Annotated in this window: 31 protein-coding genes (1 of these 31 only partly in view); 14 read left to right on the top strand and 17 right to left on the bottom strand. The window is 69.9% G+C overall.

Annotated features, from left to right (window positions below; translation table 11 throughout):
• The first annotated feature begins 643 nt into the window (after positions 1-643).
• The 8 genes from ACIBM5_RS00560 (at position 644) to ACIBM5_RS00525 (ending at position 13,736) form a co-directional block, all read left to right on the top strand.
• Positions 644-2,953 carry an ATP-binding protein gene (locus tag ACIBM5_RS00560; protein WP_396004677.1) on the top strand — a complete coding sequence of 770 codons (2,310 nt, stop codon included), beginning with the start codon at positions 644-646 and terminating at the stop codon, positions 2,951-2,953.
• 2 nt (positions 2,954-2,955) lie between these two features.
• Positions 2,956-5,769, top strand: a complete 2,814-nt coding sequence (locus ACIBM5_RS00555) for an ATP-binding cassette domain-containing protein (protein ID WP_396004676.1) — start codon at positions 2,956-2,958, stop codon at positions 5,767-5,769.
• 154 nt (positions 5,770-5,923) lie between these two features.
• Positions 5,924-7,231, top strand: coding sequence for an ABC transporter substrate-binding protein (locus ACIBM5_RS00550; RefSeq protein WP_396004675.1), 1,308 nt, complete (start codon positions 5,924-5,926; stop codon positions 7,229-7,231).
• 88 nt (positions 7,232-7,319) lie between these two features.
• Complete coding sequence (locus ACIBM5_RS00545) at positions 7,320-9,782, top strand: beta-glucosidase (RefSeq protein WP_396004674.1); 2,463 nt, start codon at positions 7,320-7,322, stop codon at positions 9,780-9,782.
• A gap of 344 nt (positions 9,783-10,126) precedes the next feature.
• The gene (locus ACIBM5_RS00540; RefSeq protein WP_396004673.1) at positions 10,127-11,038 is read left to right on the top strand and encodes an SGNH/GDSL hydrolase family protein; all 912 of its coding nucleotides are present in this window, start codon (positions 10,127-10,129) and stop codon (positions 11,036-11,038) included.
• A gap of 391 nt (positions 11,039-11,429) precedes the next feature.
• A complete protein-coding gene (locus ACIBM5_RS00535; protein ID WP_396004672.1) occupies positions 11,430-11,945 on the top strand; it encodes a MarR family winged helix-turn-helix transcriptional regulator in 516 nt (171 codons plus the stop codon).
• Positions 11,942-12,697, top strand: coding sequence for an SDR family NAD(P)-dependent oxidoreductase (locus tag ACIBM5_RS00530; protein ID WP_391581896.1), 756 nt, complete (start codon positions 11,942-11,944; stop codon positions 12,695-12,697). The genes ACIBM5_RS00535 and ACIBM5_RS00530 overlap by 4 nt, the downstream gene beginning before the upstream one ends.
• A 70-nt stretch (positions 12,698-12,767) precedes the next feature.
• Complete coding sequence (locus ACIBM5_RS00525; RefSeq protein ID WP_396004671.1) at positions 12,768-13,736, top strand: SDR family NAD(P)-dependent oxidoreductase; 969 nt, start codon at positions 12,768-12,770, stop codon at positions 13,734-13,736.
• 192 nt (positions 13,737-13,928) lie between these two features.
• Here the strand turns inward: ACIBM5_RS00525 and ACIBM5_RS00520 are convergent, their stop codons facing one another.
• The 10 genes from ACIBM5_RS00520 to ACIBM5_RS00475 all read right to left on the bottom strand — a co-directional run bounded on the left by ACIBM5_RS00520 (position 13,929) and on the right by ACIBM5_RS00475 (position 26,734).
• Entirely contained in the window at positions 13,929-15,734 is a 1,806-nt protein-coding gene (locus tag ACIBM5_RS00520; RefSeq protein WP_396004670.1) for a DUF262 domain-containing protein, read from the bottom strand.
• A 919-nt stretch (positions 15,735-16,653) separates the two neighbouring features.
• Entirely contained in the window at positions 16,654-17,082 is a 429-nt protein-coding gene (locus ACIBM5_RS00515) for a hypothetical protein (protein ID WP_396004669.1), read from the bottom strand.
• Positions 17,079-18,647, bottom strand: coding sequence for a hypothetical protein (locus tag ACIBM5_RS00510; protein ID WP_396004668.1), 1,569 nt, complete (start codon positions 18,645-18,647; stop codon positions 17,079-17,081). The genes ACIBM5_RS00515 and ACIBM5_RS00510 overlap by 4 nt, the downstream gene beginning before the upstream one ends.
• A gap of 69 nt (positions 18,648-18,716) precedes the next feature.
• Positions 18,717-19,874 (bottom strand): OmpA family protein, encoded by a 1,158-nt coding sequence (locus tag ACIBM5_RS00505; protein WP_396004667.1) that lies wholly within the window; start codon positions 19,872-19,874, stop codon positions 18,717-18,719.
• A gap of 116 nt (positions 19,875-19,990) precedes the next feature.
• Positions 19,991-20,761: a hypothetical protein gene (locus tag ACIBM5_RS00500; protein ID WP_396004666.1), complete on the bottom strand. Its 771-nt coding sequence runs from the start codon at positions 20,759-20,761 to the stop codon at positions 19,991-19,993.
• 120 nt (positions 20,762-20,881) lie between these two features.
• A complete protein-coding gene (locus ACIBM5_RS00495; protein WP_396004665.1) occupies positions 20,882-23,209 on the bottom strand; it encodes a hypothetical protein in 2,328 nt (775 codons plus the stop codon).
• Positions 23,202-23,819 (bottom strand): toll/interleukin-1 receptor domain-containing protein, encoded by a 618-nt coding sequence (locus ACIBM5_RS00490; RefSeq protein ID WP_396004664.1) that lies wholly within the window; start codon positions 23,817-23,819, stop codon positions 23,202-23,204. Before ACIBM5_RS00490 ends, ACIBM5_RS00495 begins: the two co-directional genes overlap by 8 nt.
• A 195-nt stretch (positions 23,820-24,014) precedes the next feature.
• The gene (locus tag ACIBM5_RS00485; protein ID WP_396004663.1) at positions 24,015-25,334 is read right to left on the bottom strand and encodes a helix-turn-helix domain-containing protein; all 1,320 of its coding nucleotides are present in this window, start codon (positions 25,332-25,334) and stop codon (positions 24,015-24,017) included.
• A 424-nt stretch (positions 25,335-25,758) separates the two neighbouring features.
• A complete protein-coding gene (locus ACIBM5_RS00480) occupies positions 25,759-26,400 on the bottom strand; it encodes a nucleotidyl transferase AbiEii/AbiGii toxin family protein (protein ID WP_396004661.1) in 642 nt (213 codons plus the stop codon).
• A gap of 10 nt (positions 26,401-26,410) precedes the next feature.
• Positions 26,411-26,734, bottom strand: coding sequence for a hypothetical protein (locus ACIBM5_RS00475; protein ID WP_396004660.1), 324 nt, complete (start codon positions 26,732-26,734; stop codon positions 26,411-26,413).
• Positions 26,735-27,155: 421 nt separating this feature from the next.
• Here ACIBM5_RS00475 and ACIBM5_RS00470 point away from each other — a divergent pair, with 421 nt between their 5' ends.
• Genes ACIBM5_RS00470 through ACIBM5_RS00460 form a run of 3 tightly spaced genes read left to right on the top strand, consistent with a single transcriptional unit; the run spans position 27,156 to position 30,898 of the window.
• The gene (locus ACIBM5_RS00470; RefSeq protein WP_396004658.1) at positions 27,156-27,533 is read left to right on the top strand and encodes a hypothetical protein; all 378 of its coding nucleotides are present in this window, start codon (positions 27,156-27,158) and stop codon (positions 27,531-27,533) included.
• Complete coding sequence (locus tag ACIBM5_RS00465) at positions 27,530-30,100, top strand: amino acid adenylation domain-containing protein (protein WP_396004657.1); 2,571 nt, start codon at positions 27,530-27,532, stop codon at positions 30,098-30,100. Before ACIBM5_RS00470 ends, ACIBM5_RS00465 begins: the two co-directional genes overlap by 4 nt.
• A gap of 21 nt (positions 30,101-30,121) precedes the next feature.
• Positions 30,122-30,898 carry a thioesterase II family protein gene (locus tag ACIBM5_RS00460; RefSeq protein WP_396004655.1) on the top strand — a complete coding sequence of 259 codons (777 nt, stop codon included), beginning with the start codon at positions 30,122-30,124 and terminating at the stop codon, positions 30,896-30,898.
• 83 nt (positions 30,899-30,981) lie between these two features.
• Here the strand turns inward: ACIBM5_RS00460 and ACIBM5_RS00455 are convergent, their stop codons facing one another.
• Genes ACIBM5_RS00455 through ACIBM5_RS00430 form a run of 6 tightly spaced genes read right to left on the bottom strand, consistent with a single transcriptional unit; the run spans position 30,982 to position 35,266 of the window.
• A complete protein-coding gene (locus ACIBM5_RS00455) occupies positions 30,982-32,292 on the bottom strand; it encodes a 3-deoxy-7-phosphoheptulonate synthase (RefSeq protein WP_396005097.1) in 1,311 nt (436 codons plus the stop codon).
• Between the two features lie 8 nt (positions 32,293-32,300).
• Entirely contained in the window at positions 32,301-32,576 is a 276-nt protein-coding gene (locus ACIBM5_RS00450; RefSeq protein ID WP_396004654.1) for a chorismate mutase, read from the bottom strand.
• A 57-nt stretch (positions 32,577-32,633) separates the two neighbouring features.
• On the bottom strand, positions 32,634-33,605 hold the full coding sequence (locus tag ACIBM5_RS00445) for a quinone oxidoreductase family protein (protein ID WP_396004653.1): 972 nt from the start codon (positions 33,603-33,605) through the stop codon (positions 32,634-32,636).
• A gap of 26 nt (positions 33,606-33,631) precedes the next feature.
• Entirely contained in the window at positions 33,632-34,384 is a 753-nt protein-coding gene (locus ACIBM5_RS00440) for an RraA family protein (protein WP_396004652.1), read from the bottom strand.
• Entirely contained in the window at positions 34,381-34,920 is a 540-nt protein-coding gene (locus ACIBM5_RS00435; RefSeq protein WP_396004651.1) for a prephenate dehydratase domain-containing protein, read from the bottom strand. The genes ACIBM5_RS00440 and ACIBM5_RS00435 overlap by 4 nt, the downstream gene beginning before the upstream one ends.
• Before the next feature lie 16 nt (positions 34,921-34,936).
• Positions 34,937-35,266: a cupin domain-containing protein gene (locus ACIBM5_RS00430; RefSeq protein ID WP_020552114.1), complete on the bottom strand. Its 330-nt coding sequence runs from the start codon at positions 35,264-35,266 to the stop codon at positions 34,937-34,939.
• 345 nt (positions 35,267-35,611) lie between these two features.
• Here ACIBM5_RS00430 and ACIBM5_RS00425 point away from each other — a divergent pair, with 345 nt between their 5' ends.
• From ACIBM5_RS00425 to ACIBM5_RS00415, 3 genes are read left to right on the top strand one after another with little or no spacing between them, the layout of a single operon-like run.
• The gene (locus tag ACIBM5_RS00425) at positions 35,612-41,749 is read left to right on the top strand and encodes an amino acid adenylation domain-containing protein (protein WP_396004650.1); all 6,138 of its coding nucleotides are present in this window, start codon (positions 35,612-35,614) and stop codon (positions 41,747-41,749) included.
• Entirely contained in the window at positions 41,746-44,676 is a 2,931-nt protein-coding gene (locus tag ACIBM5_RS00420) for an amino acid adenylation domain-containing protein (RefSeq protein WP_396004649.1), read from the top strand. Before ACIBM5_RS00425 ends, ACIBM5_RS00420 begins: the two co-directional genes overlap by 4 nt.
• The gene (locus ACIBM5_RS00415) at positions 44,673-45,869 is read left to right on the top strand and encodes an NAD(P)/FAD-dependent oxidoreductase (protein ID WP_396004648.1); all 1,197 of its coding nucleotides are present in this window, start codon (positions 44,673-44,675) and stop codon (positions 45,867-45,869) included. The genes ACIBM5_RS00420 and ACIBM5_RS00415 overlap by 4 nt, the downstream gene beginning before the upstream one ends.
• Positions 45,870-46,164: 295 nt before the next feature.
• Here ACIBM5_RS00415 and ACIBM5_RS00410 read toward each other — a convergent pair whose 3' ends face one another.
• Positions 46,165-57,671: the 3' portion of an amino acid adenylation domain-containing protein gene (locus ACIBM5_RS00410; protein ID WP_396004646.1), read on the bottom strand. The gene runs 6,001 nt beyond the window's last position; the window shows 11,507 of its 17,508 coding nt (coding positions 6,002-17,508); its start codon lies off the right edge, out of view; the stop codon is at positions 46,165-46,167.

The raw sequence follows: 57,671 nt of genomic DNA, 5'->3' as shown, positions 1-57,671 counted from the left end.
GGCCCTCTCGGCGTGTGCGGAGGTTAGTGGGCCGACTCCCTGACGTGTCCCGAAGCGGGCACGCGGAGCTGCGACAGATCCGCCGAGGTCGATCCCCCGGGGGCGCGCCAAGGGTTGGCGGGCTTGGGGGGCCGACTCCCTGACGTGTCCCGAAGCGGGCACGCGGCAATGCGACAGATCCGCCGAGGTTGACGCGCGGCGATCCCCCCGGGGGCGCGCAGTAGCGGGTGTGGAGCGGTCGCGGCGCGTCGAGCGGTCGCGGTACGTCGAGCAGTCGAGGTGTATGGAGCGGTCGGTGGGCGCCGCTTCCTCGGGGCGTGCGGAGGTCGGTGCACTGACTCACCCCCCGGAACCGCCGAGAAGTCCCCTCCCCAAGGGGCTGGACATTTATTTAATCTCGAATAAACAATTGGGCTCCGCACCGGGAGACGTCACGGCCGCATACGCGCAGTCGGGGGTGTCACGCCTGCGGGTTCGTCTGTGTGGTGACCGTTCCGAGCCGCGAAGGATGCCCGATGCGTACGACCTTCCGCGCCCCTGCGCCTGATCCGTCCCACGGTCGGCACGGCCGGCGATCGCGTCATCCGGCCCGGCCACAGGCAACGGCCAGCCGCAACCAACCTGCTCGGTCCGGGCGTTGCCGATGAGCGGCGCGGTGGACGATGCCACCAGGAACGAAGCCCACCATGCCACCCGAGACGAAGGCACCAGGCACGACGACGCCCGCAACGAAACCGCCGAAGCCGTCGCCCCTCGGGCCGAACACCGCGGCCTCGCCGCGGACTTGGCCACCGAACTCGTCGATGCCGAGGCGGCGCGTGCCCGGGCGGCCGAGGTCGGACGTGAGGTGCTGTTCGCCGACGATCTGCTGCCCGGAGTGGGCAGCGAGCAGCTGACCCTTCGTCAGGGCCTAGCCGCAGGCGGGTCGGCGACGTTCCTGACGCTGATGGCGCTGTCCGCGTTCGACGAGTTGGAGACCGCGACACTGGGCGTGCTCGCCCCGGACATCCGTGACTCGTTCGGGATGAGCGACGGTGCGATCGTGTTCCTGTCGGCGGCATCGGGCGCGTTCCTGGTCCTCGGTGCGCTGCCGATGGGCTGGTTGGCGGACCGGTACCGGCGCGGCAGGGTCGCCGGGTGGGCCGGACTGGCCTTCGCCGCCTTCGTGTTCGCGTGCGGTATGGCTGCGAACGTCTTCCTGATGTTCCTCGCCCGGCTGGGCGTCGGGGTGGCCAAGGCGAGCACGCTGCCGGTGCACGGCTCGCTGAACGCGGACACCTACCCCATCGGGGTAAGGGGCCGCATCGCCGCGGCGACCGGTATGGCGGGCCGCCTCGCGGGGGTGCTGAGCCCGCTGGTGGTCGGCGCGATCGCCGCCGTGGCGGGCGGCGACGACGGCTGGCGCTGGGCGTTCTTCATCCTGTGCGTGCCCACCGCGCTCGTGGCGCTGTACGCCTTCCGGCTGCCCGAACCCCCGCGCGGACAGCACGAGATGAAGGCGGTGCTCGGCGAGGTCATCACCCACGACAAGCCGATGCCGATCTCGATCGAGGCGGCGTTCGCCCGGCTGATGCGCATCCGCACCACCAGGACGGTCGTCCTGGCGTTCGCGGCCATGGGCTTCGGGCTGTTCACCGGACCGGTGCTGACCAACCTGTGGATGGAGGACCACTTCGGGCTCGGCACCTTCGAGCGCGGGGTGTACGGCACTCTCGGCGGCCTGGGCGTGTTGGCCGTGTTGCCGTTCGTCGGCCCGCGCTACGACCGGCTCTACCGCACCGACCCGGCGCGCGCCTTGAAGCTGGTCGGCTATCTGATCCTGCCGGTGGCGGTGCTGACGCCGGTGCAGTGGTTCATGCCGACCGCCCCCGCGTTCGTCATCGCGCAGATGTTGCCGCTCGTCCTCCTGTCTGCGGCGTTCGCGATGATCGGCCCGGTCATGCAGTCCGTATCCCCGTACCGGTTGCGTGGATTGGGCACCGCGCTCGCGGCGATCTACATCTTCTTCATCGGCGCGACCGGCGGCTCGCTGCTGTCCGCGCTCATCCTGGACTCGTACGACGCGCGCGCGGCGGCACTGGTCATCGGCGTGCCGGCGACGCTGGTGGGCAGCCTGATGCTGATCCGCAGCTCCTCGTTCATCAAGCACGACCTGGCCCTGGTCGTCCACGAGCTGCGGGAGGAACTCGCGGAGCGGGACCGCCAGGCCCGGGACCCGGAGCGGGTCCCGGTGCTCCAGGTCAACGACGTCGACTTCGAGTACGGCAACGTGCAGGTGCTGTTCGGTGTCGGGTTCGAAGTCCGGCGCGGCGAAGTCCTCGCCCTCCTGGGCACGAACGGCGCCGGCAAGTCCACGATCCTGAAGGCGATCTGCGGCCTCGGGACCCCTTCTCGCGGCGTGGTCCGGCTCAACGGCAAGACCGTCACATACGTCTCGCCCGAGCAGCGCGGCCGGTACGGGATCCGCCTGCTGCCCGGCGGCAAGGGCACCTTCCCCGGCATGACCGTGGCGGAGAACCTGGAGATGGCCGCCTTCGGGCTGCGTGACCGGGACCGGGCGCACCGCGATGCCCGACTCGCCTACGTGCTGGACGTGTTCCCCGACCTGAACGCCCGCCTCGCCCAGCGGGCGGGCAGCATGTCCGGCGGCCAGCAGCAGCAACTCGCCCTCGCCATGGTGCTGATGCACGATCCCGAGGTGCTGCTCATCGACGAACTCTCGCTCGGGCTCGCGCCCGTCGTGGTCCGGGACCTCCTCGCGGTGATCGAGCGCCTCAAGGCGGACGGCATGACGATGATCGTCGTCGAGCAGTCCCTGAACGTGGCGCTGGCGATCGCCGACCGCGCGGTCTTCCTGGAGAAGGGGCAGGTCCGGTTCACCGGTGACGCCCGCGAACTCGCCGAACGCGACGACCTCGCCCGCGCGGTGTTCCTCGGCAAGGACGGTGGCTGACCGTGATCGAACTCACCCGGCAACTCGCCTTCGACGGCGTCGTCAACGGCTTGGTCATCGGCCTGCTCGCGATGGGCATCGTCCTGGTCCACCGCTCCACCCGCATCGTCAACTTCGCCGTGGCCAACATGGGTCTGGTCGGCTCGGCGCTGTTCGCCCTGCTGAACCTGCGCTACGGCGTCCCGTTCTGGATCGCGCTGGCCGTCTCCCTCGTCGTCGGGACCGGATTCGGTGCGGTCGTCGATCTCGTGGTGGTACGACGCCTGTTCGCCGCGCCGCGGGTGATTCTCCTGGTCGCCACGATCGGCGTCGCCCAGCTGGCGCTGGTGATCGTCATGGCCTATCCGGAGGTCGACGCGGCGAATACGTATCCGGTGTGGTCCACGTCGAAGTGGAGTCCGGCCGGCGTGGAGGTCACCGCGACCCAACTCGCCGTGCTCGTCGTGGTCCCGCTCGTCGCGCTCGCGCTCGGCTGGTTCCTGGCCCGTACCGTGCTCGGCAAGACGGTCAAGGCCTCGGCGGACAACCCGGATCTGGCCAGGCTCAACGGCATCAGCCCCAAGGCCGTCTCCACCGCGGTGTGGGCGATCGCCGGGCTGGTCGCGACGATCTGCCTGATCCTGATCTCCGGCCGTACCGGTTCGGTCGGTTCCCCCGCGGTACTGGGCATGACCACTTTGACGAGGGCGCTGGCGGCCGCGGTGACCGCCCGTATGGTCTCCTTCCGGGTCGCCCTGGTCGCCGGGGTGTTCCTCGGGTTCCTGGAATCCGTCGTCCAGTTCAATTGGATCGACCGACCGGGCCTGACCGACGTGGTCGTCTTCGCGCTCGTGCTCGTCGCGGTGTTCGTCGTGGGGCGCGGCCCGGACACCGAGACGTCGACGTTCTCCTTCGCGCCCAAGGTCCGGCCTGTCCCGGTACGCCTACAGGAGCTGTGGTGGGTGCGCAATCTCGAGCGATTCGGCCTGGTGTTCCTCGGGTTGATCGCGGTCGTCCTGCCGCTGCTCGTCACGCAGCCGTCCAAGCAGCTGCTCTACACGACCATCCTGGCGTATGCGATCTGCGCCGCCTCGGTCACCGTGCTCACCGGCTGGGCCGGGCAACTCTCGCTCGGGCAGATGGCGTTCGCCGGGATCGGCGCGCTTACCGCGGCCTCGCTCTCGCGCGGACTGCGGCTGGACATCGGCGGCGGCAACGTCCTCGTGGTCCAGCGCCTGACGTTCCCCACCGCCGTGTGCGTCGCGGCGCTGCTGACCGCGGCCCTCGCCGCCGTGATCGGCGCCGGCGCACTGCGCGTGCGGGGACTGCTTCTGGCGGTCAGCACCCTCGCGTTCGCGGTGGCCTGCGAGCAGTGGGTCTACACCCAGGACGTCTTCCACGACAGCCCGACGCAGACCGCCGCGTCCTTCCCGCGCACCGACGTCTTCGGGATCGACGTCACCGCGCAACGCTCCTACTACTACGTGGTGTTGGTCGTGCTCATGGCCGTGCTCGCGGTGACCGGCAGGCTGCGCCGTACGGGCGTGGGCCGGACCACGATCGGGGTACGCGACAACCCGGCGTCCGCGTCCGCGTACACCGTCCCCGCGGCGCGCGTGAAACTACGGGCGTTCGCCCTGGCGGGAGGCGTCGCCGGAGTCGGCGGGGCACTCCTCGCGGGCGCGCTTCAGACGGTGCCCTACGGCGACGCCTACTTCCGCAGCGCGGACTCCCTGATGCTGGTATCCGTCGTCGTCATCGGCGGACTGGGCACCACCTCGGGCCCGGTATGGGGATCGTTGTGGGTGATCGGCCTGCCCGCGGTGTTCCCCGACAACTCCATCGTGCCGCTGCTCGCCTCCAGCCTCGGCCTGTTGATGCTGCTGCTGTACTTCCCCGGCGGTCTGGTCCGGATCGGCTACGCGCTGCGCGATGCCGTGCTCTCCCGGGCGGAACGACGGCTGGGCCCGGCACCGGCGAGGACCGTCGGTGCCGTCCCCGGGTCGCTCGCCCCCACCTCGCGCGCACCGCTGCCGGACGGGAAGCCGGTGCTGGCGACCTCGAACATCCGGGTCCGGTTCGGCGGCGTCGGCGCCGTCGACGGCGTGGCGATCGAGGTCATGCCGAACGAGATCGTCGGCCTGATCGGCACCAACGGCGCCGGCAAGTCCACGCTGATGAACGCCATCGGCGGGTTCGTCCCCGCCACCGGCACCATCGAACTCCTCGGCCGGGACGTGTCCGCACTGGCCCCCGCGCGCCGCGCGTCCGTGGGCTTGGGCCGCACCTTCCAGGCCGCGACGCTCTTTCCCGAACTCACGGTCACCGAGACCGTGCAGATCGCCCTGGAGGCGCGCGGGCGGACCGGACTGCTGTCGTCCGCGTTGTGGTTGCCGAAGTCGATCAGGGGCGAACGCGCCAAGAAGTCCGAAGCGGGTGACCTGATCGACTTCCTCGGATTGGGCCGCTACGCCAACGCCTTCATCGGCGACCTGTCCACCGGCACCCGGCGCATCGTCGAACTTGCCGGTCTACTCGCGCTCGACGCCCGCGTCCTGTGCCTGGACGAGCCGACCGCCGGGGTCGCACAGCGCGAGACGGAGGCATTCGGCCCGCTCATTCGGGAGATCCGCCGTGAACTCGGCGCGTCCATGCTGATCATCGAGCACGACATGCCGCTGATCATGGGCATCAGCGACCGCGTGTACTGCCTGGAGACCGGCCGCGTCATCGCCGCCGGCCCGCCGTCCGCCGTTCGCAACGATCCCAAGGTCGTGGCGAGTTACCTCGGCACCGACGAACGCGCCATCGAACGCAGCGACCCCGTGCCCACCTGAGCCGGTCCGGTCGCCTGTCACACCCGCTCGGTTGTGCTCCGCCGGTGCCGCGGCCCTCTCGTGCTCCGCCCTGTTGTGCCCGGCCCTCTCGTGCTCCGCCCTCGTGTGCTCCGTCCTCCAGTTGCGCCCCGCCCTCCGAAAGGACTCCACCGGCATGACCACCACCAGACGTATCCGTGCGACCGCCCGGCGTACCACCTCGATACTGGCCGCGCTGTGCGTGGCGGCAGCCGCGGCGAGTTGCACCGTCGAGGACGACAAGTCGCCCGCCACCGGCTCCGGTTCGAACGCTCCGGCCGTCCCGGCGGCGGCGCCGGGGGTCAGCGCGGACAGCATCAGGATCGGCGTCGTCTACCCCGACTTCGCCGCGCTCAAGCCGTTCGTCAACCTCGACGCGGGCGACTTCGAGGTCGCCTACAAGGCGCTGATCGCCAAGATCAACGCCGCGGGCGGGATCAACGGCCGCAAGATCGTCCCGGTGTTCGCGAAGATCAACCTGCTGGCTCCCGCCTCCGCGCAGGAGACCTGCGTGAAACTCACCGAGGACGAGAAGGTGTTCGCGGTCCTGGGCATGCTGCCCATCGCCGACCAGACCTCGTGCTACGTCCAGGCCCACAAGACCGCGCTGATCGGTGGGGCCATGCCGGCCGCGCTGTACGCGCAGGCCCGGGCTCCCTGGTTCACCGACATCGACGGCGACGCCTCCGCCAAGGCCGTCGAAGCACTCGCCGCCCACGGCGACCTGACCGGCAGGAAGATCGCCGTCGTCGCCGACGCCCAGGGCCAGACGGACGCCGAGAACGTCCTCCTGCCCGCGCTCAAGCGCCACGGCGTCACGCCCGTCGCCACCGGCTACCTCGCGTCGACCGCCGGCGACCCGGCCGCGACCCTGCAGCAGGGCACCGTCCTGCTGCAGAAGGCCCGGACCGCGGGCGCCGACACGATCCTGCTGACCGGCGGCGCGGCCTCGCAGATCCCGGCGATCCTGGAGAAGTCGGACTGGCGCCCGCGCCTGCTGTTCAGCCTCAACCCCTCGGGCTACACCCAGGACAAGGGCCGGCACGACTTCGGCACACTCACCGGCTCGGTGGTGGTCAACCCCGTTCTGGACTGGACGGAACCGCGGATCGTGGACTGCGTGCGCACCGTCGAGCAGGCCGACCCCTCGCTCACCGGCAAGCTCGTCGATCCCACCACCGTCGCCCCCGGCCTGCCGACCCTGGGTGGGTCCGTGCAGACGGCCTGCATCAACCTCTCCCTGTTCGAGTCGATCGCCGGGAAGGCCGGCAAGGACCTGAACTACAACAGCTTCCAGCAGGCCGGGTTCGGCCTCGGGAAGTACCGCCTGCCCAACTACCGGGACGACGCGACGTACGCGCAGCAGACGCCGAGCGGCGCGCTCCCCTTCCGGATCCAGGCGTACGAGCCGGGCACCAACCGCTTCATCGCGGTGCCCTCCTGATTGCCCGACCCACTGCTCCCCCGATCGTTCGGCTGATTGTTCCGCAGCGGCCGGACGGGGCACCGACACGCAAGCCATGGAGTCGCACATGAACCACCTCATCCCGCCGGACCCGGCCGACGCCCACGACCTGACCGCCCTGCTGGGCCGGCTCACGCTCGAGGACAAGGTGCGCCTGGTCGCCGGCCACGACATGTGGTCGCTGGTCGAACTGCCGCAGATCGGCCTGCGCGCGCTGCGCATGTCCGACGGCCCGGCAGGGGTACGCGGCGTCGGCATGGGCGAGCACGGGACCTCGCTGCTGTTCCCCTCCCCCACCGCGACCGCGGCCACCTGGGATCCGGAGACGGCCGGCCGGGTGGGCCGGCTGATGGGCACCCAGGCGCTGGACCGGGACGTCCACGTCCTCCTGGCACCGACCGTGAACATGCACCGCACCCCGCTGGGCGGGCGGCACTTCGAGTGCTACTCCGAGGACCCGCTGCTCACGTCGCGGATGGCCGTCGCGTTCATCGAGGGCATCCAGTCGACCGGAGTCGCCGCGACGATCAAGCACTTCGTCGCGAACGACTCCGAGGACGAACGCATGTCCTACGACAGCCGCGTGGCCGAGCGCGCGCTGCGCGAGGTCTACCTCGCGCCGTTCGAGGCGGCGGTACGCGAGGCCCGGGTGTGGCTCGTGATGTCGGCGTACAACTCGGTCAACGGCGCGTCGATGACCGAGAATTCCCGGTTGCAGAACGACGTCCTCAAGGACGAGTGGGGCTTCGACGGTGTCGTGGTCTCCGACTGGACGGCGGTCCGCTCCACCGAGCCCGCCGTCGCCGGAGGCACCGACGTCGCCATGCCGGGCCCCACCACGCAGTGGCTCGAACCGCTCGTCGAGGCGGTCCGGGAGGGCCGGGTCGACGAGGCCGTCCTGGACGACAAGGTGTTGCGCATCCTGCGGCTCGCGGCCCGCGTGGGAGTGCTCGACGAGGAGGTCGCGCGGAGCCACACGAGCACGCCGGCCGACGCCAGGGCGCAGCTGCGCGCGGTCGCGGCCCGCGCCATGGTGCTGTTGGAGAACCGTGCCGGGGAACTCCCGCTGGACGCCTCGGCGCTGAGCCGGGTCGCGCTGATCGGCCCGAACGCGGTACGCCTGTCCACCCAGGGCGGCGGCTCGGCGCACGTCAACCCCGAGCACGTCGTCGGGATCCCCGAGGGACTGCGGGCCGCCCTCGGACCCGATGTCGAACTGACGGTACGGTCCGGCGTGTTCACCCACCGGTACCTCCCGGCGCTGCCCCGCGACGCCGTCGTCGACCCGGCCACCGGCGAGCCGGGCGTCGGTCTGGAGTACCGGGCGGCCGACGGCACCGTGCTGGAGACCGCCGTGCGCCTGGACCCGGCCGTGGTCTTCTGGCCGGGCACCTTGGCCGAGGGCACCACCGCGGTGGCGATGCGCACCGCACTCACCCCGGTGGTGACCGGCACCCACCTGATCGACGTCGTCGGCGCCGGCGCGTTCACGCTCACGATCGACGGTGTGGTCCACGAGATCCATTCGACCGCCGAGAGCACCGACATGGGCGCGATGTTGCTGCGGCCGCCGGTGCGACGCCTGGAAATCGACGCGCGGGCCGGCGTGCCCGTCGACATCCAACTGGTCTTCCACAGCGTGGTCGAGACGCTGTTCGGCAAGATCGGCATGGGCTGGGGCGCGCCGCGGCTGTCCGACGACGAGGAGCTCATCGAGGCGATCGCCGACGCCGCCGCGGCCGATGTCGCCATCGTGGTCGTGGGCACCACCGACGACATCGAATCCGAATCCTTCGATCGCAAGAACCTGGCGCTGCCCGGCCGTACGGACGAACTGGTGGCCCGGATCGCCGAGGCGAACCCGAGGACCATCGTCGTCGTCAACGCGGGTGCACCGGTTCTCATGCCGTGGCGCGACCGGGTGGCCGCGGTGCTGTGGGCATGGCTGCCCGGCCAGGAGGGCGGCGCGGCCCTTGCCGACGTCCTCACCGGCGGGGTCGAACCCGGCGGCCGGCTGCCCTCGACGTTCCCGGCCGAGGAGGAGCACGTCCCGCTGCTGTCGACGAAGGTGGTCGACGGCGGCATCGACTACAGCGAGGGTCACACCATCGGCTACCGCCTGTGGGCGCGGCGCGGCACCAAGCCGGCCTACCCCTTCGGCTACGGACTCGGGTACACCGACTGGCGCTACGACGACGTCGCCGTCGAAGGCGACGCCGACGGGGGCCTGACCATCGAGGTCACGCTCACCAACACCGGCATGCGCGCCGGCCGCGAAGTGGTGCAGGTGTACCTGGAACCCGCGGACGGCACGCTGTTCGGTGCCCCCGAACCGCTCCGGCTGATCGGCTTCACCGCCGTGGACCTCCCCGCCGGCGCCACCGAGGTCGTCCGCGTCGACGTCCCACCGCAGACCCTCGGGCGCTGGGACACCGAGGCGAACGCCTGGACCACGGTGCCCGGCACCTACCGCCTGGCCATCGGCAGGCACGCCGCGGACCCGCACCTCATGACCACGATCGCCCTCTGACGCTCCGGGGTGGATGCGGTCGGGGGCCGCCGTCGGGGCGGGCGTCGGGGCGGGCGTCGCGGCACGGGACCTGGGGGCCGTGCCGCGACGGGCGGGTCGTATGCCCGAACGAGTCCGGCAATGGCAATTTCGGCATGCCGTAAATCGTCGAATCATTCCGCGCGGATCATCATGCGGGAAAAGCCCGCAATAACACCCGGAATCAACCGACGAACCCACCGACGAACCCCGGAAGGATTGACCGCCGATTTACTTTCCGCACCTCTGGACATGCCAGTGACTCGGCAGTAGCTTACCGGCCGGTACCACAAAGTTATTTCATTGCAGGACCTTCGGGAGGAATTGTGCTCGCCACGATCCTGAAAAGATCCCCCGTACTACTCGGTACTGCCGCTCTCTTCGCCGCAACAGTCCTGACCGGGCCGGCCACTGCGCAGGGTGCGCCGTCCTACACGAAGTACACCGCGCTCGGCGACTCGTACGCCGCGGGCGCCGGCATACCGGATCTGTCCGGCGGCGCGTGCCTGCGTTCGAACCACAACTTCGGGACCGTCGTCGCGGCCTCGCTCGGCGTGACCGACTACAGCGACGTGACCTGCGCGGGCGCGAAAGTCCTCGACCTGACGGCACCTCAGGTATCCCCGGTGCCACAGTTGCACGCCGTCGACAGCGACACCGACCTGGTGACCCTCGGCATCGGCGGCAACGACCTCAGCGCCTCCCCACTCGGGGTCGTCGAAGTCATCCTCAAATGCATCCTGGTGTCGGGGTCCGACCCGCTCGGCGCTCCGTGCCACAACCAATACGCCGACCGGCACTTCGACTTCGATACCTTGTCGTGGGCGTACGAGAACGACGTCCTCGAAGCCGCCATCACGGCAACCGCGCCGCAACTCGCCTCGGCCCTCCAGGCGATCCACACCAAGGCCCCGGGAGCGAAGATCGTCCTCGTCGGCTATCCGTCGGTCGTTCCGGACAACGAGTGGACGTGCTTCGCACGCCAGCCGCTGGCGATCGGCGACGTCGCGTACCTGCGCGGCATCCTCACCCGCTTGAACGGCATGCTCGCCTCCACGGCAGCCGCGAACGGTACGACGTACGTCGACACGGCCACTCCGACCAAGGGCCACGACGTGTGCTCCGACCAACCGTGGATCGAAGGCCTGATACCGGGTTCACCCACCGTCCCCTTCCACCCGAACGCGGCCGGCGAAAACGCCATGGCCAAGGCGGTACTCGCCGCACTGAGCCACTAGCCGACCCGAATACCGCGGCGCTCGAAGCGGCGTCATGAAAGCGGTTCGAATCCCGTCGCATCCCGTCGCAACGCCGATGCGGAATCAGGTTTCTCGGCCGAGGATATCCGGCTGGGGAACCTGCCGCGCACCGATCCCGGTTTTCGGATTTCGGTTTCTGATTTCGCGTGTCGCGTTTCGATGTGTCGCGTGTCGCGTTTCGGGGGTCGGGGTCGGGGTTCGGGGTTCGGGGCGCCCGTTCGGAAACGGACACCCGAATGTGTTGCATAGCGCCCGCGAGTTCCGTCGGGATCCTTCGCCCCTCCGCTCGCCATCGCCTCGTCGCCGGAAACTCGGATCCCACCACCCGAAGGCCTTGTATACATGTACTGATGCATGCAAAACTGACGCCATGTCAGATGACCGAGCCGTGCACCGGATCGAAGCGTTCGTCGGCCAAGTGGCCGACATGGCGCGGCTACCCGGCTACCGCAACCGGCTGCTGGCGGTCGCCGGCGTCGAGTTGCATCAGTCCGGGTTGTCGATCCTGTCCGTCCTCGAACGCGAAGGCCCCCTCGGCATCAGCGAACTGGGGGTGCGCCTCGGCGTCGACCAATCCACGGCCAGCCGCCAGGTCCGGCCGCTCGAGGCCGCCGGGCTGGTCGCGCGCGATCCGGATCCCGCCGACCGCAGGGCCAGCCTGCTCCGCGTCACCGAGGCAGGATTGCGCCTGCGCGCCCGGGTGCGCGACACATGGCTCGCCGACATCGCCTGGGCGGTCCGCGACTGGGACCCCGCCGAACGCGAGCAACTGGGCGAGCTCCTGGAGCGGTTCGCCGCACGCTGGCGCGAAGCCGCCGCCGGGGCCGGCCTCGATGCCGCACCCCGCATCGACCGCACACCGACCGACGAACAGGTGACCTCGTGACCGACCGATTCGACCTCACCGGCCGCGTGGCCATCGTGACCGGCGGCAGCCGCGGCATCGGCCGCGCCATCGCCCATGCCTACGCCCGCGCCGGTGCCGCGGTCGTGATCGCGAGCCGCAAGGCCGACGCCTGCAAGGCCGTGGCCGAGGAGATCGAGGCGGCCGGCGGGCAAGCCCTGGCCGTCGCCACCCACCTCGGCGAACTCGACCAGCTCCAGGCCCTCGTCGATGCCACCGTGGCGCGCTTCGGGCGTCTCGACATCGTCGTCAACAACGCAGCCAACGAACTCGCCCAGCCCATCGGGCACATCACCCCCGAAGCCTGGGACAAGTCGTTCGCGGTCAACCTGCGCGGCCCGGTCTTCCTGGTCCAGTACGCGCTCCCGTACCTGATCGCCAGTGGCCGCGCATCGGTCGTCAACGTGGTGAGCGCCGCCGTGTTCACGCGCGCGGAAGGCAAGGGCCTGTACGCGGCGGGCAAGTCCGCGCTGGTGGCCTTCACTCGCACGATGGCCGGCGAACTCGCCGTCCACAACATCCGCGTCAACGCGCTGGCACCCGGCACCGTCAAGACCGACATGGTCCTCAAGACGACACCCGACATGCAGGAACGCATGACCAAGGCGGCCCCGCTCAAGCGCATGGCCGACCCCGAGGAGATGACCGGGCCGGCCCTGCTGCTCGCGTCCGACGCGGGCAGCTTCATGACCGGGCAGATCGTCAGCGTCGACGGCGGCCTCACGGTCCACTGAGCCACCGCGTCCCTCGGCACAACCACACACCGACCCACCGGCAGGTCCGCCGACACAGGAAGGGACCGACATGAACTTCGAGAACCGCGTCGCCGTGGTCACCGGCGCCGGAGGCGGGCTCGGCCGCGGCTATGCCCTCGAACTCGCCCGACTCGGCGCCCACGTCCTGGTCAACGACCTCGGCGGCGGCAGCCACGGCGAACCGCCCGCCGACGGCCCGACCGGGGCGGACGGCCTCGGCGCGGACGGCCTCGGCGCGGCCGAGCGGGTGGCTGCCGAGATCCGCGCGGCGGGCGGCATCGCGCACGCCGACACACGCGACATCACCACCGACGCGGCAGGTGTCATCGGCGCCGCGGTGGAGACCTGGGGCCGCGTGGACATCCTCGTCAACAACGCGGGCATCGCGGGCGGCGGGGAGATCAACGCCATCCCTGCCGCCGAGTTCCACCGCATGGTCGACGTGCACTACTGGGGCACCGTCGAGATGATCCGCGCCGCATGGCCGATCATGCGGGCCCGGGGATACGGACGCATCGTCAACTCGTCGTCGACATCGGTCCTGGGCATCCCCCACACCAGCCACTACATCTCGGCCAAGGCCGGCGTCCTCGGTCTGACCCGAGCCCTCGCACAGGACGGCGTGGCCCACGGAATCAAGGTCAACGCGATCATGCCGACCGCGTACACCCGGCTGACCGCCGAGATCCCCGACGACGGACTGCGAACCCTCCTCGAACACTTCTTCAAAGCCGAATACGTCGCGCCGTTCGTCGCCGTGCTCGCGGACGAGAACGCCCCGTGCACCGGCGAGACGTTCACCGTGGGCGCGGGGCGCGCCGCGCGAGTCTTCCTGGGCGTGGCCCCCGGCTACCTCTCCCCCGATCCCGGCAAGGCGACACCCGGCGAATACCTCACCAACTTCGACCGCATCCTCGCGACCGACGACCACCTGGTGGCAACCAGCGCCATGGACGAAGTGGCCCTCTCCGCCAAAATGCTCGGCATCGACGCAGGCACCCCGACCATCGGCACGTAGAACCGGGCTCCCACACTCCCGGTCCTGCTCAAGGGCGGGACGGTCTGCCGCTTCCACGGCGGCAGCGCGCCTCAGGTGCGCGCCGCCGGCGGAACGGTAGGCGGACGACCGGCACCGCCACTGCCGGATGCTCCTGGTTCCCCTCGCCGAGCAATCCCGCCGCGATCAGGTCCGAGATCGGATCCATGTGCCCTACGGCGGCGGCGCGGACGGCGCCGGGTACTCCGGTTGGTACCCGGTCTCCGACAACTTCCTGTACGCGTCTCGCACCACTTCGGACATCAACACCCGCCGTGCCGCAAGGAACTCCGAGTATTCCATTGCCTCCCAGCGCTCCGGAAGCGCATGCCAATAGCGCTGATTCGCCTGGCGCTCCTCCGAGAACCGCTTCGCGGCCACGAATGCCGGCCAGTAGACCGACGGAGCGTTGTCGGAGATGGCCCCATTGTCACTCCACTCGACGAGCGCCATGTTGGCGATCTGGTTCGTCTGCTTGGTGTCGGTGACGCCGAGCCGCTTCAAGTACGCCTTTGGGAACAGGTGGTGCCGCTCGATGGCCCGCCGGGCGAGGATGGCGGGGTCGAGCCGGGCGCGTACCTTGCCAGTCGACAGCAACGCGTCAGCGTCGTGGATGTTCAGTGCGGCCAGGTATGCCAACAGCGTCGGAGAGTTCGCGCCGGACCCGTCGAGGCCGTTCGGCAGCGTGATCCGCCAGAAGTCGCTGGTCAGCGTGTCGTTGACGATCCGATCGAGGGCCGCTACGAACTCGCCCGGGTGCCCGAGGTGTACATCGCGCAACCGGTGCAGGTCTTGTTCGACCTGTGTCTCGAACGACCCCGAGTATCGGCTGGTGATTTGCGCCATGAAAAACCACCGAGCAATGGCTTCACGCAGTTTGTCCAACGGCACCTTGTAGTCGACGCGTCCGATGAGCCACATCACGTAGGTGTAGAGCACCGCGTTGTTCGAGGAGATCATGCGCGCCCCGCGGAAGCCCGCTCGCTCCAGGCACTGTAGGTATTCGTGCCAGTTGGTGAGATCCAGTACCCGCTTCTGCGCGTCCTGGAGCTTCGTGAACTGCACCTCCCGCAGAGCCGGCGACGTCTTCCCGGTCTCCGGGTCGCGTCCTCGAAGGACTGCGTAGACCTGCTTGAGTACCGCCCGGCGCAGGGCAAACGTCGTCGTGACCCGCAGGAGTTGGTCCGGATCGGGATGGATGTGCCAATTGAACGGCGACGACTGCGACAGCACCGGTGTCCTCGCCGCCTGGCAGAAGTCCTCCAGGTTCTTGCGCCCGGCCTCCCAATACACCGACATCAAGGTCAGGATGAAGTCGGCCTGGCTCAGCTTGACACCGTTGCTGTTGATCCGGACGAAGATCTCGGCGACCTCCTCCTCGTCCACCCGCTCCGCCAGTTCGACGACCTTGAAGAGGTACTTCTCCAGGTTGTAGAGGTCGTCGAACGTCGTATCGAGGCGATCCTCCTCCGGCTCGTCGAGGTCGCGCTTCTGGCTCAGCCGCTTGAGGAATCCGCGCACTGCGGCCTTCCGGTTCCCCGGTTGCCACAACGTGCTTACGTCGGGCAGGTACTCGGGGTCGTTGTCCGTCGCAGCGTCTGCCACCGTGAACGTCGCGTCGGTCGGCCGGAACGCGATTCGGATGGGCCCGGTGGTGAAGTCCTTGCGGAGCACAGCCGCTCCCTTGAGGACGGCGTACAGCGCGGTCAGGCGCTGCTGACCGTCCACGATGAGGTAGCGCGCAACGCGCTTCTTCTCGTCCGCGCCGATCTGCCGCGCACCCTGCTCGGCCCCGGTGCTCCAGAACAACAGAGACCCGACGGGGAATCCCTTGTACATCGAGTCGAGTAGGTCGCGGACCTGGGCCGGGCTCCACACGAAGGGCCGCTGGAGTTCCGGTAGGGCGATCTCGCCGAGTTCGATGTCCTCGACGAGCCGGGACACGGAGATCGAGGTGTCGCTGTAGAGGGCGTGAGCCATGAGGTGAGGGTCCCCCGGTCGAGTCGGTGTGTTGGGGAGGCTACTGCGTGAAGTCGGGTGGGCCACCTGCGAGGTGCCCATTCGAGATCTTTTCTCACGATTTCTGCCCCGCAGTGCGTCCGGCTCAGTGGATGCCTTCGTAGGAGAGGCGGCAGACGACCAGGGTCTTCCCATGACACCTGGCCATCATCCGAGTCGCGTCGATCTGCTCGGCGACCGGCGCCGCCGTTGTTTTGCGAGCGGATCAGGGCTCGTGCAAGGCCCCCGCTCATCGACGCTGGATATGTCTGCCGACGACACCAACGCGGATCCAGGTGCGCCGGCCGCTCTCATGACGCGGCGCGGATGGAGGGCACATTCCATACGCAGTAAGCGCTCGCGCCCATAAGGCGGACAGCGTGCCGGCTGCTCCACGACGCTGACTGGAGAGTGCGGGCGGCATAGGGGGTGTCGCTGTGCGGAGACCGTCGCGGGCGGCGAGTGGACATCGTCGAGGCGCCATCCGTCCGACGCCTGCGCACGTTCGGCCGGTCATCCGGCTGCTGCGCGAACCCGTGGGCTCAGTCGGGCGGAGCCGAACCCGGCACGTGGGTGCAGTGCTCCATATACACCGTGGAATCGGTGGAGTCGAGCCGTAGGAGCCGGATGAGGGGTTCATCGTTGGGGCCTCATCTGGGGACCGTTGTCGGGTACTTCGATAAGTGCGACGGCGTCGACCGTCTCAGGAAGGGCCAAGTGCAGCGCAGCGGGTGGCAGGCCGGCGCTGGCTGGGGAACTCCGTGTACCACGCTGGGGATGACGCGTTGTCCCAGTCGAACCCGCCGAAACTGCGGTCGCCTTCCGTGGCAAACACGTCGAACCCGCCGGCCGGGCCGGCGCCGGGCGCGCGTTCGTACCGCCGGCGATGTCGAGGACCCGGTTAGCCGCTCCGGGCCAGGATTGCCAGGACCGCGGTGTCGACGACGGTGAGGGTTCCGTAGCACAGGAGCATGGTGCGAGAGAGGGCGACGGTGCGCCATGGAACAGGGATGCCGTATTGGTCGGCGTCCATCGTGAAGAAGGGAACAGCCGCAGGGGTCGCCGTCACCGCCCTTTCGTAGAGGGAGCGGAAGCGCCTTTCCTGGCCGAGGTAGTAGCTGTCGAGCAGCCAGAAGCCGATGGTCGTCAGCAGTGCGACCACCGCCGCGGTCCAATCGGATCCGTGCGGCGCGATGGTGACCAGGGCTCCGTTGAGCGTCATGGCCCAGCCCTTGATCAGGAACGAGTTCGTGTTGAAGCGGCCTATGGCGCTCTGGAGGAGCTCCAGGTGCTTGTCCCGCCTTTCGTGGTGGGCGGGGGTCGTCGTCATGTGTCCGCCCGGCCCTTCGCAATCGGCCCTCGGTCGGGTGTCGGCCGCGATATCCGGTGGCGGGTGCGCCGCGGTGCGGGCTCGGTTTCCGGGTCGGATACGCCAGGGGGTTTCGGGGTCTGCATGGGATCGGGTGGTGCCGGTTCCGAGACGGGTGCGTCTCCCCCGCCCGGACCGGGGACGGGGTCGGGATGGGGATCGGGGTCGGGGTCATCGGACACCGGTGTGGGGTCGGCGTCCGGTTCCGCCTCCCATTGGGCGTTGAGCAGGGCGGCGGCCTTCTCCAGGCGCGTGCGCAGGCCTTCCGGATGCTCGTCCTTCAGGATCTCGCGGGCATGGTCGAGGAGTTCGAGTCGGATGTACGGTGGCCTGGTGGGCGCGCCGTCCGTCTCGGACGCGCCGTGGAGATTCTCCGGGTGCGGCCACGCGGATCGGTCGAGCGGGAAGACGAAGGCGCCCGCGACGCCGGTCCTGGCCCGCTCCTCGACCAGTCCGATGCACACGTCCTCGACGGTGCGGCAGGCGACATCCTCCGTCACGGCCACGGCCGCCCGCAGTTCGGACCATGTGACGACGTGCCGGGTCAGGTCCTTGCGGGCGACCCGGAGCAGACGATCGGCGCTGCGCGCGGCCTCGGCCGCGCGGGACGCGTCGTCCTCGGCCCGGTCGGCGTACGGGTTGTGGGCAAGCACCTTGACGGCGACCGTGGCGGCGTTGAGCAGCAGCAGGAGCACGATCACGGCCGGCCTGTTCTGCAGGTCGAAGCCGGCGTCCGCGGCAGCTTGGTCCGCCCTGATGTTCGCCCACACGCCGAACATCACGCAGATGCCCACGACGAGCAGCGTGGGTCCGACTAGGCCCGGCCAGGGCAGGTCTCCGGGCTCGCGCCGTTCCACGGGCCGCCGGAAACCGAAGCGGTGGCGCAGGATGGCCGGGAGTCCGGACCGCCGCCGCTCGCCGGCGCGCGCCTTGCGGGTGCGCGCTCGGAACAGCGCTTCCGCAAACACGGTTCCGGCGGCCAACAGGCAGATGCTCGCGCCGAGTCCGGGCAGGCACGCCAACCAGTACCCGATCGTGCGTTTGTTGCCGCCTTCGCCGTTCAGGAAGCTCCGGATGACGCTGCCGATGAACATCGCGTCGAAGACGACACCCGCGACGAGCACGGGCCACAACAGCACGCGCCACAGGGTCGGCGGGCGCCGCAGGTCCTCGGGGCCGTCGTCGGCGTGCAACCGTTCCGCCGCCAGGCTGCGCACGCGGGACTTGCGGACCGAACGTATCGCGGCGAATCGTTCCACGGTCTCGATGCCGCCCTCGACGCGCCGGGCGGACTCGTCGACGGCGGCGCACGCGCGGACGAGGCCACGCTGATCCTGGGCGAGTCCCGTGTTGGCTGCCGCGAAAGCGGCCATGAGCGCGGCCTGTTCGCGACTCTCGACACGGTCGACCGGCTTGGATCGGCGGTGTCCGTCGTCGGCGCCGTTCGTCGAGAATGTGTCACACGGGCAGGGAACCGCAGCCTGGTAGGCGGCGGCCGACGCCGCCGAGCGGCCGTTGATGCTCATGATCGTCGTCCCATCCCCCTGGGTTATGTCGCCTGGCTGCTCTGCAACGTCCGTTGCCGGACGGCACGTTCATTCGATGACGACCACGTCGACGCGGCGCCGGCACTGGAGTTCCCGGTCCGCGGCGTTCGTCGATCCGGTGTTCGGGGCCTCGGCAATCGGCTGAGGGCAGTCGTCGGCGACGCCGTGGCCGTACGCGGTCACGTTGTTGGTCATGCCGAGTTCGCCGAGGACCGCCTTGACGGCATCGGCCCTGTCCTGCGAAAGTTGCTGGTTGTTCCCGGGGTCCCCGCGTGGGTCGACGTATCCGTGGACCTGCACCTCGGCGCCGGGCACACTGCGCACCCGCACCGCGATGTCTTCGAGTTGCGGCCTGGCCTGCCGGAGTACGGTCGGGGAGCCGGGAGCGAACAGCGCAACCTGGGAAAGCGGGTACGTGGTGCGCCGGTTCTGTCCGAATCGCACGACCGGATCCGCCGGGGGCGTGACCGATGCCGTCGGGGCCTTCGACTCGTTCGTCAGGGGCGTGTCCGGCGCGACGCAGTCGCCTTCCACGGCGGGTGTCGGGTGCGCGTCCGTACACAACCTCAGCCACAGGCGCTTCAGCCACGCGGATTGTGCGGCGGTGGGTGTTGGTTGGCCTTCCGCGGGCTGTCCGAGGCCCACCAGGACGGTTCGTACCGACGCGAGTGTCCGTTCGGTGATCTCCTGCCGTTCGAGGCAGACCCGAGAGACGGCGTCGATCTCGCTGTCCTCGCGGAATCCCGCCGGGCGCAGGTCGGCGCACCCGCTGGTGGTCAGACCGTCGGTGAGCACGATGAGTCGGCGACCCGCGCCGGCGTCCGCGAATCCGGTGCCGCCCGCGCGCAGAGCCGCGAGGACGTCGGTGCCGCCTTGCCGGGGTACGGATTCCCGGGTTTCGGTGATGGTTGCGGTGAGGCAATCAAGGGCCTGCTGCCTGCGGTTGTTCCGGTTGGTGCCGTTGGCTATGCCCTTCGCCCAGTCGGTCGTCATGCCTTGTCTGATCCAGGCGATGTCCGAGGATCCGCCGAACGCCCCGACCGCAACAATGTCCTTGTCTGCGACAACGCGCGTGACGAGGTCGGTGAGCGCTCGGCCGCCGTCGCGTCCGGGTGTCGTGGGCGAGGTTCCGCGCAGCGATGCCGACGTGTCCACGAGAATCACGGTTCGACCCTGGCCGTTCGCCGCGCCGACGTCCCGGCTCATCCAGCCGCACCGTTGGGAATCGTGCGGCTGCGCGCACGACGTGATGCCCGCGGCCAGGAGTGCGAGTACGAGCAATCGCGAACACCGTCCTCGGACGCGACCGGTGCGGCCTCTCGTCATGATGTCGCCCCCGCGACGCCGTTCACGGACGCGGACGCAGGCTCGTCGCTCGGCGGGAAGATCATCGCGTACGGGGACAATCCCATCTGTACGCAGAATCCGCTCAATGCCTTGTCGTACGCGTTGGCGTATTCGAACAGGCCGATGCGCTCATGGTTGCCGACCGCGGTCTTGAGGAACTCGGCGAGTACGAGTGTGCCACTGCCGCGCGCGTCCCGCAGTGCGCCCGTCGCGGCGGCGAAGTCCCTGTCCACCAGCGTGGCGACGAACGGTACGAGGAACTGACGTTGCGCCGGCCCGAGTCCGCCCGACATCTCCAGCCTGGCGATCACCTGCATCCATTCCTCGACAAGCGCCTCCGTCTGCGCGGCCCTGAGCAGTGCGTTGCCGTGTTCACTCCTCATGCTCACTTCGCTCAGGACGAAGGGGCGCATGTGGTCGCGCAGCGAGGGATCGATGCGTACGCGCACCGAGGGGCGGCAACTGATCAGGCCCTCGTCGTCGGTGTAGCACCAGCCGTCACCCAGTTCCCGGTTGATCTGCGTCTCGACACCGCCAGGGTCGCCGGCCTCGCAGCCGCGGGTCACGGTCCACGCGCGCCGCAGGACTTCGACCAAGGCGGCCTCCTGCAAGAGGCCGGCGCGCTCGCGCAGCGTCGCGGAACTCATCTCGGTGCTGCTCCAGCGCACGTGCGGCAGCAGGTGGAACTCGAACACGTCGCCGCGTGCGACGCACGGCAACGGTTCGCCATCAAATGGCAGTTCCACGATCGCCGGGGACTGAAAAGCGGTTGCGGTAACCGGTGCCGATGGCGGATCCGTGACCGGGTGACTGTCGTTCCACCAGTCGCGCAGTCGGGCGAGAAGGCCTCTCCTGGAGGACATGCGTTATCTCCCTTCTCCGGTCCCCGTTGCCAGGGACCGCTGAACACGGCGGAGGGTGTGCGAATCGGGGTGGCGGATGCGCCAAAGTCCGAGGTGGAACATCGAACGGCCGGTCAGCTCCGCGCCCAGGAAGCGGGGGGCGAGGTCCACGTACAGCTGCGCGAGGTCGTCGTTGCCGTCGGCGTCCGCGAGCCAGCGCTCCAGGAGGTGCCAGGCTCGGGCCGAGGTCTCCTGCTCGCTCAGCGCGTGGCGCCAGAAGTTCGTCAGTAGCTCGCGCTGCCCGGTCTGTTTCAGCGCGAGTTCGGCCAGGGCGGGTCGACCGCGCCGGTCGGGGGTTCTGGTGTAGCGGCCGAACGCCAGCATGGCGCGTACCGCATGCCGCGGCAGGTGTGCGTCCTTCGACGTGATCCAGGTGTCGAGGTCCGCGAGCACTTCGTCGACGCGGCCGTTGAGCAGCAGGTATGCCGTCGAGAAGGCGACCGAGGTCCTGGCGGACAATCCCGGCATCCGGCCGAGACGGCCGAGTTCGCGCAAGGTGAGCTGAACATCTCGCATTCCCAAGCCCGTTCCGTAGGTGCGGGCCGCGGCGTCCTGCAACCTGGTGTCCGGGCTGCGCGCCCAGTCCTTGACGAGGGTGGTCACACGGACGGCCGACGTGTCGTCCTCGGCGGCAATCTCCATCGCGAGTGCGGCGCACTGCCGGTAGGCACCGGAGGAGTGGCGGGCCCAGAGCCCGACCATCTCGCGGTAGACGAATCCGAAGTCGCGGCGCATGAGCAGGCCGGCGAGGTGGGCAACGCGCACGCGGATCCGCTCGAAATCCAGACTCCTTTGTTCGACGCCGATCAGGAGGTCGAGCCAGGCGAGCAACGGCTGTCGCAGGCTGGGGAATTCGTGCCAGGCGACTTCTAGCACGGCGTGCAGGAGTTCTTCGTGCACGAGCAGGGCGCGACGCGGGTTGTCGTCCGGTTCGACTCCCGCGAGAGATTCGGAGGCGCGCATCTCGCGGGGTATGAGCCGGTTGAGGTCCCGCTCGAACACGTGGTTGACGGGGGCGGTTTCGCGTACCTCGAAGTACGGCAGGACGGTGCGGCCGAGCAGGTCGCCGGCTTCGATGGCGTCCGACAGCGGGTGGCCGTGGAAGAGCGCGTACGCGATGCGCAAGGCCTGCCGGTGCGGGTCGTCGAGGATGGGGTCGCCTTCGCGTGCCTCGTCGGGGCCGAGGAGCTTCCTGGCGAGTGCGGGCAGGTGGTCGCGCCAGCGACCGATGATGCGGGCCTCTCCGTCGGCGTCCGCGCCGTGGATGTTCTCGGCCAGGAGACGGGCCAGGTGCACGACGCGTTCGACGGATCGGGCCATGTCGAGGGCATGTTGGATCTGTGCGCCTTCGAGCACACGGGTGACGTACGCGCGGGTGGTCGCGGGGTCGCACCGTTCGTGTGTCCCCTCCTGCGGGACGCAATCGGCGATGTGCGACGTGAGTTGCGCGTGCAGGTGTACCGCGAGCACGGCCCTGCGGTCGGCGCCGGCGTGCTCGAACACGTGGGGCGTGGGCGGGTCGCTGGGGAACGTCTCGGGTCCGCCGATCAGGACGAGGAACTTGCCGGCGGAACGCGCGAGTTGCGCGAGGGTGTCGAGGGCCTGGGCCGTGACGGGGTGGGGGCCGACGTCCAGCAGGTAGCCGTCGTATTTCGAGGCGTTCGCGAGCAGCTCGTCGGCTTGGTCGCACACGGCCCGTACAAGGTCCGGTCCCTCGCGGTGGAGGGTGCCGAGAGCATATCGGTGGCAGTGCTTCACGAGCAGGACCGCCGCCGTCGCGCGTCGACCGCTGCCGACGCGCCCGGCGAGTGCCACGATGTGGACCTCCTCCAGGTGTGCGGCCATCCGTCCGTGGTCGGCGACGGGCTCGTACAGGTCGATCACGGCGTCGTCGGTGAAAGGGATGACCCGGACCTCGGTGAGGGCTTCTCCGTCGCCGTTGGCGAACACGTTCTCGACGTAGAAGGCCGTGCCGTTCGTGCCGGAACTGAACGCGGCGCGCTTGATCTTCTGAAGCCCGTGCCGCTCGTGCGCGTCCTGGCTCTCGGCGAAGTCGGCGGGCCGCTCGACCCTGCGTCGCGTGGGCGACCCGGTGCCGGCGGCCTCGGGTCGGACGGGCGGAGCGTCGGCCGCGGGGGCGGCGGGTCCCTGAGGTGCGGCGGGCGTCTCGGTGCCGGCCCGTTCGTCGTTCGGCGGGCCTTCCTCACTCGCCTCTCGTGGTGTGCCCGCGGTGTCGACGCCTTCCTCGCCACCGGGGGTTTCGGCGCCCTCCGGGCCGGCCTGCTCAGTCATCGCGGTTCTTCTTCCGCCTCGGGGCGGGATTCTCCACGTACGAGGCCTTCGGCCCCACGGCGCTGCGGGTGAACGTGCCGCCGTAGTTCCCTCCGCCTCGATCGTCCGGGGGGCCGCCTCCGGTCTTTTCCTGGGTCGTTTCGGGGGCGGGCGGAATGTGGCGCGCCACCTCTTCGACGAGCCAGTCGAGATCGCGATGCATATAGGGGGTGCGCAGCACGATCTGCTGTCGACTCGAGAGGTCCGAGATATCCGGCGGGAGATCGCCGACGGCGGGCAGTCGGGCGTTGTCCAGCAATACCGGGATGACGACTTTTCGCCAGCTCAGCGCGCAGCGGATCTCTTCGAGCACGTAGTCGCCGTCGACGTCGATCCTGCGCCTGCCGTCCGGGGTTTCGATGTCGAGCCACCTCCCGCCGATCAGCACCAGGAGCACCGTGCTGTTCTCCAGCCTGCGGCGGAGCTCCGGCGGGAAGTCGGTCCCGGAGGTCATACTGCGGCGGTCTCGGAATACGTTGTCGTCACCGAAGAATCGGCGCAGCTTGTCGTCGACGTGCGAGGCGGTGGCGTCACCGTCTCCGGTTCGATAATTGATGAATACGCCGGGCATGAGGAATCGACTCTCGCTTCCGTTTTTTGAGATTCCGCCTTGCGACACCGACCGGTTCCTCGGCGCGGCGGGCGATGCGTTGGAAAAGGGGCTCGGGAAAGCCGGAGAGGTGAGCGTTTCAGTATTCGAGTGGCGGGTCAACGAGTTTCCTGCGCCCTGTTCTCCGGGAAACGGAACACTCGCTCGGATAACCGATTACGTGTTCGACTGGGGGTGGTATCCGCCGACACGCATCGCGGCGGCGATCCGCGAGACCGTGAGCCGGGCGACCTCGTCGCGCGGCCAACGACCGAGGGTGTGGTTCAGCCGGTGCAGGTCGGCGCGGACGGTGGCGGAGTCCACGATCGTGACCGACGACGTGACCATGTCGGCGATCGCGCAGGCCCGTTCCAGTTCTCCGGAGCGTGCAAGGGCCACTGCAAGGCGTGCGCCGCACCGCGCCCTGGCTCGCAGCGCCTGCGGGGGGATCGCGTCGAGCCCACCCTCCAGTGCACGCACCGCGGCGGCGTCACGCCCCAGGTCGTGCAGGCACCAGCCGGACACGAAGGCCGCGTTGCGCGCCAAGTAGACGCTGCCCAGGGCCGGTTCGCCTCCGGCATCACCCGCGGCGAGCGCCTGGGCCATCAACTCCCGAGAGCGTTCCAGGGCCGCCATGCAGGCCCGGTCGTCGCGCAACAGGGCGTGGCCCTGCGCCTCCCGCTGCGCGGCGAGGCCGCGGATGCGCGGACTGTGCGAGCGGGCGGCGGCCCCGCGGGCCAGCTCCAGGAGCGAGTACGCGTCGCCCCGGTACAAGGCGACCTCCGCCCTTCTGATGAGGGTGTACACGGCCAGTTCCGTGTCACCGGCGGCCTCGGCCAGCGTTGCGGCCTGGTCCGTCCACCACAGCGAAGCCACGTCGTTGCCGGCTTCCTGGGTCATCCAGCCGGTGTACTCGGCGAAGCGGGCCGCCAGCGCGAGGGTCGCGTCGCGGTCCGCGCCGCGTGTCGATCGCGCGATGCCCCGCAGAGCGTTGGTCGCGGCGACGACGAGTTGGGCGACCACCGCGGGCCCGAGCAACTGCCCGAGCGCGCGATATTCGTCGAGCAGGTGATGGAAATGCGGCAGGGAGAGTCCGCACCGGCCACCGGGATATGCGACGGGCGGGCCTTTCCAGATCATCACCGCGGGTTTGACGAGGGAGGATTCCCGCGGCCCGTCGTCGAGCGCGATGAACTCGTTGCCGCCGTCCGGGGAGAGGTGCAACGTCCATGGCACGGCCCACGAGGACGTGATGTCGGGCGGCGCCGGCTCGGCGGGTAGTTTCGGCGCGATCAATCGACTCAGTTCACCGTGCGCATTCAGAGCCGCATCGCACACATGAGCGAGTTCCGGGCTGGGATTCTTCAATCCTCGCTCGACCTTGCTTATATGACTTTGTGAGAAGTTGATCGTTTCTGCAAAGGATCTGAGAGATAACCGCGCCTCGGACCTTCGGCGGCGCAGTTCGTCTCCGAATCGCGCCGATGTCCATCCCACCACACACCCCCGCCGACTACCGCCTGGGACCCGGCGTGCGACCTGCCCGTCTTCGCCCGCGTACTGTCGGATAGACAGATTACACACGAGCGGACTTCCCAGTGCCGAAAAGCGGAAGTGACAAAGTGCGTTCCGGTCGGCAGAGCCGGTGGACGCGCCGCAAAGGGTGGCGCTCCGCCATGGCGGGCGATGAGGATCGGGTGTGGTTTTCGAATCCGCTCGGTTTCGATTCCGCAGGATCGCTTCAAAATTCGACGGCGTGATCGTCGAAGGCCCCTATGCGGGCCGCCTGCTCGACCCGGGCCGGGCTGCGGAGCGCACCCGGGCGCAGCGTCGACTTCTGTGGGTCGCCACCACCCGCGCACGCGCCTTGGTCCTTTTCGTCCGCCCGACAAGCAGCCAAGGACCTCCGACACCCATCAGGTCACGCGTCGGTGATGCGGGCGGCCCACTTCTTCAGCCGATCACGCATGTGGGTGCTCTGTTTCTCGTTCACTCCGTACACCGCGTATTCGCGGTCCGGCCAGCGATCGACGGCTTGGAGGGCCAGGGCGAAGTAGGCGCGGTCGAAGCCGGGGTCGTGTTCTTCGGCGGGTTCGAGCAGGCGATTCGGGGTGTAGCAACCGGAGTTGAGGGCCGCGTCGACGTCCAGGCAGTCGCGTGGGGCGGCTCGGCCGAACAGTGTGGTGACCTTGTTGGCGACCGCGTCGTCGGGGTGCAGGACGGGGCCGATGTCAAGTCGTACCGGCGGGTGGGATCGCCAGTCGCAGCCCATCTCGACCTTGGCCGCGCGTCCCGTATCGTCGATCACCGCGAAGCGGGCGAAGACTTCCCCGAGGGGTTCGACGTCGACCGTGAAGCCGTCGGCCCGGTAGGCAGCGGTCACGCGATCGACTGCTCCGGCGAACGCCGTGGGGTCGGTGATGTCGGTGAACAGGTCGACGTCGTCCGAGATGCGTTCGAGGAAGCCGTGGGCCTGGAGCGCGTAGCCGCCCGCCAGGGCGAAGCCATAGGAGGCTGCGGCGGCGAGGCCGACGCGGGCGAGCCTGGCGCGCAGGGGATACATGGCCGGAATGCTATGCGGCGACGGGGACCAGGTCCGGAAACCTCGACTCCCACATCACCCGCAGGCGACGCGGCAACCACAGCCGCGGCCACACCCGCGCCAGCAGATCCCCGTTCACGTGACGACCGAGTTCCTCGGCATGCAGCGCCTCACGCAGCACCGTCTCGTACAGCAGACGCACATCGGCGTCGTCCGCCAGATCGTACGACTGCTTCGGGGTCCAATCCAAGGATGTGGGCAACGCGAGGACACCCTCGGCCGGGCCGGCCAACTCCGCGAAGGTGTCCGGCACGGCATACGGCCGGACATCCGCGTACCGCACACGAGGGTCCATCCCTCCAGTATGCCAACGGGCGCCCGAGAGACCCTGCGGATCCTCCGGTGCGTCCGGATGCTCGGCGGGCGGGTTCTCGGCAGATATCCGCAGATATCTCCACGGCAGTTGTTTGCCGGGAAATCGGGAACGCGGAATTCGATCGATGTTTTGCTGCGGCTCCACGCGGCCTGTGAATTCTGGTGCCGATCGCCGGCGGACTCGGCCGGCCGGCCGGGGGCCGAACGTCGATTACGCTCCCGCTGAGACCGTGGCACGGGTGAAAAGGTTCGTCAAGTATTGGGTCGAGTTCGCGGGGCCTGTCCCGTCGACGAGACAGCTGGAAGATCGCCGACGGTGCCGTTCCGTCGTGCCGATTGATCGATCACGATCGGTTCACTACCGTGGTCAACCGACATTGGATAGCGTCGGCACTACGTACATGAAGCCACTGCGGCAACGCGGTGACCTCGGGAAACATCGCCTGCACGACCGCAACGACCAGACCGCGTCGGATTCTCCGGACGGCATTTACAAGAAGGCGCCGGCCTCGCGGTTCGCGGTGGTGGCAAGTGGTGCCATCATCGGATCGTTTCGCCCGCGGGCCTGCGACTTCCGAATCTCGGTCATTGTGCCGGCGGCGTGTGCGAGCTGCTTCGGGAAGAGTTTGTCGAGATGCGGTTCAGGGTGCCTGCGTGAGCACGTCGTCGCCAAATTGCGCGTGCGATCGCTTCGGAAACCGCAGAACTCACGAGCCGGGCTGTCCTGGCGCTGTGCGCCGGGCCTGTCGCAGGCAATAAACGCGAAGGGAAAACAGTGACATTGTTGCGCGACCGGCTCACCGAGGCTCACCTCGCCGAACAGCGGCGCTACTGGCTCGACCGGCTCGACGACCTTCCGGTATTGCGGCTGCCGACCGACCGGCCGCGGCCGACCACGGCCGGCACGGCGAGCGCCGCCGTCGAGTTCCGGGTGCGGGCGGAGGTCGTCGAGGACCTGGACGATGTGGCCGGCAAAGCCGGCGGGACGCTGTTCACCGCCCTGCTCTCCGCCTCCCAGGTGCTCTTCTCCCGCTACGGCAGGCAGCAGGACATTCCTGTGGCCACCGTGGCGAGCGGCCGCACGCTCGACGCACCGGACACACGATTCGTCAATGTCGTCGTCCTGCGGTCAACGATCCTGCCGGACGAGCCGTTCACCCGGCTGATCGAGCGAAACGCCCCGATCGTCGAAGACGCGGTGGCCAACGCGGACCTGCCCTTTTCCAGACTTGCGGACACGCCGGGCCTCCGCGGCGCCGATGCCGGCTCTCCTCTGCCACGGGTGCTGCTGGTGCTGCGAGACGAGCACCCCGGCCCCGTCGAGGTACCTCAGCCGTTCGACCTCACCATCGACTGCCGGTCGACCGATACGGGCGAGCTGGTCGGCACCGTCACCTACGATCCGGGCTTGTTCGAGGCGGCCACCGTCCAGCGGCTGGCCCGGCACCTGGTGGGGGTGCTGACGGCCGCCGTGCGTCATCCGGAGCGCCCGGTGGGCGACCTTCCGCTGCCGGACGAGCGGGAGCGGCACACTCTGCTCGGCGAGTGGGGCGTCAACCAGGTGGAGTTGCGGGCATGGCCGTGTGTGCACGAGTTGGTCGCCGAGCGCGCCGGGGAGAAGCCCGACGCGGTCGCGGTCGTCGCCGGCACGGACACCGTGACGTATGGGCAGTTGCACACCAGGGCGAACCGACTCGCCAACCTGCTGGTGTCCGCCGGGGTTCGGCGCGGTGATGTCGTCGCCGTGTGCCTGCCGCGCGGCCCGGAGCTGGTCACCGCACTGCTTGCGGTCCTTCGCGCCGGCTGCGCCTACCTGCCGTTGGACCCCGGATACCCGACCGAGCGGCTGAACTTCATGCTCGGCGACGCCGACGTGGCGGTGTGCGTCACGGAAAGCGCGCTGGTGGGCAAACTACGAGAGGCCACCGACGCGGACTTCGTCGCGATCGACGAACAGGAACACAACCTGGCCGCGCAGCCCACCGCGCCGCCGGCCATCCCGATCTCCGGGCGGGACGCGGCGTACGTGATCTACACCTCGGGCTCGACCGGCCGGCCGAAGGGGACCGTGGTCGAGCACCGTTCGATCACCAGACTGCTCTGCGAGGCGGACTACATCCCGCTGCGGTCCGATGACGTCGTCGCCCAGGGCGCCGACGCGACGTTCGACGCGGCGACCTTCGAGATCTGGGGGCCGCTGGTCGCGGGTGCTCGGATGGTGGTCATCGACAAGAACACGATGCTCGACCCCAAGGCACTGACGGACGCGCTGACTCGGCATCGGATCAGCACGCTCGTGCTCACGACGGCGGTGTTCAACCAGGTCGTCGCCGCGCAACCGGATGCGTTCAGGACGCTGCGCCACCTGCTCTTCGGTGGTGAGGCGGTCAATCCGGACCGGGTGGCGCAGGCGTTGGCGGCGGGTCCACCGCAGCGCCTGATCCACTGCTACGGGCCCACCGAGACGACCACCTTCGCCACCTGGCACCTGGTGGAGCGGATCGAGGAGCACCGCACGGTGCCCATCGGCCGTCCGGTCGTGAACACCGGCGTTCACGTGCTCGATGAACGGCTGAACCCGGTACCGGTGGGTGTGGTCGGCGAGTTGTTCATCGGTGGGCCGGGGGTCGCGCGAGGTTACCTGGCTCGTCCGGGCCTGACCGCGGAACGCTTCCTGCCCGACATCTTCGGCACGACACCCGGAGATCGGCTGTATCGCACCGGTGACCTGGTGCGCTGGTCGGCGGAGGGCGAGCTGGAGTACGTCGGCCGGATCGACCGCCAGGTCAAGGTCCGCGGCTTCCGGATCGAGCCGAACGAGATCGAACTCGTGCTCCAGCAACACCCGGACGTCGAAGCGGCCGTGGTGATCGTGCGCGACGACGGTGAGCACAAGCGCCTGGTCGGTTACGTTCGCCCCGAGCCGGGACGCAAGCCCGAGCCGGCAGTGCTGCGGGACTTCGTCGGGGACCGACTCCCGGAGTTCATGGTGCCCGCGGTCGTCGTGCCGCTCGCCGAGTTCCCGCTCACCCCGAGCGGAAAGGTCGACCGCGCCGCGCTGCCGGCCCCGGAGCGTATCGCCGACGCCGAGGACTACGTCGCGCCGCGAACGGACGACGAGCGGGTGCTTGCCGAGGTCTGGGCCGATGTGCTCGACATCGATCGCGTCGGGGTGACCGACAACTTCTACGAACTCGGTGGCGACTCCATCCTCGGGATCAAGGTCGTCGCCAAGGCTCGGGCCGCGGGTGTGTCGATCTCGGCCAAGGCCCTGTTCCGCCTGCAGACCATCGCGGCGCTGAGCGACGAAGCGGCACCCGCCGCACCTGTTGACCAATCCTGCTGATCCACATTCGCGGAGGGCATTGTGCGCACCCAAAGACCCGGCCTGAAGGGTCGTCTGGTCCCCGAGAACCGCTACCTGTGGCGTGCGCGGCGACCCGAGGCACGGCACCGCATCGTCTGCTTCCCCCATGCGGGCGGGGGCGCCAACGCGTACTCGAACTGGGCGCGCGCGTTGCCGCCGGACATCGAATTGGCGGCCGTGCAACTGCCGGGCCGGCAGAACCGGATCGCCGAGGAGCCGGCGACCGACGTCGGTCGACTCGTGCAGGAGATCGTCGCGGACCTGCGCCCCGTGCTCACCGGGCCGTTCGCCTTCTTCGGGCATTCGTGCGGATCGATGCTCGCCTTCGAGGTGGCGAGGGCGCTGCAGATGCAGGGCGGCCCCTGCCCCACCCGGCTGTTCGTGTCCGCGCAGTCCACGCCCGAAGTGATCTGGGCCGGGCCCAAGCTGCACGACCTCCCCGAGCGCGAGTTCCACGCCGCCGTGCTCAGCCTCGGCGGATTCGACGAGGAGGTGAGCGCAGATCAGGAGGTCATGGACGAGCTGGTACCGGTCGTCCTCGCCGACTTCCAGCTCTGGGAGCGCCACCGCGTCGCCACCGTGCCCACCTTGGACAGCCCGATCACCGCGCTCGTCGGGAAGTCCGACTGGCGGGCCCCGCTGGAAACCGTTGTGGGGTGGAGCGAGTACACCTCGGCGTCGTTCACGACCGAACTCTTCCCCGGCGGTCACTTCTACCTGACCGAAGAAGGCAACGACGTCCCCGGGTTCGTCGGCCGGACCCTGCTGGGGACATAGCACGGCTGCCGCACCAACCGACAAAGACGCTGCACGGGCGATTCGCCCGTGCAGCGTCTTTGTCGGATGTCACGCGTGTGTGCTCAGCCGAGCGTGGCGGCGTCCCGCAACAACTCCCCGCTCGAAGCACTCGGAACACTCGAAGCACTCGGCGCGCTCGAAACACTCGGAGAACTCGGAGCACTCGGGCGCAGCAGCGGTGCGATCGATCGGGCCAACTCCAGCCCCTGGCCGCGGTTCAGGCGCGGGTCGCAGGCCGTCTCGTACCGCAGGTGCAGATCCCGCTCCCGCACAGGGGTGTGTTCGTCCACGCATTCGGTCACGTTGCGGCTGGTCAACTCCAGGTGCAGGCCGCCCGGGTGGGTACCCATCGCCCGGTGAACCTCGATGAACCCTTGCACCTCCGCCCGGATCGCCTCGAACCGACGAGTCTTGGTGCCGTCCGCGGTCGCGAAGGTGTTGCCGTGCATCGGATCGCACACCCAGATCGCCGGCGAGTCCCGAGTGATCACCTCGTCGACGAGCGCGGGCAGCCGGTCGTGCACCGCGTCCGCGCCCAGGCGGGTGATGAACGTCAGCCGGCCCGGCTCCCTGTGTGGGTCGATCAGTTCGATCAGTTCCGCGATGTCCGCGCGGGTCGTGGTCGGCCCGATCTTGACCGCCACCGGGTTGTGCACGCCGGCCGCGAAGGCCACGTGTGGCCCGTCGAGTCGTCGCGTGCGCTCGCCGATCCACAGCAGGTGACCGGACAGGCCGTATGTCCGTCCGGAAGCCGGGTCGACCCTGGTGAGCGCGGTCTCGTAGGGCAGCAGCAACGCTTCGTGGCTGGTGAAGAAGTCGCCGCCGAGGTCGGTGAACAGGGTGTGGCTCCTGGTGCGAAGCCGCCGGATGTCGGACAGGACGCGGTCCGCGGCCCGGTACGCGGAGAGCAGACGCTGTGGGTTCGCGGTCCGCGCCTCGGTGTCGAAACGCAGCTCGTTCACCGCGTCGCCCCGATAGACGGGCACCACCCGGTCGCCCCTGGTCTCGGTGCCCATCGAGCGCGGTTTCGCGTACTGTCCGGCGATCCTGCCCAGGGTGAGGGTCGGCAGCCCGGACTCCGAGGTCAGCACCGCCGCCATGTCCGCGAGGCAGCGCAGCTTGTCTCGTGTCGGCTCGATCAGCGGCCCCGCGAACAACTCCGCGCAGTCGCCGCCCTGGAGCAGGAACGCCTCACCGTGGGCCACCGCGGCCAGGCGCAGCCGGAGCTCGTCGCAGTCACCGGGTGAAACCAGCGCAGGCAGACTGCCCAATGCACGTACCACATCGGCCAGTTCGTCGATGTCACGCCAGTTCGGCTGCTGGTTCTCGACCGGAAGATGCAGCAAATCGACCCCGCTGAGCGCGGTGTTCATCGCGGCGGTCACGACCGGCAGGCCCGCAGGACGGCGGCCGCGACCTCGTCGCCGCTGTCCCCGAAGTGGGAGCGGTACACCCCCGCGATGTCGGCTTCCCGGCCGGAGTCGAACTTCGGCCCGTCCGCCTCCCGGCGAGCCTGCTGGATGCGCTGGGACACTTCACGACGCATCCGCAACAGGCTGATGATGCCCAGGTCGAGATTGTCGATGTCGGTACGCGCTTGCCTTGTGGACAGTCGGATGTCCACTTCCGCCAGGGATTCGGTCTCTGAGACCAACACGCCTTGCCCCCTTGTGTCGTGCCGTTGCCGCAGGTCGGATGTGTGCACGGTGTTCGCTCAGGGTTTCAGCAGCAGCTTGCCGATGGTGCGGCGCTGCTCGATGTCCGCCTGCGCGATACCGGCGTCGGCCAGTGGATAGAGTCGTCCGATGTGGACGCTGAGGTTGTCCCGGCGTAGCCAGGAGAACACCGCGGCGCCGCGAGACCGCAGTTCCTCGGGGGTCGCGATGAAGTCCGGAAGGTACGGGCGGGTCAATTTGATCGAGCCGCGTGTGCCGGTGCTCAGGTCGATGGGCGGTATCTTGCCGCCGGACTGTCCGTAGAGGACGAAGGTGCCCCGTGGACGCAGCGAGGCGATGCTTCCCTCGAAGGTCGTCTTGCCGACCGCGTCGTAGACGACGTCCACGCCGGCGCCGCCGGTGAGCCTACCGATCTCGGCTGCGAAGTCGACCTTCGTGTAACGGATGACCTCGTGCGCCCCTGCCTGGCGCGCCGCCTCCTCCTTCGCCGCGCTGGACACGGTTCCGATGACGCGGACGCCGAGCGAGCGCAGCACCTGGGTGAGCAGCAGCCCGACACCGCCCGCCGCGGCGTGCACCAAAGCCGTATCCCCCGCACGGACGGGGTGGCTGTCCCGGGTGAGCACGTGGACCGTCAGGCCCTGCAACAGCACCGCGGCGGCCTGTTCGGCGCTCACCCCCTCGGGTACCCGCACGACCCGGTCGGCGGGTAGTACCACCTGTTCCGCGTAGGCGCCGGGCATCGGCACGTCCGCCGTTGCCACCACGTCACCGACCGAGAGGTCGGTGACGTCGGCCCCGACGGCGGCCACGGTCCCCGCCACCTCGCGTCCGGGGACGTAGGGCAGCTCACGCGGGTACAGGCCGCTTCGTTCGTAGGTCTCGTGGTAGTTGACACCGATGGCGGCGACGTCGACGAGCACGTCGCTCGGACCGGCGACCGGCGTTGCCCACTCGGTCGGTGTCAGTACCTCGGGACCGCCATGCCGGTATACCGCGACCGCACGCATTGCGGCCTCCTTGTCGGGTGTCGGGGCTAGATGGTGCCGACCTCGTCGATGATGTTCGGCAGCCGCTCGCCGGCCCGGATGCGCCGCAGAACGTCCTGCTCGGTGCGTCCGGTGGTCGCGGCCGCGGCCAGCACCTCGTGCAGGCGTGCCGCCGGCACCACCACCGTGCCGTTGCCGTCGGAGAACACCCAGTCCCCCGTGTGCACCGGCACGTGGTCGACCAGGCAGGAGCCACCGACCGACTCGACGCGGTACGCGCCTTGGGTGTCGGTCGGGACGAAGTTGCTCGCGACGACGGGACGGGTGCTCTGCTCGACGACGTCTCGGTCGCGGATGGCGCCGCCCAACACGATCCCCTCGAACCGCAGTTGTTCGAGCAGATAGGTCGTGGACAGGCCGCCCGCGAGCGCGGCGTCGGTGATCAGCGGCCCGGAGCCCGCGACGTAGACCATGCCTCGGCCGTCGACGACCTCGGGTACCAGGAAGTCGCGGACCTGCTGCCATGTACTCGGAGAGGCGGCCATGATGCTCGGCCCCTTGCGCACCATCACCCAGCCGACGGTGTACGCGGCACCGAAGAACAACCGGTCGTCGCCCGAGACGCGGTGCAGCCGCGAGTCCAGCACCCGGTTGGTGATTCCCAACCCGTCGAGCACGTCCGCGATCGTGGCGGTGGAGATGCCGTGCTCCTGCACCGCCTTCGCGATCAGGGCGTGGGTTTCGCCGTACGGCGCCTCGGCGCCGGTGTCGGGCCGCCGGTCGTCGATGCCCGCCGTCACAGCGTGGTTCCGTGCGGCACGTGGATGCTGAAGCCCATCCGCACCGGGCCGAAGTCTTCGAGGATCTCGAGGTCGTTCGCCTCGGCGGCGACACTGGTGGTGATGCACGCGTCCGCCGAGCCGCCGGCGCACTCCAGCGCGGCCGCGGCGTTGCTTGTCACGAGCCGGATGTCGTAGCCGCGGCCCTCGAGGAGGTTGACCGGCGCGGGGTGGCTCAGCACTTTCTGTACCGGACCGTGATCGCGCCCGGCGAGAACCATCGGGTGGGTCGGCATCATGAAGCATTCGTGCAACGACATCGACTTGAGGTTCCGGAAGACGATCTCGTTCAGCTTCGGGTAGACGACACAACCGAGCAGTACGCTGTCGGCCGGGTTTGACATAACGCCGTCGAGCGCCTCTTCCAGAGTCTCGTAGAGAACGACGTCGCCTTGTTTGTGGTTGTTCTGTTCCAGGTAGTACTGTGCGGCCGCTTCGCAGTTCGTGCCTGTCGGCCCCAGCGTGTGGACCTGCAGGCGGCGGTTATTCGTGGACACGAATGTTCCCTTCACTTCAGAGTCGGTAATCCTCGCGTACCGGGTGGAAGATATCGATTCCCCGGGCGGCCGTTCGCGCGTGTGCCGCGTGTTCGGCACCGCCGGGGATGATCACGGATTCGCCCGCCTCCAGCACGACGACTTCGCCGTCGACCGTCACCTCGAACAGACCCTCGAGGCAGTGCACGATCTGCTCGTGCGGGTGCTGGTGGGGCGGCACGTCGCCGCCCTGCTCGAACTGCCACAGGGTGACCGTCATCGTGTCGCCGTGGATGAATTCCAGGCGCGCCTTCGGGAACATGTCGGCGATCACCGAGGTGCCCGAACGGTGCTTCTTCGCTGCCATTTTATTACTCCCGTGGGTCGTCGAGGTGCGATGCGGTCGAAATGCCTGAGGGAGAGTGCGGCCCGATGTGGTTCGGGAAATTCCGATCGGGTGTGTCTCCCGCGGATTTACCAGGAGAGCGTACCGTCGGGTGTCCCGGCGACAGGACAAGGCAAGCCCCTTGCGGTGGACCGTTCGCTATCGGAAGGCTGCCGGCGTGCATTCCTTGACAGCTTGAGCAGTCGTGTTCGTACGCTGGTCGAATCGGATTCGGCGGTCAATTTGCACTGTTTTGAGTTCGCTACTCCGCCAGGCCATGACCGGGAATCTGCGGAGCCCGTCGCACGGCAACGTCAAGGAGGAACCGTGGAGGATGGGAACGTGGGACGACCGGGCACCGATGCCGACGGTGGCGCACGATCTTTTCCGGAATTGTTCGACCTTCGGGTGACGACGTCACCCGATGCGACGGCCGTGGAGTACGGCTCCACGTCGTTGACCTACCGGGAGCTGGACGAACGAGCCGAACAGGTGGCGCGTGGGCTGCTCGCCGCCGGCGTGCGGGCCGAATCCATCGTGGCGATCGCCCTGCGCAGATCGGTGGACTGGGTGACCGCGCTGCTGGGGACGTTGCGCGCGGGCGCGGCATATCTACCCCTGGACACCGCGCACCCGGCCGAGCGCCTGGCGTACATGGTCGACGGGTCCGGCTGCACGCTGGTATTGACGGACAAGTCCGTCCACCCGGAGCTGCCCGAGCTGGCGGTGCCGACCCTCGGACTCGACGGGCTCGACGAGCTCGACAAAAACGCCCCGATACCGGGCTTCCCGAGGCCGGCGCAGAGCGCCTACGTCATCTACACCTCGGGTTCCACCGGCCGACCGAAAGGCGTGGCGGTCACCCACGGTGGACTCGCCGATTTGGCCGCCTCACACGCCGACCGACTCGGCGTCGCCGAGGGCAGCCGGGTACTCCAGTTCGCCTCCCCGGGGTTCGACGCCTCGGTGTGGGAGTTGTGCATGGCTCTGCTCTCCGGCGCGACGCTGGTACTGGCGGACGACGCGGATCTGGCACCGGGCCGCCCGCTCGCCGAGACCCTGACGCACCGCCGGATCACCCACGTGACGCTGCCGCCGCCGGTGCTCGCCACGCTCCCGGCCCAAGCGATGCCCGACGTCGAGTACCTGGTGGTCGCCGGGGACGCGACCACGCCCAATCTCGTCGAAGCCTGGGCCGGCGACCGGAAGATGATCAACGCCTACGGGCCCACCGAGACCACCGTGTGCGCCACCATGAGCGACCCGCTGGTCGCCGACGGCCGAATGCCGACCATCGGCCGTGCCATCACGGGTGCGCGGGTGCACGTCCTGGACACCGCGCTGCGCCCGGTCCCGCCGGACACCGTGGGCGAGTTGTACGTGTCCGGCCTCCTGCTCGCCCGCGGCTACCTGGGCAACCCGGGCGAGACCGCGGCCCGGTTCGTCCCGGACGTGTCGGGGCCGGCCGGCGCCCGGATGTACCGCACCGGGGACCTGGTGGCCCGGTCGGCGGACGGCACGCTCGTGTTCCACGGCCGGGCCGATACCCAGGTCAAGATCCACGGCGTACGCATCGAGACCCACGAAGTGGCGGCCGTTGTGGCCGCGCATCCCGGCGTCGCGGACGCGGTGGTCGTCGCCCGCGAAACCCGATCGAGCAAGCAACTCGTCGCGTACGTCGTCCCGAAGGAGCGAGCGGAGCGCTCCGACGGCGTGTCGAGCGACTCCTACGGCGCCCTCGCGTTGGAGCCCGCCTTCTCGGTCGGCGACCTGCGCGCGTTCGCGGCACGGCTCCTGCCCTCCCCGATGGTCCCGGCGGCGTTCGTGCCGCTGGACCGGATTCCCCTCACTCCCAATGGGAAGCCCGATCTCGCGGCGCTGCCGGCACCCCGGCTGCGGCAGGTGGCGTACCAGGCGCCGCGCGACGAGACGGAAGCGGCACTCGCGCGGCGATTCGCCGAGGTGCTTGGACTCGAAGAGGTGGGCGTCGACGACGACTTCTTCGCCATCGGTGGCGACAGCATCCAGTCGATCCAGGTGGTTTCGCGGCTGCGCGAGGGTGGCATTCACCTCAGCGCCCGGGATGTCTTCGAGCTGCGGACGGTGGCCGCACTGGCCGAGCTCGCGACAACGCGGTCGGCGACGGCGCCGGCCGACGCGTTGGAGGAGTTCGAGGGTGGCGGCATCGGGTCGATGCCGTTGCTGCCGGTCGCGCGGTGGATTCGGGACTGGGGCCCGGCATTCGACCGCTTCGCGCAGGCAATGGTGGTGTCCCTGCCGGAGGGGATCGACGAGGCGGGTCTGACCGCGACCCTGCAGGCCGTGGTCGATCACCACGACATGCTGCGGGCCCGCCTGGTGGGAGACGAGATCGTGGTGGCGCCCGCCGGTACGGTCTCGGTCGCCGTCGACCGGGTCGACGGCATCGACGAGGCCGACCCGTCCTGGCACTCCTCCCTGGCAGGGGAGTTGGACAGGGCGACCATGAGCCTGGATCCGTCCTCGGGGGCGCTCGCCCGCTTCGTCCGGTTCGACGGCCGCACGGACAAGCTGCTGGTGGTCTTGCACCACCTCGTCGTCGACGGTGTGTCCTGGCGTGTCCTGCAGTCCGACCTCGCCGAAGCGTGGGCCGCCGTCCGCGGCGGACACGAACCGCGGTTGCCCGTGGTGCGCACCTCGATGCGCAGGTGGGCACACGCGTTGACCGACGAGGCGCGCAATCCGCGCCGACTGGCCGAACTGCCGCTGTGGCGTTCGATCCTGGCCGGGCCGGACCCCCTGCTGGGTACGCGCCGACTGGACCCGTCGACCGACGTGGTCGCCACCGTGATCGACGTCCCGGTGACCGTGCCGGTGCCGATCACCGAGGCGCTGCTGACCACGGTGCCGTCGGTGTTCCGCGGCGAGGTGATGGACGGTCTGCTCGCCGCGCTGGCACTGGCGCTGACCGCTCGGCGACGAGCCGGAGGCGATGCCGAGTCGTCCGTGTTGATCCGGTTGGAGGGACACGGCCGGGAGGAGGGCGCGGCGCCGGGAGCCGACCTGTCCCGGACGGTGGGGTGGTTCACCACCGTGTACCCGATTCGTCTCGATCTCGCCGACATCGACGTCGCCGACGCGCTCGCGGGCGGCCCGGCCGCGGGCCGGGCCGTGATGCTGGCCAAGCAGCGCCTGCGTGCGGTCCCCGACAAGGGCATCGGGTACGGACTGCTGCGCCACCTCAACGACGACACCGCGGCGGTGCTCCGGGAGTATCCGATGGCCCAGGTGGGCTTCAACTACCTCGGTCGCTTCGCTCCGTCGGACACCGGTGCCTGGAGCCGGGTCGATGTGCCCCAGCTCGCGCAGCTGGACGCCGGTCAGGACCCGAGGATGCCCGCGCCGGCCGAGCTGGACATCAACGCGAGCCTCGTGGACACCGAGCAGGGACCGCAGTTGCGCGCGGTGTTCGCCGCACCCTCGGGCGTGCTGACCCACGAGGAGTTGGCGGAGATCGCGCACTTGTGGAGTACCGCGCTGGCGGGAATCGCCCGACACGCGGCCACCCCGGGCGTGCACGGGTTGATGCCCTCGGACGTGCCGCTGGTGTCGGTCACGCAGGCCGACCTGAACGAGTGGGCCGAACGACACCCGAACCTGGTCGACGTCTGGCCGTTGACGCCGCTGCAGTCGGGCCTGCTGTTCCACAGCATGGTGGTCGACTCCGGCTTCGACGCCTACCAGGTGCAGTACGTCCTCAGGTTGCTGGGGCCGATCGACGCGGCGCGGATGCGCACGGCCGGGCGGCGACTGCTGGCACGGCATCCGGGCCTGCGATCGGTCTTCGCCCCCGACGGCCGCGGGGAGATGGTCCAGCTCATCCTCGCCGACGCCGAACTTCCCTGGCGTGTGGTCGATTTCGGTGACCTGGACGAGGGCGCGCGAACGACCGCGTTCGAGCGCCTGCTCGCCGACGACCTGCGGGAACACTTCGATCCCGTGGTGCCTCCGATGGTGCGGATGACACTCGTGCACAGCGCACCGGAAGTGGCGGACCTGGTCCTGACCGCACACCACGCGATCCTCGACGGGTGGTCGATTCCGCTGATCGTGCGGGAGTTGCTGCTGCACTACGGTGCACAGTCCGCACCACTGCCGAGGGCGCGCGGCCAGCGGGACTTCCTCGAATGGCGTGTGGAGCGCGACCCGAACGAGTCGGCGGCCGCGTGGGCGCGTGAACTCGACGGCGTCGACGGGCCGACGCTGATCGACGACGGACGCCACACCGACGGCGGCGAGGGAATCGGGCAGGTGGACGCGGCGCTGACCGCGGCGGAGTCCGAGGCGATCGCCGCGTGTGCCGCGCGGCTGGGGGTGACGGTGAACACCCTGGTCCAGACGGCATGGGCGTTGCTGCTGTCCAGGATGACCGGTCGGCGCGACGTCCTGTTCGGAGCCGTCGTCTCCGGACGCCCGCCCGCGGTACCCGGCGTGGACGCGATCGTGGGCATGCTCCTCAACACGGTGCCGGTCCGCCTGGACTGCGATCCCGCCCGCACGCTCGCCGAACTGGTCGTCGACCTGCAACACAGGCAGGCCACGCTGCTCGACCATCACCACCACGGACTCAGCGAGTTGCACCAGGCGTCCGGCGTGACGGCGTTGTTCGACACGGTGGTCGGTTTCCAGTCGTTCCCGCTGGACCGGACCGGCATCGCCGCCGCGGGTCACGCGGCCGGGCTGCAGGTGGTGGGGATCCGCTCCTTCACGGTGAGCCACTACCCACTGGCCCTGATGGTGTTCGCCGAGCCGGACAGCCCGCTGCGCCCGTGCGTTCAGTACCGGCGGGACCTGTTCGACCGGGCCGCGGCGGCCGACATCGCGGCCAGGTTCGCGTTGATACTGCGCCGGATCGCGCAGGACCCGGTGCTGCGCGCCGGTGCGGTGGATGTCCGCTTCCCGGCCGAGCGCACGATCGCGGTCGCCGCGGAAACCCCACCCGTGGCAAAGACGGTCCTCGCCCTGCTCGACGTACGGGCGTCGCTGACACCGGACGCCGTCGCGGTGCGGTCCGTCGAGGAATCGCTGACCTACCGGGAACTCGACCGCAGGGCCGCGGCGCTGGCGCGGGTGTTGGCCGACCGTGGCGTGGTTCGGGAAACCACGGTCTCGGTTCGCTTGCCGGCCTCGTCGGCTGTGGTGATCGCGCTGGTCGCGGTGCTGCGCGCGGGCGGCTGTCTGGTGGCCCCGGACGACGACGCGGACGTGGTGCTCACCGACCTGCCCGCGCCGACGGCCGGAGCGGGTGCGCCGGTGTCGGTGCACCCGGGGCAGATCGCCGCGCTGCTGCCGACGTGGGGATACCCGGACGGTCGCCGGACCGTCGCGCTGGGCCACGCGGCGCTCGCCGCGCGGGTGCGAAACGCCGTGACGCGAGCGAGTCTGCGGACCGACTTCACCGGCGACTTCGGCCTGTGGCTGGTCGATGTGCTCGGTGCGGTGTGCGTCGGTGGCGGCGTCGAGATCGCCGCCGACCCCGAGGTGCCGCGTGACCCGAAGCCGGGACCCGCCGGGTACGCCGCGAGTGAGACCGGCTCGACGAACTCGCTCTCCCCGCATTCCGGTGACGGGGTGCCCGGTGACGTATCGCCGATCCCACCGTTGCCGGATGTAAGCCTCTACGTGCTCGACAACACCCTCCACCCCGCGCCACCGGGAGCCGTCGGCGAACTGTACGTCGCCGGTCCGGCGCTCGGCTTCGGCTATCGGGGCGGGCCCGCGACAACCGCGCGGTGGTTCGTCCCGGACCCGTTCCGTGCGGGCGCGGCTCGCATGTTCCGCACCGGCGAGCTGGTGCGTCGAGGGCCGAACGGTGCTCTGGAGCATGTCGGCCGTGCCGACGGACAGGTCACGGTGCGCGGCGTACGGATCAGCCTGCCCGCGGTCGAATCGGCGCTGGCCGAGCACCCGGAGGTGGTCGAGGTCGCCGCGGTGGCGGGGCTCGAATCCGATCTCCCGCCGCTGAGCGCGTACGTGGTGGGTGCCGGTGCGGACGCCGCGGAACTGGCCGCGTTCGCCGCCGATCGCTTGCCGCGCTGCATGGTCCCGGATGCCGTCGTTCCGCTGACCTACATCCCTCGCCTGCCGAACGGCAGGGTCGACGTGCCCGCGTTGCCGTCGGCGGAGGCGGCAGAGCGAGTGCGCCGCGAGCCGCGCGACCGGCACGAGAAAGTGTTGTGCGCGTTGTTCGCGGAGGTACTCGAGGTCGACGACGTCGACATCGACGACGACTTCTTCGAACTGGGCGGGACGTCGCTGATGGCGACCCGGCTCAGCAGCCGGATCCGCAAGGAATTCGGCGTCGCCGTCTCGATCCGGACCATCTTCCAAGCCTCCGCCATCGTCGACCTGGCGCGCGCGGTCAAGGCAGCCGGCGAGTCCACCAGACCAGGTCTGCGACGGATGGACAGGAGCGCCCAGTCGTGATCCCGTTGTCGTTCGCTCAGCGCCGGTGGTGGTTCCCCGACGGGTTCGAGGGCCCGTCGGCGACCTGCACCGTGCCCGTTCGCCTCGACCTTGCGGGACGCCTCGACGTCCCGGCGCTGCGTGCCGCCCTGCACGATGTCGTCGTCAGGCACGAGAGCCTGCGCACCCTGATCGTGCGGGACGACGACGGTGTGCCGCACCAGGACGTGCTTGCCGCCGATCGGGTGGTGCTGGACGTGCCCGTGGTCGAGGTGGCCGAACCGGACCTGGAGGCGGCGCTCCGGTCGGCCGCCGAGCAGGGACCGGACATCGCGGCGCACCTTCCACTGCGGGCGACGCTGCTGCGCGTGCGCCCGGACCTGCACGTGCTGGTGCTGTCGATCCATCACATCGCCTTCGACGACGAGTCGGTGACGCCGCTGGCCCGTGATCTGGCCGCCGCGTACACCGCGCGGGTCCGGGCCGAAGCCCCGAACCGGCCGGAGCTCTCCGTCCGATACGTCGACTACACGCTGTGGCAACGGGAGTTGCTGGGGGACGCGAGCGATCCGACCGCTCTCCTGTCGAGGCAGACCGAGTTCTGGCGCCGGGAGCTGGCCGGTATTTCCCAGCCGACCGGGCTTCCGCTCGACCGGCCCCGGCCGCCGAAACCCAGCCACCGCGGCGACGTCGCCGACGGCTGGCTGGACCGTGCCGAACTCGCGGCGGTCCAGGCACTGGCCAGGGCGCACGGGGTGACCGTGCCCATCGTGATGCAGGCCGGCGTGGTGGCGCTGCTGCGGCACCTCGCCTCGGGTACCGACATCGCGATCGGGTCGACGATCACCGGGCGCACCGACGAGCAACTCGACGAGGTGATCGGTGCGTTCACCAACACCTGGGTGTTGCGGGCCGATCTGTCCGGCGACCCGTCGTTCGGCGACCTGCTGGAGTCGGTCAGGGACAAGGCGCTGGGCGCGTACGACAACCGGGACGCCCCCTTCGAGCACCTCCTGGTCGAACTCGTCGGCTCGGAGCGGCCCACCGCGTATCACCCGCTGTTCCAGGTGATGTTCACCTGGAAGGACGACCTCGCGATCGACATCGAGCTGCCGGACCTGACCGCGCGCATGGAAGTGCTCGACAACCGGACGGCGCGGTTCGATCTGGAGTTCACCGTCTTCCCCGACCCGGAAACCGGGGGACTTCGCTGCCGCCTCGGGTATGCCACCGACCTGTTCGACCCCGCGACGGCGGCCGGCATCGTGGCGCGATACCTGCGCTTGGTGCGGCAGCTGACCAACGACCCGGATCTGCCGGTGGCCCTGGCGGACATCCTGACCGCCACCGAACGCGACCTGCTGCTCGCGCGGTTCGCGGGCACCACGTCCGCCGCGCCCGCTCTCACCGTCCCCGGCCTGGTCGACGCGCAGGCCGACACCGATCCCGATGTGGTGGCCGTGATCAGTGAGGGTGTTTCGCTCACCTACGGTGAACTGCGTTCGCGGGCGAACCGGGTGGCGAACGCGTTGGCCGGCCGAGGCATCGGGCCGGAGGATTTGGTGGGTATCGCGCTGCCGCGAACGGCCGAACTCGTGGTCGGCATGCTCGGCATCCTCAAGTCCGGGGCCGCCTACGTGCCCTTCGATCCGCAGTACCCGAGCAGACGATCGGGCGCGGTACTCACCGACGCCCGGCCGCGGTTGGTGCTCACCGACCGGGCGACCGCGTCGGTGCTGCCCGCGGACGTCTCGGTGATGCTGCTCGATCGCGACGTCGACGCCGCGGACGATCGTGCGATCGACGCGGCCGCCCCGGACAACGCCGCGTACGTCATGTTCACGTCCGGGTCGACCGGCCCGCCCAAGGGTGTGGTGATCACGCACGCCGGGGTGGTCAACGGCGTCCGAGGACTCGCGGACGTCATCGGCATGCGCGCGGGGTCGCGGGTACTCGCCGCGACCTCGGTCGACTTCGACGTGTCCGTGTTCGAGATCATCACCCCCCTCTCCGTCGGCGGCTGCGTGGAGATCGTCCGCGACGGACTCGTCATCGCGGAGCGCGGCGGTTGGTCCGGCGACGTCGTCAGCATCGTGCCGTCGGTCCTGGCGGAGGTCCTCGACCGGTTGCCCGACGGCATCGACGCGCCGACCATCGTGTCGGCCGGTGAGGCGCTGCCGACTTCCCTGGTGCACCGCGTGCGCGCCGTGGCCCCCCGGGTGCGGGTGATCAACGCGTACGGGCAGACCGAGAGCTTCTACGCCACGACGTTCACCGCGGACGGCGAGCCGGCCGAGCGGCCCGCCGTCCCGATCGGATCACCCTTGGCCAATATGCGGTGCTACGTCCTCGGCCCGGGGCTGCGGCCGGTGCCCTCGGGCGTGGTCGGTGAGCTCTACGTCGCGGGGCTCGTCGGCCGCGGCTACCACGGCCGCCGCGGCCCGACCGCTTCCCGGTTCGTGGCCGACCCGTTCGGTCCGGCCGGTGCGCGGATGTACCGGACCGGCGACCTCGTCCGGGCCGGCCACGACGGTGTCCACGAGTACGTCGGCCGCGACGACGCCCAGGTCAAGATCCGCGGCGTGCGCATCGAGACGGGCGAGGTCGAGGCCGCACTCACCACGCACCCCGGGGTGGCGCAGGCCGTGGTCACGGCCCACGACGGCGAGTCCGGCCGGCGCCTCGTCGGTTACGTCGTCCCGGTGGCCGCCGGCGATCCGGGGTTCGGCGACGCGGAAGGCATCGGCGACCCGAGCGTGGCTTCGACGCCCTCGCTCTCCGCGAGCGACCTGCTCAGGTTCACCGCCGAGTGGTTGCCCGAGTTCATGGTCCCGTCGGACTTCGTCCTGCTGAACCGCCTTCCGTTGGCTCCGAACGGCAAGCTCGATCGGGCGGCCCTGCCGGAGCCCGAGTTCGACTGCGCCCGCACCGCCGGGGGTTCGCGATGAACGACACATACGACGTCGTCGTGGTGGGTGCCCGCGTCGCCGGATCTCCCACCGCCATGCACTTCGCGCGTGCCGGATACCGGGTCCTGCTCCTGGAACGCGGGCGTTTTCCCCGGGACACACTGTCCACTTTGCTCATCCACCAGCCCGGGGTCGCGCTGCTCAAGCGGTGGAACGTGCTGCCCGGTGTGGTCGCCACCGGATGCCCGCCGATCGACCGGGTCAGCTACACCGTGGCGAACGTCCGACTGGACGGGTCCTCCTGGGCCGTCGACGGGGTACGGACCGCGTTCGCACCCCGTCGGTATCTCCTCGACTCGCTCCTGGCGCAGGCCGCGGTCGACGCGGGCGCCGAGTTCCGCGACGAGTCCACCGTGCTCGACCTGACGTTCGACGGTGACCGGGTGACCGGGGTACGCGTGCGGTCGGGCCGAACCGAGTACACGGTGCGTGCCGGTCTGGTCGTCGGCGCGGACGGGATGCGGTCCACGGTGGCCGCCAAGGTCGGCGCGCCGATCGAGATCGAAGACCCCAAGCTGACATGTGCCTACTACACGTACTGGTCGGACCTGCCGCAGCGGTTCCGGTTGCACGAGGCGCCGGGCAGTTGGGTGGGAACCATCCCCACCAACGACGGCGCGACTCTGGTGGGTGCGTATTTCCCCCAGAACCGGTTCGGGCAATTGCGCGGAGACGGTCTCGGGGCGTTGCTCACCGCCGTGCAACAGACCGCGCCGGAGCTGCGTGAGCAGATGGCCGGCGGCCGTGCGCTCGAGCGCCTGTACGGCACGGGCGACCAGCTCAACTTCTTCCGCAGGGCCGCCGGACCGGGGTGGGTGCTGGTGGGAGATGCCGGGCATCACAAGGATTCCATCACCGCACGCGGCATCACCGATGCCTTCCGCCAGGTTCAGCTCCTCGTCGACTGCGTCGGCGACGGGTTGCACGACCCGCGGCGGCTCGCTCACGCACTGGGCAGGTTCGCCGCGGAGCGCGACGACATGCTCGTCACCGATTACCGCAACACACTCAAAACCGCCGCCCTGGCGGCCGGCAAGCACCAGATCGAGCTGCTCCGGGTGATCGCGGGCAGCACCGAACTCACCGATCGCTATTTCTCGGCGATGTCGGGCGCCTGTCCGGCGGACGAGTTCGTCACACCCGAACTGCTGGACCTGCTCGCGGCGACGTGACGGGGCACGGCGGCCGCCGGCTGCCGGCTGCCGGCTGCCGGCCACGGTCGTCGGGATGTGAAGAAGGCGAGGGCGGCAAAACTCACCGCCCAAGAGCCGCTGCGAAACCGGTCTCGACCACCGTACGCACGACGAACCCGGCCCACCGCGAGTGGGCCGGGTTCGTCGTGCGTGCCGAAGGCACCGACCGGATGTCACCGCGCCAGGGGCCTGTCCCCCGCGCGGCGGCCCCGGCCGGTCGGTGTGGTTCACACCGACCGGCCGGGGCGCGCGTACGCGGCGCCGGCTGCGGTGCCTACTCTTCGAGGTGACGGTTGACGATCGCGCAGATGTCGACCGTGTGCTTGGGCGCCGTCAGGCCGAAGTGGGTGGCCTCGATGTCGTACGACCGCACGCTGCCTCGCACGTACGGCTCCCACAGGTCGGCTGACGGCTCCGGGCTGAGCGTCGCGTTGACGAAGACCACGTCGCCCCGGTAGGTGGGCTGTGCGAACTTCCGCACCATTTTCACGTGTTCGACCATGAGGGACGAACCGTTGGTGATCAGGGCCAGGCGGTCGGCGTCGTCCTGTCCGCCCGGCAGGTAGTCCTGGAGGAAATCTCGCGCCTGGGCCGGGTCCAGGACCACGTCCTGCTCGGCGAACCTGCTGCTGGGGGCGGCGTCCAGGATCACCACCAACGGCACTTCGTGACCGCGCCGTTGGAGTTCCGCGGCGATGGCGTGCGAGAGGGTGCCACCCATGGAGTGCCCGATGAGGTGGAACGGGCCCGATGCCTGGATGCCGAGGATCTGCTCCACGTAGTCCAGGACCATTGCCTCGAAGCTCGTCGGCACCGGTGCTCCGTCGAAGCCGCGGGCCTGGATGCCGTACACCGGCCGGTCGCCCAGTTGCACCGCCATGCCCAGGTACGACCAGCACAGGCCGATGCCGGGGTGGATGAACCAGACCGGCGCCTTGTCGCCTCCCGTCTTCAACGGCAGCACCACCCCGAACGGGTCGGTGTGGCCGCCGGGTTCCGCACCGCCGTTCAGGTGCGCGGCCAGCCCCGCGACGGTGGGGGACTGGAACACGGTCCGCATCGGTACGTCGATCCTCAAGACCGTACGGATGCGGCCGACCAGGCGGGTCGCCCGCAGCGAGTGGCCGCCCAGGTCGAAGAAGTTGTCGTCGATGCCGACCTTGCCGACGCCGAGGACGTCGGCGAACAGGCCCGCCAGGACTTCCTCCTGGGGAGTGCGCGGTGCTCGGTAGGCCGCCGAGCCGGTCAGCTCCGGCGCGGGCAGCGCCTTGTGGTCGAGCTTGCCGTTCGGTGACAGTGGCAGCCGCTCCAGGGTGACGAAGGCGGACGGCACCATGAACTCCGGCAGCCGCTCGGACACGAAGGCGCGCAACTCGGTGGTGGCCGTCTCGCCCCCACCCGGCGTCGGGACGACGTAGGCGACGAGCTGTTTGCCGCCCGCGCCGGAGCGCGCGATCACCGCGGCCTGGGCGACCTCGGGATGCGCCGCCACCGCGGCCTCCACCTCACCCGGCTCGATCCGGAAACCGCGGATCTTCACCTGCGAGTCGGCCCGCCCGACGTATTCGAGCTCCCCTTCCTCGCTCCAGCGAGCCAGGTCGCCGGTGCGGTACATCCGCTCACCCGGCGGGCCGAACGGGTCGGCCACGAAGCGCTCGGCGGTCAGGGCCGGGCGGTTGTGGTACCCGCGTCCCACCCCGGTGCCCGCCATGTACAGTTCGCCGACCGCGCCGAGGGCGACCGGAGTCAGGCCCGGGCCCAGGACGTACGCCCGCAGATTGCCCAGCGGCTTGCCGATTGGGATGCCGGAGGCTCCGGGACCGTCCTCGGGCACGATGTGCGAGGTGACGTAGAAGGTCTCGCTGGGCCCATAGCCGTTGACGATGCGGGCCTTGGGCCAGACCGCGCGCAGGCGGTCGACCAGCGCCGTGGTCAGGGCCTCACCGGCGAACACCAGCGACTTGGGGTGCACGCGATCGCCGAGCTGGTCGACCAGTTCGGCGAAGGCCGAGGGTACCGAGCTGATCACGTCCACGTCCCACGCGTCGCGTTCGGCCAGGGCGAGGACGTCCCGGACGAGTTCGACGCTGCCACCGGTGGTCAGCGTGACGAACAGCTCGAATGCGGCGATGTCGAAGCCGATCGAGGTGCTCGCCAGCATCCGCCAACCGGGTGGCACACCGATGTCCTCGGCCAGCCCGGCCAGGGCGTTGACGAGGTTGCGGTGGCTGATGCCCACGCCCTTGGGCAGGCCCGTGGAGCCGGACGTGTACACCTGATACACCAGATGGTCCGGCCGCAGCGGCCGCGTCCGGTCGCCGTCGTCGAGATCGGTGCCGAGCCGGCCCGACACGTCCACTCGGTCCAGGTGCAGCAGTTCGGTGTCCCGCTCGGGGAGCACACCGGCTGCGGTGGCGTCGGTGATGATCAGCCGCGGCTCGGCGGTGGCGAGGATGTGCGCCAGGCGGGTGCTCGGGTAGCCCGGGTCGATGGGTACATAGGCGGCCCCCGTCTTGATCACCGCGAGCAGGGCCACGACCAGTTCGGGCGTGCGCGGCAACACGACGGCGACGGTGTCGTCGGGACCGATGCCCTGCCCGGTGAGGTGGCGGGCGAGCCGATTGGCCCACTCGTTCAGCTCCCCGTAGGTCAGGGACCGGTCCTGGCAGACCACTGCGGTCGCCTCGGGCCGCCGGGCGGCCTGTTCCTCGACCAGTTGCGTGACGGTGCGCTCGGGCAGCTCGCGCGCCGTGTCGTTGAATCGGCGCAGGACCAGGTCTCGTTCGGCCGCGTCGAGGACGTCCAGATCGGTGAGCGGGGTGTGCGGGTCGGCGGCCAGTTGCTCCAGGAGGCGCCCGAGTCGGGCACCGATCCGCTCGACCGCGTCGGCGGAGAACATGTTGTCCTGATACTGCAGGCCGAGCCGCAGGTGCGGGTCTGCCGTGCCGGCCAGCATCAGCGGGTAGTGGGTGCCGCTGAGCATGCGCACACCGGTGACGGCGACACCGGCCGAGGCGTGTGCCTCGGTGAGTCCTCGCCGGTCCACCGGGAAGGACTCGAGGATCACCATCGAGTCGTACAGGGTGCCCAGGCCGACCGCTTCGTGGATCTCGCTGAGGCTGTGGTGATGGTGGTCCATCAGCACGGTCTGGTGCTCCTGGAGCCGGGTGAGCACCTGCGCGAACGTCTCCCGAGTGGAGTACCGCACACGCACCGGCAGGCTGTTGATGAACAGGCCGACCATGTCGTCGACCCCGGTCAGCTGTGGTGGACGGCCGGCGACGGTGGTGCCGAACACTACGTCCTGACGTCCGGTCAGGTGACCGAGGAGCACACCCCACACACCCTGCACCAGGGTGTTGAGGGTGATGCCCAACTCGCGTGCCCGGCGGGACAACGCATGGGATGTCTCCGCACCGAGCGGCAGCTCCAACTGGCCCAGACCGCCGCCCTGTTCGGTGGCGGCCACGCGCGCCAGCATGGTCGGCTCCGTCACACCCGCCAACTCCTCGGCCCACGCCCGGGCCGACGCCTCGTGGTCCTGCCGCGCGAGCCAGGCCAGGAAGTCACGGTAGGGACGCACGCGCGGCAGCGCGGAGGCGTCGCCCTCCGCCTCGTACAGCAGGATCAGGTCCCGCATCAGGTGCGAGAGCGACCAGCCGTCGTACAGGGCGTGGTTGACGGTGAGGATCAGCTCCGAGCGCCGCGCGTCCATCCGGACCAAAGTCATGCGCACCATCGGCGGCACGGTGGGGTCGAAGGGCTCGGCGTGGTCGGCGGCGAGGATTCGCTCCAGTTCCTCGTCCCGCAGGCTGTCGCTCAGGCCGCGCAAATCCATGACGCGCCAGGGAAGTTCCACATGCTTGAGGATGAGCTGCACCTGCTCACCGGCCGTGCCGTTCACGAAGGCGGCGCCCATGTTGGGGTAACGGCCGAGGAGCGCCTGGCCCGCGGCCCGCATGCGCTCCGGAACCACCGCCCCGGACAGGTGGAGCACGAGTTGGATCCGGTAGGCGTCGAACGACGACTCCGCCATCACGCTGTGGAACAGGATGCCGGACTGCGCCGGGGTCAGTGGCCACACGTCCACGAGGCCGGGGTGGCTTTCCTCCCATGCCTCCAGGTCGCGCCGGCTCACCCGGACCAGGGGCACGTCCGACGGGGTCAGGCCGCCCGCGCCGGGCTTGGCCGCATGCCGGGCCAGCCCTTGGAGTGCGGTGCGCCACAGGTCGGCGAACTCCTGCGCCTCGTCCCGGGTGAGCAGACCGGCCGGGAAGCCGATCTCGGCGCTCAGCCGCGGGCCCTGCTCACCGTCCAGGACATAGGAGTTGATCTCCATGGTGGCGAGGGCGGGCATGTCCGCGTCGGGGTCCGCAACCAGGTCCGCCGCGTCCGCCGCCACCGTCCAGCCGGTGCCGCTCGCGCTCCGCGGCTTGGTGTCCGCCGTGAAACGGCCCAGGTAGTTGAAGGAGATCTGACCGGTGCCGTGCGCACCGAGGGCGTCGGCGGTCTCGGGGTTGAGGTAGCGCAGGAGGCCGTAGCCGATGCCCTTGTCCGGGATGGCCTTGAGCTGCTCCTTGACCGCCTTGATCACGCCGCCCGCGGAGCCGCCACCGGTGAACGCGTCCTCCAGGTCGAAGCCGGTCACGTCCAGGCGGACCGGGAACATGCTGGTGAACCAGCCGATCGTGCGCGACAGGTCCGTGCCCGGCGCTGCGGCCTCCTCGCGGCCGTGACCTTCCAGGCGCAGCAGCAGTGCGGACTCGTCCACGCCGCGCCGCTTGCGCCACTCGGCCGCCGCGAGGGCCAGCGCGGCCAGCAGTCCGTCGTCGACACCGCCGTGGAACGCGGTGGGCAGCGTGGTCAGGAGCGTTTCGGTCACCGCCGGCGGCAGTTCCACCCGCACGGTCTCCACGGTGGAGCGCAGGTCGACGGCCGGGTCGAAGGCCCGCGAGCCGACGACGGGGTCCGGTCCCTCGACCATCGAGCGCCACAGCTCCAGCTCCGCGACCCGCTTCGGCCGTGCCGCCTCCTCGACCAGGGCGTGTGCCCACTGACGTGCGGAGGTGGCGACCGGGGCGAGTTCGGGCGTACGGCCCTCGCGGACCTGCTCCCAGGCGTGGGCAAGATCGGGCAGCAGGATGCGCCAGGACACGCCGTCGACCACCAGGTGGTGCAGGACGACGATCAGGCGCCCGGCGGTCCGCGGACCCGCGTCGAACCAGACGAAGCGGGCCATGGCACCGGCCTTCGGGTCCAACCGGGCTGCCGCCGCGTCGAGTTCGGCCTTGACCTGCTCTCGTCGGTCGTCCCGGTCCCAGACGCCGTCGCAGCGGACGCGGTGGATGAGCGCCGTCGCGTCGACCGTGCCCGGCGCGGCGACCTCCAGTTCCGGCCGCGCACCCGGCACCAGGCGCGAGCGCAGCATGTCGTGGTGGTCGAGGACCGCGGACAGCGTCGCGACCAGACCCCGCTCGTCGATGCCGGTCGGCAGTTCCAGCACCATCGACATGCTGAACCGGTCGTGGCCGCCTCCCAGTTCGGTGATGTAGCGGGCGACCGGCAGCAGCGGCATGGTGCCCACCCCGCCACCCGCCGGCCCCGCCGGGGCGGTGGTGGTGTGGTCACCGGTGTGCAGGAACGCGGCGAGGTCGGCCACGGTGCGGTGCTCGAAGATCTGCCGCGGGGTGACCTCGATGCCGTGTGCCTTGGCGCGGGAGACCACCTGGATGGAGCGGATGCTGTCGCCGCCGACCGCGAAGAAGTCGTCGTCGACGCCGACCTGTTCGACGCCGAGCACCTCGGCGAAGACGGTGGCGATGGCCTGTTCCCGGGCTGTGCGCGGGGCACGGTAGTCGCCCCCGGTGAACTCCGGCTCGGGCAGCGCGGCCTTGTCCAGTTTGCCGTTCGGGGTCAGCGGAAGCTCGTCGAGCACGACGAACACCGACGGCACCATGAACTCCGGCAGCCGTCCGGTGGCGAACTTGCGCAGTTCGTCGACGGACACGCCCGCGGTCAGGTCGAAATCGTCGCCGGCGTCCGCGTTGCGGTCGCCGGTGGGCACCACGTAGCCGACGAGTTGGGGGTTGCCGCGCAGCTTGCGGGTGACCACGACGGCCTGGGCCACACCGTGGTGTTCGGCCAGGACCGCTTCGATCTCGCCGGGCTCGATCCGGAAGCCGCGGATCTTGACCTGGTCGTCGTTGCGGCCCAGGTATTCGAGCTGGCCGTCGTTGCCGCGGCGCACCACATCGCCGGTGCGGTACATGCGCGAGCCCGCGGGGCCGTACGGGTCGGCCACGAAGGTGCCCGCGGTCTGGCCCGGGCGGTGCACGTAGCCGCGGGCCAGGCTCGGGCCCGCCACGTACAACTCGCCGGGAGAGCCCGGCGGGACCGGGGCCAACCGTCCGTCGAGCACGTACAGGCGGGTGTCGGTGACGGCCGTGCCGATCGGGGCGCGCTCGGTGGTGAGGGGGGTGCTGGCGGTGGCGCACACCGTCGTCTCGGTGGGGCCGTAGGCGTTGATGAGCCGGCGTCCCGGCGCCCACTGGGCGGCCAGTGCGGGCGGGCACGCCTCACCGGCCACCGTGAGCACCCGCAGCCGGGTGAGGGTGCGCGCGGCGTCGGCAGGCATGGTGGCGACGACGCTGGGCGGCACGGTGACATGCGTGACGCCACGGGTGGCCAGGGCATGTGCGAGATCCTCACCGGCCATGCGCTGCTGCTCGGGCACGATCAGAGCCGCGCCCGTGGTCAGGGCCATCACCAGCTCCCAGAAGGCCGCGTCGAAGCTCGGCGAGGCCTGCTGCAGGACACGGGAGTGCGCGTCGAGGCCGAAGTGCTCGCGGTGCGTGGCGCTCAGGGCGGCCAGACCGGTGTGGGTGACGCTCACGCCCTTGGGGTGCCCGGTGGAACCCGAGGTGTAGATGACGTACGCCGGGTGCTCCGGGACCGCGGCGGTGTCCGGGTCGGTGTCGGGCAGTTCCCGCCAGGCCCGCCGCAGCTCCTCGTCGTCGATGGCGACGAGTTCGGTGGGCAGGTCGAGCGGCAGCTCCGCGGCGGCGGACCGGGTGGTGAAGACCACCGCGGGGCGCGAGTCGGCGACCATGTGGGTGATGCGGTCGCCCGGGTAGTCCAGGGCGATCGGCAGATAGGCCGCCCCCGCCTTCAGGATGCCCAGCGCCACCGCCACCTGGTGCGCGCTGCGGGGCAGGGACACACCGACCGGCTGCTCGGGCCCGATGCCCCGGGCGATCAGCCAGTGCGCGATGCGGTTCGCCCGCGCGTTCAGCTCCCGGTACGACCAGGAGTCGTCGATCGACTCCACGGCGAGCGCCTGCGGCGCCTGCTCCAGGCAGGCCCGGAACAGGTCGGGGAAGGTGGCCGCCGCCAGGCTCGGTCCGGTCTGCTGTTGCTCGCCGATCAGCGACTCGCGCCGCTCCTGTGCGGTGAGCAGGTCCGCGTGGCTGATGCGCTGCGACGGCGTGGTGACCGCGGTGGTCAGCAACTGCTCCCAGCGGGCGATCAGGGTCTCGATCGTGGAGCCGTCGAACAGCTCGGTGGAGTACTCCACCGCGACCTGGATGCCGGCGGGCGTGGTGCGGTCGGTGAACGTCTCGTTCAGGCTCAGCATCAGGTCGTAGCGGGCCGTCCCGGTGCCCACGCCCTCACCACGCACCCGAAGGCCGGGCAGCTCGAAGTCCGCCTCCTCGTTGTTCTGCAGCACCAAGGCGATCTGGAACAACGGGTGGACCGACGCCGAGCGCTTCGGGTTGAGCTTCTCCACGAGCGACTCGAACGGGATGTCCTGGTGGGTGTAGGCGGCCAGGCTCGACCTGCGGACCTGGGCGATGAGTTCGGCGAAGGTCGGGTCCCCCGAGGTGTCCGTGCGCATCACCCAGGTGTTGACGAACAGGCCGATGAGGTCCTTGAGGGCATCGTCGGTGCGGCCGGCGATTCCGCTGCCGATCGCGATGTCCGTGCCCGCGCCCAGGCGGGTGAGCAGCGCGGCCATGGTCGCCTGCAACACCATGAACGGAGTCGCGTTCGAAGCCCGGGCCAGCTCACCGACCCCCGCGTGCACGTCCGCTCCCAGGGTGAACTGCAACAGGTCGCCCCGGTATTCGAGCACCGCCGGGCGCGGCCGGTCGCCGGGTATGGTCACCTGCTCGGGCAGGCCGGCCAACTGCTGGGCCCAGTACGCGTACTGCCTGGTGTACCGGCTGTCCGGGTCATCGTCGTCACCGAGCAACTCGCGCTGCCACAGCGTGTAGTCGGCGTACTGCACCGGCAGCGGCGCCCACTCGGGGTCCGCACCCCGGACGTGGGCGGTGTAGGCGGTGGCCAGGTCCCGGGCCAGCGGCGCGGCCGACCAGCCGTCGGCGGCGATGTGGTGGACCACCAGCGCCAGCGCGTACTCGGTCGGCCCTGTGCTGAACAGCCATGCCTTCAGCGGCACTTCGCAGGACAGGTCGAAGGTGTGACGGGCCGTCGCGACAATGGCGTCCCGCAGCGCCTGCTCGTCCCGAATCGGCTGCACGGTGAGACCGATGCGGGCCCGCTCCGGGTCGAGGATGTCCTGGTACGGCTTCCCCCCGATCTCCGGGTAGACGGTACGCAGCGACTCGTGGCGGGTGACGACGTCGTTGAGCGACGCCTCCAGCGCCGGCACGTCCAACTCGCCGCTCAACCGCAGGACGATCGGCATGTTGTACGTCGCCGACGGACCCTCGAACCTGTGCAGGAACCACAATCGTTGTTGCGCGAACGACAGCGGAAGCCGCTTCGGCCGCTCGATGGCTCGCACCAGCGGTGTCTGGACACCGGCACTCCCGTCCAGGTGCGGGGCGATCTCGGCCACGGTCGGGTGGGCGAACAGGGTGCGCAGTTCGACCTCGGCCCCCAGTTCGGACCGGATGCGGCTGATGAGCTTGGTGGCCGACAGCGAATGGCCGCCCAGCGCGAAGAAATCGTCGTCGACACTCACCCGTTCCAGGTCCAGCACCTCGGCGAACAGCTCACACAGCAGTTCCTCCTGCACGGTGCGCGCGGCCCGTCCGGCGGCCGGGGCGAAGTCCGGTGCGGGCAGCGCCCTGCGGTCCAGCTTGCCGTTGGCGGTCAGCGGGACGGCGGCGATCGCCACGACTGCGGCGGGCACCAGGTTCACCGGCAGCCGCTTCTGCAGATAGCCGCGCAGCGAGCCGATCAACGCGCCGATCCGGGCGGCCGAGGCCGGGGCGTTGGCGAGCGTGTGGTCGGCGCGACCGGAGGGCAGGAAGGTGCCGGTGAACTCCCCCATCGCCAACGGGCCGTCGGTGAAGACGATCGCGTCGAAGCACTCCGCCGACTGCGCCGACCAGGTCGTCAGCACACCCCAACCGCGTCCGACGGCCCACTCGTACACGTCCTGCGGGTCCACCGCGGCGCCCGTGAAGGCGGGACCGTCGAGCACCCGGGCCTCCACCGCGAGATGCAGTTCGCCGGCCAGCCGGGCGTTGGGGATGCCGGTGACCCGCACCGGGCCACCCCCTTCGGCGTACCGTTCCACCAGGCCGGCCAGGGTGTCGGCGTCGGTCTCACCGCCCCAGGGCACGGCCGGCACCCCGGCCAGGTCCACCGGGTCGGCCGGCTGCTTGTGCAGGGCTACCTCGTAGCGGTGGCGGGTCAGTTCGTTGTGCGCACGCCCCGGCTTGAGGCGGATGTCCACCCCCGCCGCACCGTGTCGCTCGGCCCACCGGGTGAACCACTCGGGGTCCAGGACCAGTTCCGGCTCGGTGAGCACCGCGCGGGCGATCGCCGCCCGCGCCGCCGACGGCGCGGCGTCGGGGTGTCGGGCGTACTGCACTCCGGTAGCGAACAGGGGAAGGGTGGCGGCGTTGCGTACGTCACCGACGACGATCCGGCCTCCCGGTGCCAGGAGTTCGAAGGCCTGATCGAGGACCTGGTCGAGGTAGTCGGCGTGCGGGAAGTATTGGATCACCGAGTTGAGGACCACCACGTCGAAGTGGCCGGCCGGAAGCCCGGTCACGTCCTCGGCGCGCTGATGCCGCAGGGTGACCTTGTCGGCGTACCCGGCCTGCTCGGCCTCGCGGGTCAGCCGCGCGACGGCGGCCGACGACAGGTCACTGGCCCAGTACTGCTCCACGTGTGGCAGCACATGGGCCATCAACAGCCCTGATCCGACGCCGAGTTCCAGGACGCGGCGGGGCTCCCGGCGGAGGATCCGCTCGACCGCCGCGTCGCGCCAGTGCCGCATCTCGGCCGGCTCGATGGGCAGACCGTCGTAGCTGGAGTTCCAGCCGAAGAAGTTCTCGCCCCATTCGGTGCTCTCGCCCGAGTAGACCTGGTCGTAGATCTTCTCCCACTCGTCGACCTGCTGTTCCGCCTGTTCGATGTCGTCGATGCCGTCCGGATCCGGCACCACGTAGGCGACCAGTTGCTTGTCCCCCGCGCCCGCGATGTCACGGGCCACGACCACGGAGTGGGCGACGCCCGGGTGCGCGGCCAGGGCCCGCTCGACCTCGGCGGGCTCGACCCGCACTCCGCGGATCTTGACCTGGTCGTCCTCGCGACCGGCGTATTCGAGTTGCCCGTCGGCGTTCCAGCGAGCCAGGTCGCCGGTGCGGTACATGCGCGCACCGGCCGGGCCGTAGGGGTCGGCCACGAACCGCTCGGCGGTCGGCCCGCAACGACCCAGGTAGCCGCGGGCGATGTTGCCCGCGACGTACAACTCGCCCACCACGCCCGGCGGTACCGGCGCGAGGCCCGGGCCGAGGATGTAGGTGCGCATGTTTCCGAGCGGCGTGCCGATCGGGGTGTTGTCCGCGGCCCGGCACTCCTGGCCCGCCTCGACGGCGAACGTGGTGGCGTAGAAGGACTCGGTCTGCCCGTAGGCGTTGACGATCCGCACTCCCGGCAGCGCCTCGCGGACGCGGTGCACGAGCGTGGCGGGCAGCGCCTCGCCGGCGAAGACGACCGTCTCCAGAGCGGTCATCGTGGCCATGCGGTCACCGAGCCCGGCGAAGACGGAGGGCACCGTGCTGATCACACTCGCCGACACCACCTCGCGTTCGGCGAGCACCAGTGCGTCCCGGACCACCTCGACGGTGCCGCCGTTGGCCAGTGTCGTGACGATCTCGAAGACCGAGACGTCGAAGTTGATCGACGTACCGGCGAGCATCCGCGTATCCGCGCTCACTCCCACCCGTTCGGCGAGTCGCGTCACCCCGTTGACCACGTTCGCGTGGCTGATCACGACGCCCTTGGGGGTGCCGGTGGAGCCCGAGGTGTACATCACGTACGCCGCGTTCCCCGGCCGCGGTTCGACCGCGGACGCCACGCCCGTATCGGCGGTTTCGAGGTCCACGTCGCCCAGGAACAGGGTGTCGACGTCCGTCTCGGGAAGCACCCCGACGGTGGCGGCGTCGGTGAGTACCAGCTGCGGGCGGGCGCTTTCCATGATGTGGTCCAGGCGCGTGCTGGGATACCTCGGGTCGATCGGCAGATACGCACCGCCCGCCTTCAGGATGCCGAGCATGCCGGTGACCAGGTCGGCCGAGCGCGGCAGCGCCAGGGCGACCACGGTCTCCGGGCCCACTCCGCGTCCGGTCAGCTCACCGGCGAGCCGGCTCGCGCGTGCGTTCAACTCGGCGTAGGTATGGGAGATTTCGCCGTACGTCACGGCGATCTTGTCCGGCGTGGCGGCCGCCTGGCGCTCGAACAGGCCGGGGATGGTCAGTGCGGGAGTATCGGCCGCGGTGTCGTTGACCTCGACGAGGACGC

Source organism: Embleya sp. NPDC050493, assembly GCF_044458105.1.
GTDB lineage: Bacteria > Actinomycetota > Actinomycetes > Streptomycetales > Streptomycetaceae > Embleya.
This window is presented reverse-complemented; position numbering and strand designations above follow the sequence as displayed.

Coding starts and splice junctions, on each gene's coding strand:
- ACIBM5_RS00470 (WP_396004658.1), top strand. CDS start 27,156: ATGAAGCCACTGCGGCAACGCGGTGACCTCGGGAAACATCGCCTGCAC.
- ACIBM5_RS00550 (WP_396004675.1), top strand. CDS start 5,924: ATGACCACCACCAGACGTATCCGTGCGACCGCCCGGCGTACCACCTCG.
- ACIBM5_RS00560 (WP_396004677.1), top strand. CDS start 644: ATGAGCGGCGCGGTGGACGATGCCACCAGGAACGAAGCCCACCATGCC.
- ACIBM5_RS00430 (WP_020552114.1), bottom strand. CDS start 35,266: ATGGCAGCGAAGAAGCACCGTTCGGGCACCTCGGTGATCGCCGACATG.
- ACIBM5_RS00475 (WP_396004660.1), bottom strand. CDS start 26,734: ATGGACCCTCGTGTGCGGTACGCGGATGTCCGGCCGTATGCCGTGCCG.
- ACIBM5_RS00490 (WP_396004664.1), bottom strand. CDS start 23,819: ATGCCCGGCGTATTCATCAATTATCGAACCGGAGACGGTGACGCCACC.
- ACIBM5_RS00515 (WP_396004669.1), bottom strand. CDS start 17,082: ATGACGACGACCCCCGCCCACCACGAAAGGCGGGACAAGCACCTGGAG.
- ACIBM5_RS00480 (WP_396004661.1), bottom strand. CDS start 26,400: ATGTATCCCCTGCGCGCCAGGCTCGCCCGCGTCGGCCTCGCCGCCGCA.
- ACIBM5_RS00525 (WP_396004671.1), top strand. CDS start 12,768: ATGAACTTCGAGAACCGCGTCGCCGTGGTCACCGGCGCCGGAGGCGGG.
- ACIBM5_RS00505 (WP_396004667.1), bottom strand. CDS start 19,874: ATGAGCCGGGACGTCGGCGCGGCGAACGGCCAGGGTCGAACCGTGATT.
- ACIBM5_RS00510 (WP_396004668.1), bottom strand. CDS start 18,647: ATGAGCATCAACGGCCGCTCGGCGGCGTCGGCCGCCGCCTACCAGGCT.
- ACIBM5_RS00535 (WP_396004672.1), top strand. CDS start 11,430: ATGTCAGATGACCGAGCCGTGCACCGGATCGAAGCGTTCGTCGGCCAA.
- ACIBM5_RS00415 (WP_396004648.1), top strand. CDS start 44,673: ATGAACGACACATACGACGTCGTCGTGGTGGGTGCCCGCGTCGCCGGA.
- ACIBM5_RS00445 (WP_396004653.1), bottom strand. CDS start 33,605: ATGCGTGCGGTCGCGGTATACCGGCATGGCGGTCCCGAGGTACTGACA.
- ACIBM5_RS00520 (WP_396004670.1), bottom strand. CDS start 15,734: ATGGCTCACGCCCTCTACAGCGACACCTCGATCTCCGTGTCCCGGCTC.
- ACIBM5_RS00455 (WP_396005097.1), bottom strand. CDS start 32,292: ATGAACACCGCGCTCAGCGGGGTCGATTTGCTGCATCTTCCGGTCGAG.
- ACIBM5_RS00495 (WP_396004665.1), bottom strand. CDS start 23,209: ATGACTGAGCAGGCCGGCCCGGAGGGCGCCGAAACCCCCGGTGGCGAG.
- ACIBM5_RS00545 (WP_396004674.1), top strand. CDS start 7,320: ATGAACCACCTCATCCCGCCGGACCCGGCCGACGCCCACGACCTGACC.